Origin of the sequence: Kitasatospora sp. NPDC048298, assembly GCF_043201465.1 — a bacterium.
In the GTDB taxonomy this organism is placed as follows: Bacteria; Actinomycetota; Actinomycetes; order Streptomycetales; family Streptomycetaceae; genus Kitasatospora.
Genome location: NZ_JBICYZ010000085.1, coordinates 1 through 42,200, shown reverse-complemented (window position 1 = coordinate 42,200; position 42,200 = coordinate 1). Strand labels below are relative to the sequence as shown.

General features: G+C 74.1%; 33 protein-coding genes and 1 pseudogene. 19 read left to right on the top strand and 15 right to left on the bottom strand.

What is annotated here, in order from left to right:
- A pseudogene (locus ACGF0D_RS38720) lies at nt 1-87 on the top strand (lytic transglycosylase domain-containing protein); the annotation flags it as partial.
- 441 nt (nt 88-528) lie between these two features.
- Here ACGF0D_RS38720 and ACGF0D_RS38715 read toward each other — a convergent pair.
- Nucleotides 529-3,249, bottom strand: coding sequence for a GNAT family N-acetyltransferase (locus tag ACGF0D_RS38715; RefSeq protein WP_392924653.1), 2,721 nt, complete (start codon nt 3,247-3,249; stop codon nt 529-531).
- Nucleotides 3,250-3,424: 175 nt separating this feature from the next.
- Here ACGF0D_RS38715 and ACGF0D_RS38710 point away from each other — a divergent pair, with 175 nt between their 5' ends.
- The gene (locus ACGF0D_RS38710; protein ID WP_392924650.1) at nt 3,425-5,788 is read left to right on the top strand and encodes a glycoside hydrolase family 65 protein; all 2,364 of its coding nucleotides are present in this window, start codon (nt 3,425-3,427) and stop codon (nt 5,786-5,788) included.
- Nucleotides 5,789-5,860: 72 nt separating this feature from the next.
- Here ACGF0D_RS38710 and ACGF0D_RS38705 read toward each other — a convergent pair whose 3' ends face one another.
- Nucleotides 5,861-6,478 (bottom strand): hypothetical protein, encoded by a 618-nt coding sequence (locus tag ACGF0D_RS38705; RefSeq protein WP_392924647.1) that lies wholly within the window; start codon nt 6,476-6,478, stop codon nt 5,861-5,863.
- A gap of 262 nt (nt 6,479-6,740) precedes the next feature.
- Between ACGF0D_RS38705 and ACGF0D_RS38700 the strand changes: the two genes are divergently transcribed.
- The 3 genes from ACGF0D_RS38700 to ACGF0D_RS38690 all read left to right on the top strand — a co-directional run bounded on the left by ACGF0D_RS38700 (nt 6,741) and on the right by ACGF0D_RS38690 (nt 8,451).
- Nucleotides 6,741-6,983, top strand: a complete 243-nt coding sequence (locus tag ACGF0D_RS38700; protein WP_392924644.1) for a DUF1918 domain-containing protein — start codon at nt 6,741-6,743, stop codon at nt 6,981-6,983.
- Nucleotides 6,984-7,236: 253 nt separating this feature from the next.
- Nucleotides 7,237-7,770 (top strand): flavodoxin family protein, encoded by a 534-nt coding sequence (locus ACGF0D_RS38695; protein WP_392878990.1) that lies wholly within the window; start codon nt 7,237-7,239, stop codon nt 7,768-7,770.
- 72 nt (nt 7,771-7,842) lie between these two features.
- The gene (locus ACGF0D_RS38690; RefSeq protein ID WP_392924641.1) at nt 7,843-8,451 is read left to right on the top strand and encodes a hypothetical protein; all 609 of its coding nucleotides are present in this window, start codon (nt 7,843-7,845) and stop codon (nt 8,449-8,451) included.
- Between the two features lie 5 nt (nt 8,452-8,456).
- On the opposite strand, the gene ACGF0D_RS38685 is transcribed toward ACGF0D_RS38690, so the two are convergent.
- A complete protein-coding gene (locus ACGF0D_RS38685) occupies nt 8,457-9,611 on the bottom strand; it encodes an NAD(P) transhydrogenase subunit alpha (protein WP_392924638.1) in 1,155 nt (384 codons plus the stop codon).
- A gap of 164 nt (nt 9,612-9,775) precedes the next feature.
- Between ACGF0D_RS38685 and ACGF0D_RS38680 the strand changes: the two genes are divergently transcribed.
- The gene (locus ACGF0D_RS38680; RefSeq protein WP_392924635.1) at nt 9,776-13,384 is read left to right on the top strand and encodes a hydantoinase B/oxoprolinase family protein; all 3,609 of its coding nucleotides are present in this window, start codon (nt 9,776-9,778) and stop codon (nt 13,382-13,384) included.
- A gap of 38 nt (nt 13,385-13,422) precedes the next feature.
- Here the strand turns inward: ACGF0D_RS38680 and ACGF0D_RS38675 are convergent, their stop codons facing one another.
- Together ACGF0D_RS38675 and ACGF0D_RS38670 are read right to left on the bottom strand one after the other, a co-directional pair.
- The gene (locus ACGF0D_RS38675) at nt 13,423-14,034 is read right to left on the bottom strand and encodes an ester cyclase (protein WP_392878980.1); all 612 of its coding nucleotides are present in this window, start codon (nt 14,032-14,034) and stop codon (nt 13,423-13,425) included.
- A gap of 89 nt (nt 14,035-14,123) precedes the next feature.
- Nucleotides 14,124-14,891, bottom strand: a complete 768-nt coding sequence (locus ACGF0D_RS38670; RefSeq protein ID WP_392924632.1) for an SDR family oxidoreductase — start codon at nt 14,889-14,891, stop codon at nt 14,124-14,126.
- Nucleotides 14,892-15,021: 130 nt separating this feature from the next.
- Here ACGF0D_RS38670 and ACGF0D_RS38665 point away from each other — a divergent pair, with 130 nt between their 5' ends.
- The 3 genes from ACGF0D_RS38665 (at nt 15,022) to ACGF0D_RS38655 (ending at nt 17,402) form a co-directional block, all read left to right on the top strand.
- Nucleotides 15,022-15,990 carry a LysR substrate-binding domain-containing protein gene (locus ACGF0D_RS38665; protein ID WP_392924629.1) on the top strand — a complete coding sequence of 323 codons (969 nt, stop codon included), beginning with the start codon at nt 15,022-15,024 and terminating at the stop codon, nt 15,988-15,990.
- A gap of 60 nt (nt 15,991-16,050) precedes the next feature.
- Entirely contained in the window at nt 16,051-17,091 is a 1,041-nt protein-coding gene (locus ACGF0D_RS38660) for a zinc-dependent alcohol dehydrogenase family protein (protein ID WP_392924626.1), read from the top strand.
- A 167-nt stretch (nt 17,092-17,258) separates the two neighbouring features.
- Nucleotides 17,259-17,402, top strand: a complete 144-nt coding sequence (locus tag ACGF0D_RS38655; RefSeq protein ID WP_392924623.1) for a hypothetical protein — start codon at nt 17,259-17,261, stop codon at nt 17,400-17,402.
- A gap of 106 nt (nt 17,403-17,508) precedes the next feature.
- Here the strand turns inward: ACGF0D_RS38655 and ACGF0D_RS38650 are convergent, their stop codons facing one another.
- The 7 genes from ACGF0D_RS38650 to ACGF0D_RS38620 all read right to left on the bottom strand — a co-directional run bounded on the left by ACGF0D_RS38650 (nt 17,509) and on the right by ACGF0D_RS38620 (nt 31,186).
- On the bottom strand, nt 17,509-18,267 hold the full coding sequence (locus tag ACGF0D_RS38650) for a thioesterase II family protein (protein ID WP_392924621.1): 759 nt from the start codon (nt 18,265-18,267) through the stop codon (nt 17,509-17,511).
- Nucleotides 18,268-18,351: 84 nt separating this feature from the next.
- Entirely contained in the window at nt 18,352-19,587 is a 1,236-nt protein-coding gene (locus tag ACGF0D_RS38645) for a cytochrome P450 (RefSeq protein ID WP_392924618.1), read from the bottom strand.
- On the bottom strand, nt 19,584-21,665 hold the full coding sequence (locus ACGF0D_RS38640; RefSeq protein ID WP_392924616.1) for an amino acid adenylation domain-containing protein: 2,082 nt from the start codon (nt 21,663-21,665) through the stop codon (nt 19,584-19,586). Before ACGF0D_RS38640 ends, ACGF0D_RS38645 begins: the two co-directional genes overlap by 4 nt.
- Nucleotides 21,666-21,699: 34 nt before the next feature.
- Nucleotides 21,700-22,107, bottom strand: coding sequence for a nuclear transport factor 2 family protein (locus tag ACGF0D_RS38635; RefSeq protein WP_392924614.1), 408 nt, complete (start codon nt 22,105-22,107; stop codon nt 21,700-21,702).
- A gap of 93 nt (nt 22,108-22,200) precedes the next feature.
- Nucleotides 22,201-25,434, bottom strand: coding sequence for an amino acid adenylation domain-containing protein (locus ACGF0D_RS38630; RefSeq protein WP_392924611.1), 3,234 nt, complete (start codon nt 25,432-25,434; stop codon nt 22,201-22,203).
- Nucleotides 25,431-29,303, bottom strand: coding sequence for an amino acid adenylation domain-containing protein (locus tag ACGF0D_RS38625; protein WP_392924608.1), 3,873 nt, complete (start codon nt 29,301-29,303; stop codon nt 25,431-25,433). The genes ACGF0D_RS38630 and ACGF0D_RS38625 overlap by 4 nt, the downstream gene beginning before the upstream one ends.
- Before the next feature lie 155 nt (nt 29,304-29,458).
- Nucleotides 29,459-31,186: a condensation domain-containing protein gene (locus ACGF0D_RS38620; RefSeq protein ID WP_392924605.1), complete on the bottom strand. Its 1,728-nt coding sequence runs from the start codon at nt 31,184-31,186 to the stop codon at nt 29,459-29,461.
- A 457-nt stretch (nt 31,187-31,643) separates the two neighbouring features.
- Between ACGF0D_RS38620 and ACGF0D_RS38615 the strand changes: the two genes are divergently transcribed.
- From ACGF0D_RS38615 to ACGF0D_RS38570, 10 genes are read left to right on the top strand one after another with little or no spacing between them, the layout of a single operon-like run.
- Complete coding sequence (locus ACGF0D_RS38615) at nt 31,644-33,143, top strand: AMP-binding protein (protein WP_392924602.1); 1,500 nt, start codon at nt 31,644-31,646, stop codon at nt 33,141-33,143.
- A complete protein-coding gene (locus tag ACGF0D_RS38610; protein WP_392878948.1) occupies nt 33,140-33,403 on the top strand; it encodes an acyl carrier protein in 264 nt (87 codons plus the stop codon). The genes ACGF0D_RS38615 and ACGF0D_RS38610 overlap by 4 nt, the downstream gene beginning before the upstream one ends.
- A 2-nt stretch (nt 33,404-33,405) precedes the next feature.
- Nucleotides 33,406-34,467, top strand: coding sequence for an anthranilate phosphoribosyltransferase (locus tag ACGF0D_RS38605; RefSeq protein ID WP_392924599.1), 1,062 nt, complete (start codon nt 33,406-33,408; stop codon nt 34,465-34,467).
- Nucleotides 34,464-35,282, top strand: a complete 819-nt coding sequence (gene trpA, locus ACGF0D_RS38600; RefSeq protein ID WP_392924596.1) for a tryptophan synthase subunit alpha — start codon at nt 34,464-34,466, stop codon at nt 35,280-35,282. The genes ACGF0D_RS38605 and trpA overlap by 4 nt, the downstream gene beginning before the upstream one ends.
- 12 nt (nt 35,283-35,294) lie before the next feature.
- A complete protein-coding gene (locus tag ACGF0D_RS38595) occupies nt 35,295-35,669 on the top strand; it encodes an ectoine synthase (protein ID WP_392878940.1) in 375 nt (124 codons plus the stop codon).
- Between the two features lie 12 nt (nt 35,670-35,681).
- Complete coding sequence (locus tag ACGF0D_RS38590; protein ID WP_392924593.1) at nt 35,682-36,827, top strand: acyl-CoA dehydrogenase family protein; 1,146 nt, start codon at nt 35,682-35,684, stop codon at nt 36,825-36,827.
- Nucleotides 36,827-37,510 (top strand): N-(5'-phosphoribosyl)anthranilate isomerase, encoded by a 684-nt coding sequence (locus ACGF0D_RS38585; RefSeq protein WP_392924591.1) that lies wholly within the window; start codon nt 36,827-36,829, stop codon nt 37,508-37,510. Before ACGF0D_RS38590 ends, ACGF0D_RS38585 begins: the two co-directional genes overlap by 1 nt.
- The gene (locus ACGF0D_RS38580) at nt 37,507-38,310 is read left to right on the top strand and encodes an indole-3-glycerol-phosphate synthase (RefSeq protein ID WP_392924588.1); all 804 of its coding nucleotides are present in this window, start codon (nt 37,507-37,509) and stop codon (nt 38,308-38,310) included. The genes ACGF0D_RS38585 and ACGF0D_RS38580 overlap by 4 nt, the downstream gene beginning before the upstream one ends.
- Nucleotides 38,311-38,314: 4 nt before the next feature.
- Nucleotides 38,315-38,530, top strand: a complete 216-nt coding sequence (locus ACGF0D_RS38575; RefSeq protein WP_392924585.1) for an MbtH family protein — start codon at nt 38,315-38,317, stop codon at nt 38,528-38,530.
- Between the two features lie 44 nt (nt 38,531-38,574).
- On the top strand, nt 38,575-39,705 hold the full coding sequence (locus tag ACGF0D_RS38570; RefSeq protein ID WP_392924583.1) for a Glu/Leu/Phe/Val dehydrogenase dimerization domain-containing protein: 1,131 nt from the start codon (nt 38,575-38,577) through the stop codon (nt 39,703-39,705).
- A gap of 75 nt (nt 39,706-39,780) precedes the next feature.
- Here ACGF0D_RS38570 and ACGF0D_RS38565 read toward each other — a convergent pair whose 3' ends face one another.
- Genes ACGF0D_RS38565 through ACGF0D_RS38555 form a run of 3 tightly spaced genes read right to left on the bottom strand, consistent with a single transcriptional unit; the run spans nt 39,781 to nt 41,905 of the window.
- Nucleotides 39,781-39,981, bottom strand: a complete 201-nt coding sequence (locus ACGF0D_RS38565) for a hypothetical protein (protein WP_392878928.1) — start codon at nt 39,979-39,981, stop codon at nt 39,781-39,783.
- 8 nt (nt 39,982-39,989) lie between these two features.
- Nucleotides 39,990-40,760 carry an SRPBCC domain-containing protein gene (locus tag ACGF0D_RS38560; RefSeq protein WP_392924580.1) on the bottom strand — a complete coding sequence of 257 codons (771 nt, stop codon included), beginning with the start codon at nt 40,758-40,760 and terminating at the stop codon, nt 39,990-39,992.
- A gap of 20 nt (nt 40,761-40,780) precedes the next feature.
- Complete coding sequence (locus ACGF0D_RS38555; RefSeq protein WP_392924577.1) at nt 40,781-41,905, bottom strand: cytochrome P450; 1,125 nt, start codon at nt 41,903-41,905, stop codon at nt 40,781-40,783.
- Nucleotides 41,906-42,200 lie beyond the last annotated feature (295 nt).

Below are 42,200 nucleotides of genomic sequence, written 5' to 3'. Positions count from 1 at the left end.
ATCAAGTGGGCACTGGACTACATGAACACCCGCTACGGCAGCCCCAACGCCGCCTGGAACTTCTGGCAGTCCCACCACTGGTACTAAGCCGACCCCTCGGCTTCCCCCACACCCCGGGAGCCGGACAGGGACCACCGGAGTGACCCACGAGGGCCCGTGCCGCGCAACCGCGCGACACGGGCCCTCACCCCGTTCCCGGGGCGGTGTTCCACACGCCGCTGTCGAGGGCGGGCTCCACTGGGCGGTGGTGGAGGTGCAGGCCCAGACGGCGAGGTCCTCGTTGTTGTTGACGGCGGCGGCGGCGGCTGATCGTCCACGGTCGATCAACAAGAAGTCAATGGCGCTCGCCGGAAGCCAGGACCCGTGAAGCAGGAGCGAATTACGGCCGCCTGGATCGCTGGGATATTCCGGCTGTCCGTCGTGATGGCGGCATATCGTGTGAATGATGCTTTACCAGCCAAGCAGCAGAAAAAGGCCAGATCAGGCCGGTATTCGACGTCGACATGGAGAACTGACCCGCCTCCGGGCTCACTCCGCTTCGGCGGCTGCCGGGCGGCGCAGCCTGCGCAGGTAGGGGTCGAAGGACGGACGGCGTTCCAGGCGCACCCGGGCGTCCACGCAGACGGCGCCGTCGGGGCGCAGGATCACGGGGTTGAGGTCGGCCTCGACGAGTTCCGGGAAGTCGTCGGCGAGGCGGGAGAGCCGGGCCAGGACGGAGCGGACCGCCGTGAGGTCGAGGGCGGGCGCCCCGGCGTGGCCCGACAGCAGGGGCGCGCTGCGCAGCTCGTCGACCATGGTGGTCAGGTCTCGTTCGCTCAGCGGGGCGAGTCGGGCGGACCGGTCGGCCAGGACGTCCGCGGCGGTGCCGCCCGCCCCGAGCACCACCAGCGGCCCGAAGACCCGGTCCTGGACGATGCCCGCGAGCAGCTCGACACCGGGCGCGGCCATCGGCTGGACCACCGCTCCGGCCAGTTGCGGGCCGAACCGCTCGGCGAACTCGCGGTAGGCGTCGCGTACTTCGCCGTCGGTGCCGAGCCCGGTGCGGACGGCGCCGAGCGCGCGCTTGTGCAGCTGCCCGGGCCAGTAGGCCTTCAGGGCCACCTCGTGCTCGTGCCCGAACCGGCGCAGCCCGCGCGCGGCGGTGACCGCCGTGTGCTCGTCGCGGGCCCACACCGTGGTGGTCAGCGGCAGTCCGTACGCCGCCAGCAGGTCGGCGGTGGACAGCGGGTCGAGCCAGCCGCCGTCGGGGTGGGCGGTGAGGTGGCCGTCGATCAGGCTGCGGGCGGCACGGCGGTCGCAGTCCGGGGCGTCGGCGGGCGGGGACGGGGCTTCGGCGAGCCGGCGGGCGCGGTCCCGGGCGTGGCCGAGGGCCCGGGCGGCGGCGACGGAGTCCGAGTACGCGGGCAGCATGCCGCCGTCGGCGCAGGTGCGGTAGCGCACGGGCACCTGCTGGTCGAGGAGCACGGCGGCGATCGGGACGCGGCGCCGGGCCGGGCCCTCCAGCAGGGCGCGCACCGGGTCCTGGGCGGGGGTGCTGCCCAGCGCCGTCGGCACCAGGCACACCAGGATCGCGTCGACGGCCTCCTCGCGTTCCAACGCCCGCAGGAAGAAGGTGAGTTCGTTCGGCCCGATGGCAGCCGTGGTGTCCACCGGGTTGCAAACGGAGGCGCCGGGAGGCAGCAGCTCGCCCAGTTCCGGCGGGAGTTCCGGCAGTTCCAGGCCGGCCTCGGCGCAGGCGTCCGCGGCGAGGATGCCGATGCCGCCGGCGTTCGAGACCACGGCGACCGCGCCGCGCGGGGCCGGCAGCGGCTGGGAGCGCAGCAGCGCGGCCGCCTCGACGAGTTCGTCGATGCCGCGGGTGGCCGTGATGCCCGCCTGCCGGAACAGCGCCTCCCGGGTGACGGTCGGGGTGGCGGCGGCCGCGGTGTGCGAGGCGGCGCCCCGGCGGCCGGCGGTGGAGCGTCCGGCGTCGACGGTCAGGACCGGGACGCTCCTGGTCACCCGGCGGGCGGTGCGGGCGAAGGCCCGCGGGTTGCCGAAGGACTCCAGGTGGAGCAGCGCGAGGTCGGTGCGGCCGTCGGCCTCCCACCACCGGAGCAGGTCGTTGCCGCTGACGTCGTACTTGTCGCCGAGCGACACGAAGCTCGACACACCGATGCCCAGCCAGGCCAGCCGCGACAGCAGGGCGATCCCCACGCCGCCGCTCTGCACGGCGACCCCGGCGCTGCCGGGCCGCGGGAAGGCGCCGCCGAACTCGGCGTCCAGCCGGACGGCGGGGTCGGTCTGCGCCATGCCGAGGCTGTTCGGTCCGACCAGCCGCATGCTGTGCCGGCGGCAGGCCCGCATCAGCCCGCGGGCCTCCTCGGCGCCCAGCCCGGAGGTGAGCACCACCAGGGCCCGCACCCCGGCGGCGCCGCACTCCTCGGCCGCCCCGGGGACAGCGCCGGCGGGCACGGCCAGCACGGCGAGGTCCGGCACGGCGGGCAGCGCGCGGACGGACGGGTACGAGGTCTCGCCGTCGATCTCGCCGGCGTGCGGGTTGACCGCCCACACCGCACCGGCGAAGCCGCCCCGCCGGATCTTCCCGAAGACGGTCCGGCCGACCGAGCCCTCCCGGCGGGACACCCCGACCACCGCGACCGAGGCCGGGCGCAGCAGCGCGGCGAGGCTGGCCAGGTCGGCGGTGCGCCCGCGTTCGTCCACTGCCGAGCGGTAGCGCTCGTCGCCCTCGTCCAGCGGCACCCGGACCCTGACCTCGCCCTGCGCGTACCGGCGCTCGACGGGCAGGCCGAGGTCGGCGAAGACCTGGTGGACGGCGTGGTTGCCGCCCAGGGTGTCGGCCTCGAAGAAGCGGACGCCGGCGGCCCGGGCGGCGTGCACCAGGTGCTCCAGCAGGAGGGTGGCGACGCCCCGGTGGTGCCAGCGGTCGGCCACCGCGAGGGCCAGTTCGGCCGTCTCGGGCGGGTCGTCCAGCAGCTCGCAGTCCGCTTCTCCGAGCAGTTCCTCCCCCACCCAGGCGCCGAGCGCCAGCAGGTCGGTGCGCGGCGGCCCGCACAGCCGGTCGGCGGCCTGCCGCGGCGCGTTGCGGCTGACGCCGAAGAACCGCAGCCGGCGGCTCTCCTCGGACATCCCGGCGGTGTGCAGGTCGAGCACCGCCGGGTGGTCGTCCGGCCGCAGCGGCCGGAGTTCGACGGTCGTACCGTCGGCCAGCAGGGCCTCGGCGCCGCCGAGCGGGTGGACGGTGGACATGGCACGCCTCCTGTCTCCGTCTCCCAGGCTCCACGCCCACCCCGGCCGATGGAAGGGCCGACCGGCCCGGGCCGGTCGGGCGGCGGCCCGGCAGCGCCGTGCGCAGACTGGAAGGCAGGCCGGTCGGCACGGAGGTCAGGTCGTGGCAGCAGACCCACCCACGGGGTATCCCGACATGCCGGACCCGTGGACCCTCCGCTACCGGGGCTTCGACCCGGCCGAGGAGGGCCTGCGCGAGGCGCTGTGCGCGGTCGGCAACGGCTACCTGGTCAGCCGGGGCGCCGCGCCGGAGTCGGCCGCCGACGGGGTGCACTACCCGGGGACGTACCTGGCGGGCTGCTACGACCGTGCGGAGTCGGCCGTCGCCGGACACGTGGTGGCCAACGAGGACCTGGTCAACTGCCCGAACTGGCTGCCGCTGACCTTCCGCCCGGCCGGCGGCGCGTGGTTCGCCGGCCCGCCCGCCGAGCAGACCCTGGAGCTGGACCTGCGCCGGGGGGTGCTGACCCGCACCGCCCTGGTGGTCGACGGGCAGGGGCGGCGGACCCGCCTCGTGCAGCGCCGCCTGGCCAGCCAGGCCCGGCCGCACCTGCTGGCACTGGAGAGCACCCTCACCCCGGAGAACTGGTCGGGCCCGTTCGAGGTCCGCTCGGGCCTGGACGGCCGCGTCGCCAACGCCGGGGTCGCCCGCTACCGGGGACTGGCCGGGCGCCACCTCGTCCCTGCAGGTCAGGGGGTGGACGAGAGCGGTCTGCTGCGGCTCGAGGCCGACACGGCCAACTCGCCCCTGCGGATCGCCCTGTGCGCCCGGACCGAGGCCGACCGCGAGCACACCTCGACGGCCGAGGTCCGCGACGGGTGGGTGGCCCGCCTCCTCACCGTGGAGGCCGCCCCCGACCGCCCCGTCACCGTGACGAAGACCGTGGCCGTGCACACCTCCCGCGACCGGGCCGTCGAGACCCCGCTGCTCGCCTCCCGGCTGCTCGCCGCCGAGGCCGGGGAGTTCGACCGGCTGCTCGCCGAACACGCCCTGCGCTGGGCGGAGTTGTGGCGCCGCTGCCGGATCGAGGCGGACTTCGACGGGGCCGGCCCGCTGCACCTGAACCTGTTCCACCTGCTCCAGACCTACTCGGAGCACTCCGTCGACCTGGACGTCGGCATCCCGGCCCGGGGGCTGCACGGGGAGGCGTACCGGGGGCACGTCTTCTGGGACGAGCTGTTCGTCCTGCGGCTGCTCAACCTCCGTTTCCCGGAACTCGCCCGCGCCGTGCTCCGCTACCGCCACCGCCGCCTCGACGCGGCCCGCCGCCAGGCCCGGGCCCTCGGGGTGCGCGGCGCGGTCTACCCGTGGCAGAGCGCCCGCGACGGCCGGGAGGAGTCCCAGCAGCGGCACCTCAACCCGCTGTCCGGCCGCTGGCTGCCCGACCACAGTCATCTCCAGCGGCACGTCGGCTCCGCCGTCGCGTACAACATCTGGCAGTACTACCAGTCCACCGGGGACCGGGACTTCCTCGCCACCGCCGGCGCCGAGACGCTGCTGGAGATCGCCCGGTTCTGGTCCTCCACGGCCGTCCACGACCCGACCCGAGGGCACTGGTCCATCCGCGGGGTGCTCGGCCCCGACGAGTACCACGACGCCTACCCCTGGGAGACCCGGCCGGGCCTGGACGACAACGCGTACACCAACGTCCTGGCCTCCTGGGTGCTGGCCCGCGCCCAGGACGCCCTGGACGTCCTGCCCGGCTACCGCCGCGACGAGCTGCGCGAACGCCTGGCGCTCGACGCCGCCGAGCTGGACCGCTGGCAGGAGGTCGGCCGACACCTGCACGTCCCGTTCCACGACGGCGTCCTGAGCCAGTTCGACGGCTACGAGCGCCTCACCGAACTCGACTGGCCCGCCTACCGGCGCCGCTACCCGGACCTGCGCCGACTCGACCGGATCATGGAGGCCGAGGGCGACACCGTCAACCGCTACAAGGCCTCCAAGCAGGCCGACGCGCTGATGCTCTGGTACCTGTTCTCCGCCCGCGAGGTCCGCGACCTGCTGCGCCGCCTCGGCCACCCCGCCGGCCACGAACTGCTGCGCCGCACCACCGACTACTACCTGCGGCGCACCGTCCACGGCTCGACCCTCAGCTCGGTGGTACACGCCTGGGTGCTCACCCGCTGCGACCGCCGCGCCTCCTGGCGCCACTTCCGCGACGCCCTGGTCGCCGACCTCAGGGACAGCCAGCACGGCACCACCGCCGAGGGCGTCCACCTGGGCGCCATGGCGGGCGCCGTGGACCTGCTGCAGCGCTGCTACACCGGCCTGGAGGTCCGCGAGGACGCCCTCTGGCTGGACCCCCGGCTGCCCTCCGCCCTCGGCCGGCTGGAGCTGGACCTGCGCTACCGGGGCCACTGGGGCCTCACCGTCGCCGTCGACCGCCACACCGTCACGGTCAGCCTGCACCAGGACCGCCAGGAGCCGGTCCGCATCCGTCTGCGCGGCAGCACGGCGACGGTCCGGCCCGGCGAGACGAGACTCTTCCACCTCTGAGCGACGGAGCCACCCCTGAGCGACGGAGCCCTCGGAAGCTCTGCGCGACGGAACCCTCGGCAGCGGGCCCGGTCACCGCCGCCCGGACCAGCGCGGCTCCACCTGCTCCCAGGCGGACTCCCAGTCCCGCTCGGCCCGACGGTCCAACCGGCGTCGGCGCAGCGCGAACCAGCCGTCCGCCCCGAGCGCGAGCACCAGGACCGTGCCCAGGCCCACCAGGACGGCCTCCGCGACGATCAGTTCGCCCGACCGGGGCGCGTCGACCGGCTGTCCGGCGCCGTTCAGCCCGACCGCCACGGCCGTCCCGGCCGGCGTGCCCGCCGGCACGGAGACGTGGCCGGCTCCCGGCCCCACCGGGTACGTCCAGCGGGCCGGGGCCTGCTCCCGCACGCGGCCCGCCCGTGGGTCGACCGACTGGGCCGGGCCCGTGGTCACGGCGGTGACGACGTGCCGGTCGCGGGCGGTGTCCCGCGCGTCGGCCGTCTCCACGTGGTGGACGAGCAGCGCCGCCACCGCCGCCAGGACGAAGGAGGCGAGCGCCGTCAGGACCGCCGACGCCACCAGGCGGCTGTACGCACGGTCGACCGGCCGGCAGAGCGGGTTGTGGTCCCGGCCGGCGGCCCGGCGCACGTGCCCGCGCAGGGTCGTGTGCGAGGCGGGACGCCTGCGCGTGGCGGCTGCGGCGGACATGACGCGTCTCCTCGGTGCCGGAACGACTCTGTCTCGTCGGTACGGGCCGACGATCTCGCCGATCAGTCTCCCGGGCCCGCCGCCCGCCGCCGAGGGCCTGACGGCCCTGCTCGCCCGGGCCCCCGGGCCCCCGGGCTCGGGGCTGTGGTCCCCGAGGCGGGACCCGTCCGACCCCTGCCGAAACCCCCGTTCGGTGGTGCCATGGAAGTACGGACGGCCGGGGCCACGGGCCCGGGCCCCGCACCGAGCCAGGGAGGCGGGCATGAAAGCCGCCGTGGGAGACCGCATCATCGTCCAGGGCACCCGGCCGGGCGCGGCCCGCAGGGACGGCGAGATCGTCGGCCTGCACCACCCGGACGGCAGCCCGCCGTACGACGTCCGCTGGTCCGACGACGACCGGGTCACCGAGTACTTCCCCGGGCCGGACGCCCGGATCCACCACTTCGCCCACGAGCCCGCCGCCCCGGAACGCATCCCGCCGAACCCGCACCTGTTCGCCGACTGACGGGCCGCCCCCGTGACCGTCACCGTCGATCCGCGCACGCGTGGGCCGACCGGCGCCGAGGCCGCCCGACGGCTCGCCGAGCACGGCCGCGACGAGGTCGCCGCCGACCGACGGGTACCGCTGTGGGCCCGGGTGGCCGCGCCGCCGCCCGTCCGGGCGGACGTGCCCGTCCTCTGCCGACAGGTCCGGCCGAACGGCCCACCTCGGCAGCGGAGTTCAGGCGCGAGACTGAAGAGGACGGAAGGTGGAGACCATGCACACCGTGATCGTGTACGAGAGCATGTACGGCAACACCCGGGAGATCGCCGAGGCGATCGCCGAGGGCGTGCACCAGGCCGATCCCGGGGCGGCCGTCGACTGCCTCCCGGTGGCCGAGGCCCACACCGACATCACCCGGACCGCGGACCTGCTGGTGGTCGGCGGCCCGACCCACCTGCGCGGCATGTCCTCCGGGCTCAGCCGCAGGGTGGCCGCCACGGCCGAGGGACACAAGGAGGGTGCTGAGGAGAAGGCGGCCGAGGCGCGGGAGACGGTCGAGGGTCCGGGCCTGCGGGCCTGGTTCCACGACCTTCCGGAGACCGAGTCCGGCACTTACGCCGCCGCGTTCGACACCCGGGTCGACACGTCCCGGGCCGGAGGCGCGGCCAAGGGCATCGCCCACCGGCTCTCCCACCACCGCTACGACGTGGTCGTCGAACCCGAGGGCTTCATCGTGGAGGACACCGACGGGCCGCTGCGCACCGGCGAACTCGACCGCGCCCGAGCCTGGGGCGCGAGTCTGCTCTGATCCCGCACCGAGGCGCCCTCGCGGCACCGGAGGGAGACTGGTCGAGGAGAGTGGAGGACAGGAGACGACGGGATGTCTGACGTCGGAGGGACCGGGCGCCGCGCCCTGGTCGGCGAGCTGGCCGGCCTGGTACGGCTGGCGAACACCGCGCTGGGCGGCGCGACGGCCGTACTCACGGACCCGGCCGACGGCGGCGCCGGGATCACCGCCGCGGAGAAGGCCCTGGCGGAACTGCTCACCCGGGTCGAGGAGGACGCCGCCGTGACGCCCGACGGCCGGGCCGCGATCGTGGTGGGCGTCCACGTGGGATGCGAGGTGGAGGCCCTCGGGCGGCTGGCTCTGCGGCTGCTGGAGGCGGCCTGGGCCCGCCAGGAGCGGGAGCCGTTCGACGAACGGTTGCGAGCGCCCCTGATCGGGATCGCCGACGCGGCGCTGGACCTGGTCGCCCGGTCCGCCGACGCCCTGGAGTCGGGCTCGCCGGAGGACGTCGCGGACCTGCTGACGCGGCTGCACGAGTTCGGGCAGCGGCAACGGCTGCTGTACGAGCTGCTGCTCGGCGAGCAGGGCGGCGATCCGGTCGATGTCACCGACCTCGTGCTGCTGTCCTGCTGCTACCAGCAGTGTGCCGACCGCGCCGGGGCGATCGCCCGGCACGCCGGGCTGTTCTCGCACGCCGTCTGAACCCCTCAGGGAAGGCCGGCGACGGCGGTCGCCGCCATCAGCAGCCGGGCGGTGGGTTCGTGCCGTACGGCGCCCCGGTCGGTCACCAGCATCGGGCCGAGAACGGGGTCCGCGCCCGGCGAACCGGTGTGCGTCAGCCGGTCTAGCAGCGCCAGCACGTTGTGAGCGTACGCCCGCGAGGCCGTCCCGGGCGCCTGCGCCGCGAGGTCCTCCGCGCCGATCACCGTGACCCCGCCCCCGGCCGCCGTCGTCGTGCCCGGCAGGACGCCCTCGACGTTGCCGCCCTCCGGGCCGGCCGCGAGGTCCACCAGCACCGAGCCGCGCCGCAGCCGTGCCACCGTCGCCCCGTGCAGCAGGACGGGCGGCGGCCGGCCCGGCGGGGCGAGGGCTGTCACCACGAGGTCGTATCGCAGGACGGCCTCGGCCAGCCCCGCCGACCAGGCCGAACGGTCCCGGTCGAGCGGCTCCCCCAGCTCCCCCTCGTCCGCCACCGGGCGCAGCCCGGGCAGGTCCGACAGCCGGGCGCCCAGGGCCGCGGCCGCGGCGCGCTCGCGGGGGCGCGGTTCGACGGCGTCGACCGGGGCGCCGAGGCGGCGGGCGGTGTCGATCGCCTGGAGACCCGCCGGGCCCGCGCCGACCACGAGCACCCGGACCGGGTCGAACAGGCCGTCCGTCGTGCCCCAGGGCGGCAGGCAGCGGTCCAGATGCCCGGCGGCGAGCAGCACCGCCCGGTACCCGGCCACCCTGGCCTGGGAGGCCCCGGCGTCCAGCGGGTAGGCGGCGGGCAGGTCGGGCGCCAGGTCCAGGCCGATCGCCGTCACCCCGCGGTCCGCCCACTGCCGGACCAGGTACGGGATCCGCTGCGGCCGCAGCAGCGCGGCCAGCACCTGCCCGGGCCGCAGCTCGCGCGTCGGGTCGAGGTTCGGCGGGTGGATGCCGAGCAGGACGTCGGCACGGCGCAGCAGTTCGGCGCGCCTGGTGACGGTGGCGTCCGCGGCGCGGAACTCCGTGTCCTGGTGGCCGGCCGGTGCACCGGCTCCGGACTCGACCAGGACGGTCACGCCGAGTCGCCCGACGGCCGGGACGAGGTCGGGCACCAGGGCCACCCGGCGTTCACCGGGCACGGTCTCGCGCAGCACCCCCACCGTCGTGGCCGTCATCGCCGCCTCCAGGAGTCGACCCTCCCGCCCAGTATGTTCCGTTTGCCCGGGTCGTTCGCCCGGTCGGATACTCGTGCGCGGGGCCACTCGTGCGCGCACCTCCACGCGCATACGGACGCCACGCGCACACGGAACGCCACGCGGCAGGGCGGAGGGAGCCGGTCATGGCAGCCAGGGGCTGGCAGTTCTGGGTGGACCGGGGCGGGACCTTCACCGACGTGGTCGCGCTGGCACCGGACGGCCGACTGCTGACCCGCAAGCTGCTCTCGCACGACCCGGCCCGCTACCGCGACCCGGCCGTCGCCGGGATCCGGGCCCTGCTGCCGCCCGACGCCGACCTCGGAGCGCACGTCGACTCCGTCCGGATGGGCACCACGGTGGCCACCAACGCCCTGCTGGAGCGCACCGGCGAGCCGACCGCGCTGTGCGTCACCCGCGGCTTCGCGGACGCGCTGCGGATCGGCTACCAGAACCGGCCGCAGATCTTCGCCCGCGAGATCGTCCTGCCCGAGCCGCTCTACGCCCGGGTCGTCGAGGTGGACGAACGGATCACCGCCGACGGCGAGGTGCTGCGCCCGCCGGACCTCGACCGGCTCGCCGAGGACCTGCGCGGCTGCCTGGACGACGGCATCCGCTCGGTCGCGGTGGTCTGCCTGCACAGCTGTCTGCACCCCGCCCACGAGCGGGAGATCGGGCGGCTCGCCGAGCGGCTCGGCTTCGACCAGGTGTCGCTGTCCAGCGAGGCGAGCCCGCTGATGAAGGTGGTGCCGCGCGGGGACACCGCCGTGGTCGACGCCTACCTCGACCCGGGCCTGCGCCGCTACGTCCGCCAGGTCGCGGAGGAACTCGCCGGTGTCCGGCTGATGTTCATGCAGTCCAACGGCGGCCTCGCCGAGGCCGGGCACTTCCGGGGCAAGGACGCGATCCTCTCCGGCCCGGCGGGCGGCATCGTCGGCATGGTGCGGATGTCCGAACTGGCGGGCCACGACCGGGTGATCGGCTTCGACATGGGCGGCACCTCCACCGACGTGTCGCACTTCGCGGGCGAGTACGAGCGGGTGGTGACCACCCGGGTCGCCGGAGTCCGGCTGCGGGCGCCGATGCTGGCGATCCACACCGTGGCGGCGGGCGGCGGCTCGGTGCTGCGCTTCGACGGCGAACGCCTGCGGGTCGGACCGGACTCGGCCGGCGCCGACCCGGGGCCGGCCTGCTACCGGGGCGGCGGGCCGCTGACCGTCACCGACGCCAACCTGCTGCTCGGCCGCATCCAGGCCGGGCACTTCCCGCGCGTCTTCGGGCCGGACGGCGACCAGCCGCTCGACACCGACCTGACCCGGCGCCGGTTCACCGAACTGGCCGACGAGATCGGCGGCCTCTCGGCGGAGGAGACGGCCGAGGGCTTCCTGCGGATCGCGGTGGGCGACATCGCCAACGCGATCAAGCGGATCTCCGTCCAGCAGGGCCACGACGTCACCCGCTACGCCCTGACCACCTTCGGCGGCGCGGGAGGCCAGGTCGCCTGCCCGGTGGCCGAGGCGCTGGGCATCCGCACCGTGCTGGTGCCGCCGATGGCCGGGGTGCTGTCGGCCCTCGGCATCGGCCTGGCCGACACCACCGTCCTGCGCGAGCAGGCCGTCGAACGGCCGCTCGCCGAGGAGGAGATGGCCGCGGTACGGGCTCTCGCCGACGAACTCGCGCAGACGGCCACGGGCGAGCTGCTCGACCAGGGCGTCCCGCGGAACCGGATCCGGCTGACCCACCGGGCCCGGCTGCGCTACCAGGGCACCGACACCACGATCGGAGTCCCGCTGGGCGAACCGGCCGGCATGCGGGCCGAGTTCGAGGAGCGGCACCGGGCCACCTACTCCTTCCTGATGGACCGCCCGCTCGTGGTCGAGGCCCTCGCCGTGGAGGGCACCGGCCTGACCGAGCAGCCCGCACTCGACGCCCTCTCCCCCGCCGGCGCCGCGGCCGAGCCCACCGGTACCGCGGCCGAGCCCACCGGCACTACCGCCGAGCCCGCCGCCGTCCGCCTGTACACCGGCGGCCGGTGGAGCCAGGTCCCGCTGCTGGAGCGCGAGTCGATGCGCGCGGACGACACCGTCGCAGGCCCGGCCGTGATCGCCGAGGCCAACGCCACCACCGTGGTGGACGCCGGGTGGAAGGCCACCGTCACCGCCGCCGGGCACCTGCTGGTCGAGCAGGTCGGCGCCACCGCCGAGGAGGCCGTCCCGACCACCGCCGACCCGGTGCTGCTGGAGGTCTTCAACAACCTCTTCATGGCGATCGCCCAACAGATGGGTGCCCGGCTGGAGTCCACCGCCCAGTCGGTCAACATCAAGGAGCGGCTCGACTTCTCCTGTGCGCTCTTCGACCCGGACGGCAACCTCGTCGCCAACGCCCCGCACATCCCCGTCCACCTCGGCTCGATGGGCACCACCGTCAAGGAGGTGCTCCGCCGGCAGGGCCCGCGGATGCGCCCGGGCGACGCCTACGCCGTCAACGACCCGTACCACGGCGGCACCCACCTGCCCGACATCACCGTGGTCACCCCGGTCTTCGACCCGGACGGGAAGGACGTGCTGTTCTTCGTCGCCTCCCGCGGCCACCACGCCGAGATCGGCGGCACCGCCCCCGGCTCGATGCCCGCCGACAGCCGCGAGATCCACCAGGAGGGCGTGCTCTTCGACAACTGGCCACTGGTGGTGGACGGGCGGCTGCGCGAGGAGGAGACCGTCCGGCTGCTCACCGAGGCGCCGTACCCGTCCCGCGACCCGGACACCAACCTCGCCGACCTGCGCGCCCAGATCGCCGCCAACCGCAAGGGCGTCGACGAGGTCAACGCGATGATCGACCACTTCGGACTCGACGTCGTGCAGGCCTACATGCGGCACGTCCAGGACAACGCCGAACAGGCGGTGCGCCGCGCCGTCGAGGGCCTCACCGACGGCACGTATCGCTACGAGACCGACTCGGGCGCGGTGATCGCCGTCTCGGTGCGCGTCGACCGCCGGGAACGCAGCGCCGTCATCGACTTCACCGGCACCTCCCCCCAGCTCGACGGCAACCTCAACGCGCCCTCCGCCGTCGTCACCGCCGCGGTCCTGTACGTCTTCCGCACCCTCGTCGCCGACGACATCCCGCTCAACGACGGCTGCCTGCGCCCGCTGCGGATCGTCGTGCCGCCCGGCTCCATGCTCGCCCCCGAGTACCCCGCCGCCGTCGCCGCCGGGAACGTGGAGACCTCCCAGGCCATCGTCGGCGCCCTCTACGCCGCACTCGGCGTGCAGGCGGAGGGCTCCGGCACGATGAACAACCTGAGCTTCGGCAACGCGGAGCACCAGTACTACGAGACCATCGCCTCCGGCTCCGGCGCCGGCCCGGACTTCGACGGGGCGGACGCCGTCCAGACCCACATGACCAACTCCCGCCTCACCGACCCCGAGGTCCTGGAGTGGCGGCTGCCGGTCCTGGTCGAGGAGTTCGCCGTCCGCCCCGGCAGCGGCGGCACCGGGCGCCACCACGGCGGCAACGGCGCGCTGCGCCGGCTGCGCTTCCGCGAACCCATGACCGTCAGCCTGCTCACCGGCCACCGCCGCGTCCCCCCGTACGGCCTCGACGGCGGCTCCCCCGGCGCCCTCGGCGACAACCGGGTCCTGCGCGCCGACGGCACGGTCGAGGAGCTGCCCGGTTGCGGGAGCGCCGAACTCGCCGCCGGGGACGCCCTGGAGATCCGCACCCCGGGCGGCGGCGGCCACGGCAGCCCGGCCTGACGATCCGCCCGGCGTGCGCGTCCGGCTGCCGCGAGCCGTCAGGCGTGGACGCCCAGTTGGGCCAGCAGCGTCGCGTTGTCCTCGATGTGCCAGTCCTCGGTGATCCGGTCGGTACCGACGTGCTGGATGTCGATGGCGTTGAACTCGACGCGCTGGCCCTGGCCCCGCACGCCGTCGAAGGTGCCGGTGAAGTGGCCCCGGAAGACCAGCCGGGCGGTGATCTTGTCGCCGGCGACCAGGAGGTCGGACAGCTCGCAGGTCAGGTCCGGCACCGCGGCACGGAAGTTCCTCGAGGCGAACAGCGGCCCGGCGGGGCCCTGAGGACGGCCCGGCGGCAGGGTGTTGTCGCGGAACTGCGGGCTGACCGCCGCGTCCAGGTAGCGCTGCTGCCCGGTGTTCCAGAAGGTGTACAACTGCTGGGCCAGGTGGACCTCCTGGGCCGCTCGCCGGGCGCCGACCGAGCGGTCCGCGGTGAGCGCCTTCGGCTGGACGAGACCGGGCGAACGGTCGATCAGTCGCTGCGGCCAGTCGTGGGCGGAGTCGTGGCGACCGCTGTCGTGAGCGGGGGCGGCCGCTGCGGTGCCGCCCGCCAGGGCGGCCACGGCCGCCAGGACGGCGGCGGTACGGATGAGGGTGCGCGGGCGGCGCATGGGAACAGCTCCTCGGATCGGGGTGGGCACGCCCGGGGGCCGGGCGCGCCGGGGGGGGAGAAAGGGGAAGAAGACGCCGCGGCCGCGGCTCAGGCGAGCCGGCCGCCGCCGTCGACGTGCAGCACCGTGCCGGTGACGTACGGGTTGTCGATGGCGTAGAAGACCGCCTTGACCAGGTCCTCCGGGGTGCCGACGCGCCGGGCCGGGTTGCGCTCGGCGACCCCGCGCAGGAACGCCTCCTTGTCGGCGCCCAGGCCGTCCCAGGAGCCGGTGTCGACGATGCCGGGGGAGACCGCGTTGACCCGGACCGGCGCGATCTCGACCGCCAGCGCCTGCACCAGGAAGGCCAGCGCGCCGTTGGTGGTGGCCATCACCGTACGCGCCGGTGCCGGGCGCCACGCGGCCACGCCGGAGAAGAAGGTGAACGAGCCGCTCTCGGCGACCTGCCCGACCAGGTGCTTGGCCAGCAGCAGGGGGCCGATCACCTTCGCCGCGAACGCCCGCTGCACGTCGGCCGCCTCGAGCTCCCGCAGCGGACCGTTGGCGGGCATCGCGGCAGTCGAGACCAGGTGGTCGAAACGGCCGGCCCGGGCGGCGAAGTCGGCGATCGACCGCTCGTCGGCGAGGTCGAGGGCGATCACCTCGGACGGCCCGGTCAGCTCGCCGGCCGTCCACTCCAGCTTGCGCGGGTCCGGGCCCGCCAGCACCAGGGAGGCGCCGGCCGCCGAGGCGGCCCTGGCCAGGGCCCGCCCGGTGCGGGAGCCGGCGCCGACCACGACGAGCCGTCGGTCCTGGAGCGAGGCCGGGAGCGAGGCCGGGAGCGACGTGGTGCCGGGTGCGGAGGCGGAAACGGACATGGGGAACTCCTGGGGATCGTCGGGGAATCAGGCCGCCCGCTGCTTCCCGCGGCGGCCACACCACGACCCTCTCCCGGCCGCCCGTGATGAGTCCAAGGCTTGTTTTCTACCCCAGCGATAAAATCTGCTCATGGCAACGCCGACACTCAGGCAGCTCGAGTACCTGACCACCGTGGTCGACACCGGATCGTTCACCCGGGCGGCCGAACAACTGCACGTCACCCAGCCCGCGCTCTCCCACCAGATCCGCGCCCTGGAGGGCTCCCTCGGCGGCCCGCTGCTGGAACGGCTGCCGCGCTCCGTACGGCTCACCCCGATGGGCCGGGCGGTCCTGCCGCACGCCCGCGCCGCGCTGGCCGAGGCCGAGCGCCTGCACACGGCGGCCCGCCGGACGTCCGGCCTGGAGGAGGGCGAACTGGAGGTCGCCGTCGTCTACTCGGTCAGCCTCGGCATCCTGCCGCCGGTGCTCCGGGACTGGCACCGCCGCCACCCCGGCGTGCGGATCCGGCTGCGCGAGTACGCCCACACCGACCGGCTCCAGGAGGCCATGCTCGCGGGCCGCGCCGACCTCGCCATCGGGCCCGCGCCGACCGGCTGGGAGGGGCCGATCCGGGAGCTCGGCGTCGAGGAGTTCACCATCGTGCTGCCCGCCGAGGACCCACTGGCCGGCCGCCCCACCGGCACGGTCGAACTGACCGAACTCGCCGACCGCGACTGGGTCCACTACGCCCCCGACAACGGCCTCGCCGACCTCCTGGACCAGGTCTGCGCCCGGGCCGGCTTCCGCCCCCGGGCGGCGATCCGCGCGGAGCAGACCTCCGCCGCGCCGCTGCTCGCCGCGGCCGGGCTCGGCCCCGCCCTGGTGCCCGCCAACATCGTCCCGGCCCACTTCGAGGGCGCCCTGCTGCGCCCGGCTCCCCCGATCCTGCGCACCCTGACCGCCTACACCCGCACCCGCCCGGACCCGCTCACCGTGGCCTTCGCCGACCTCCTGGCCAGCCGGGCCCGGGTCGACCCCGCCGGCCCCGGCCGGTCGGCCGGGTCCGCGCCGAACGGGCCGGGCCCGTCGGGCCCGTCGGGCGCAGCGCCGAACGCGTGATCACGCAGCAGACTTGAACGCGGACGTCCGACGTCACGGGCCGAGCGGCAGGAGACGGCGATGAGCACGACGGAACCCCTCCCCACGGAGACCGACGCCTGGACGGTGGACCGCCCGGGGCCGGTCGGCGGGCCTGGACCGGGGCCGCTGGTGCGGGAGCGGCGGCCGCTGGAGCCGCCCGGGCCGCAGGAGATCCTGGTGGAGGTGGAGGCCTGCGGGGTGTGCCGCACCGACCTGCACCTCGCGGAGGGGGACCTCTCCCCCAGGACGGCGCGGTGCACCCCCGGACACGAGGTGGTCGGCCGCGTGCTGGCGGTCGGTGCCGGAGCCGAGGGGTTCGCCGTCGGGGACCGGGCCGGGGTGGCCTGGCTGGCCGGGACCTGCGGCCGGTGCGGCTACTGCCGCAGCGGGCGGGAGAACCTCTGCCCCGACTCCCGCTACACCGGCTGGGACCGGCCCGGCGGCTACGCCCGGCACCTCACCGCCGACGCCCGCTACGCCTACCGGCTGCCCGAGGGCCCGCCCGCCGAGGAACTGGCCCCGCTGCTGTGCGCCGGGATCATCGGCTACCGCGCCCTGGAACGCGCCGAACTGCCCACCGGCGGACTGCTCGGCATCTACGGCTTCGGCGCGTCCGCGCACCTGACCGCCCAGATCGCCCTCGCCCGGGGCGCCCGGGTCGCCGTGTTCACCCGCGCCGCACCCGCCCGGCGACTCGCGCTGGACCTCGGCGCCGGTTTCGCCGGCGACTCCTACGACCCGCCCCCGGAACCACTGGACGCGGCCATCCTCTTCGCCCCGGCCGGCGAACTCGTACCCGCCGCCCTCGCCGCCCTGGACCGCGGCGGCACGCTCGCCGTCGCGGGCATCCACCTCACCGACATCCCGCAACTCGACTACCAGCGGCACCTCTTCCAGGAACGCACCCTGCGCAGCGTCACCGCCAACACCCGCGCCGACGGGCGGGCCTTCCTCGCGGAAGCGGCCCGCACCCGCCCGGCCGTCCACGTGACCAGCTACCCCCTGCGACAGGCGGACACCGCCCTCGCGGACCTCGCCGCCGACCGGGTCACCGGCGTCGCGGTGCTCGTCCCCGAGTAGTCGAAGGAGTCGAGCGGTCGAAGCGGCAGGCCAGGGCGAGGTTCGTTGCCGGCCGGGCTCGCCACCGACCACCGGGGGCGCAGCTTCCTGTACTACCTGGACGTCGAGTTCGACGAGACCGTGCGCCGGCACGCCACCCGCTGGCCGCAGAGGTCTCCCCCGACCAGATGGCCGGCTGGTACCGGGCGCACGACCTCCTGCCCGGGGACCTCGAACGGGTCATCGGGCAGGACAGCAGCCTCGACACCACGGGCGCGCGGATCCTGACCGACACCGCGCTCACCCCACCCGGCTGGACGCCACGTCTCTGAAACGACGGCCGAACGGCCTGTCCGGCTTCGGCGGATGACCGCCACCGTACTGATCCGGCCGACCACTGATCGGGCGGCCGCGGCTGCGGCCGCCCGATCGGCGGTGTCACGGGGTGTGGGGCGGGCCGGGCGTCAGATCCGCGACCAGGAGGGCCAGCAGTTCCGCCGGCGCCTCGATGAAGCGGTAGTGGCCTCCCTCCAGGAGTTCGAAGGCCGCGTCGCCGCAGGCCGACCAGCCGGTCATCAGCGACGGCGGGATGCCCGTGTCCTCGGTCCAGCCGATGGCGGTGATCGGGCAGGGCAGCCGGAGCGGCTCGGCCACGTGGTAGCGCTTGTTCATGTCGACGTCGTTCCGCAGGACGCCGAGGTAGAGGGCGAGCAGGCTCGGTTCCAGGGTGCCGCCCAGTTCCGCGACGAGCCCGCGCAGTTCGGCGGCCAGCTCGTCGTCGTCCATGCCGAGGAAGCGGCCGTAGGGGCCGTCCTGCGGTGCGACCTCGGCGGAGACGAACACCTGGGTCGGGGCGGGGCAGCCCCTTTCGACCAGCCGTACGGCGGTCTCGTACGCCGCCAACGCGGAGCCGCAGTGACCGAACAGGGCGTAGGGACGGTCCAGGTAGGGGCGCAGCGCTTCGCAGAGGTCGTCGGCCATCGCCTCGTAGGTGGTGTGGGCGGGCTCGCGCATCCGGTTCTCCCGGCCCGGCAGCTGTACGGGGCAGAGCTCGACGCCGTCGACCGATGACGGCCACCGGCGGTACATGCTCGCCCCGCACCCCGAGTACGGCAGGCAGAACACCCGTGCCGGTGCCACCGGCGACGGCTCGCGGATGAACCACTTGTTGCGGATGGGGGCCGTCGGAGCGTCCACTGATGACCTTCCGGGTGGGGGTTTCTTCTCGGGTTCGGCTGCGGCGATGCCGGCAAGGGCGAAGGCGGCGGCGAGGAGCGGCGCCTATCGGGTCCGCGCGGTGATCGGCAGGTGTGTGAAGCCCGCGATGACGTTCGAGCGCATGCGCCGCGGCGTCCCGGCGAGTTCGAAGTCGGTGAACCGGCCGAGCAGTTCGGCGAACAGGATCCGCAGGGCCACCCGTGCGACGGTGTGTCCGATGCAGTAGTGCGCGCCGACGCCGAACGCGATGTGCTTGTTGGGCCGCCGTCGGATGTCGAAGGTGTCCGGGTCGGCGAACACGGTCTCGTCGCGGTTGGCCGACCCCAGCCACACGACGACCGCGTCCCCGGCGGGGATCGGCACGCCCCGGATCTCGACGTCGCGGGTGGCGTGGCGCATGAAGTGCTGGGTGGGCGAAGCCCATCGCAGGGCCTCCTCCACGCCGCTGTGGAGCAGCTCCGGGTGTGCTGCCCAGTCGTCCAGGACCGCGGTCCCGGCCAGTTCGACCATCGCCGCGATCGGTGGCTGGGCGGTGGTGACGGTCGCGCCGAGGAGCAGGCTGTAGCAGTTGGACACGATCTCGCCCGGCGACAGTCGGCGTCCGTCCAGTTCCATGGTGAGCAGCACGCTGATCAGGTCGTCACCCGGTGCGCGCCTCCGCGCGGTGACGGTGTCCTGGAAGTAGGCGAACAGTTCACGGTGGGCGGTCACGAGGGTGGCCCGTGGTCCGTCGGCGAGCTGGAACTCGGGGTCGTCGGCGGCGATGCAGGCGTGGGCGAGCCGGACGAGCCGCGGCCAGTCCTGCTCCGGTAGCGCCATCATGGTGCCGATCACGGCCATCGGCAGGCCGGCCATGGCGGCGGCGAAGTCGTACGGGCCGCCGTCGGCCAGCGGCCGGAGCAGTTCGACGACGACCCGGCGGATGGCCTCCCGGTCGTTCTCCACCGTCTTGATCGACAGCGCCTGCTGCAGCGGGCCGCGCAGGTGCGAGTGCCGGGGCGGGTCGGTCGCGGCCATCTGCCGGCCGCCGGCGGGGTCGCCCTGGCCGAGGAGGTTGAGCAGGGTGCCCTGTTCGGAGGTGAACGTGTCGTGGTCGCGCAGGACCCGGCCGGCCTCGGCGTGGCCGACGATCGACCAGTAGCCGATGTCGCCGACCGGCTGCCAGCTCACCGGGGCGTGGCGGCGCAGCCGTCGCCACACCTCGTGGGCCCCGCCCGAGTGGTGGAGGTCGGGGTCGATCAGGTCGACCGGCTGCGGGGCGAGGACCGGGCACCGCGTGGTCGGGGGAAGCGTCGTCATCGGTGCCGCTCCTCCCCCGCCGCGTCGGCCGGGCCCACCGTCCCGTCGTCCGGGCCCACCGCCGCGCCGTCCGGGCTCTCTGTCGGGCCGTCCGAGCCGTCCGGGTCGTCCGCCGGCCGAATCCGGGCGGTGAGGGCCGTCGCCAGTTCGGCGACGGTCGGCGACAGGTACAGGGTCTGCGCGGGGAGGTCCACGCCGAACTCGCGCTGGGTGGCGACCAGGAGGTCGGTGGCCAGCAGGGAGTGTCCGCCGAGGTCGAAGAAGTCGTCGCCGACGCCGACCGGTTCGACGCCGAGGACGTCGCCCCACAGCTCGGCCAGTCGCGTCTGCACCTCGGTGAGGGGCGGGACGAACTCGTTGGCCACGTTGCGCGGTACGCGGGTGGCGGTGGGCAGGGCCGCGCGGTCGATCTTGCCGTTGCGGTTCAGCGGCAGTTCGGGACGGACGAGGATCGCCCAGGGGATCAGGTAGTCCGGCAGCCTGTCCCGCAGTTCACGGCGCAGCCGCCGACCGAGGTCGGCGGTACTCGCCGGAGCGGGTTCCGCGGGCACGACGTAGGCCAGCAGCCGGGTGCCACCCGCCGGATCGGGCTGCGGCAGCACGACGGCGTGCCGCACCTCGGCGAGCCGTTCCAGCTCGACCTCGACGGCGCGCGGCTCGGCACGGTAGCCCTGGACCTTGACCTGGTCGTCCGCGCGTCCGACGAACTCCAGCGTGCCGTCCGGCAGCCATCGCACGAGGTCTCCGGTCCGGTACATCCGGGCGCCCGGTTCGGTCCCGAAGGGATCCGGCAGGAACCGTTCGGCGGTCGCGGCCGGGCGGCCCAGGTAGCCGCGGGCCAGGCCCGCCCCGGCCACGTACAGTTCGCCGCACTCGCCGGCGGGCACCGGCGTGAGGTCGTCGTCGAGCACGGCGACCCTGGTGCCGCTGATCGGGCGGCCGATCGGCACGCTCCGCAGTTCCGGGAGGGTGCTGCTGGTCCAGCAGGTCGTGTACGTGGTGTTCTCGGTCGGTCCGTAGCCGTTGGTGAAGAGCAGCTCCGGGTGGCGGGCCAGCAGGTGCCGGACGTGGCTCGGCGAGGCCACGTCGCCCCCGGTGAGGACGTGCCGCACGTCGGCGAACGCCTCCGGGTGGGAGCTCGCCATCTGGTGGAAGAGCCCGGTGGTCAGCAGCAGGACCGTGACGCGCTCGGCACGGACGACGCGTGCCACGTGCTCCAGTGTGATGGCGACCGGGGGGAAGAGCACCAGTCGGCAGCCGTTGACGAGGGGGGCCCAGATCTCGAACGTGGAGGCGTCGAACGCGACCGGCGCGAGGTGGAAGAAGACGTCCTCGGGACGGACGTCCATCCAGTCCGCGCCCCGGACGAGCCGGTCGATCGCCCGGTGGGGCACGCCGACGCCCTTGGGTTCGCCGGTGGAGCCCGAGGTGTAGCTGACGTAGGCGAGCCGGTCCGGGTCGCCGGGGTGGGCGGGAGCCGCCGGCCCGGTGGCCGGCTGCTCCTGGATCGGGCGCTCCTCCGTCACCGTGACGACGGCGCCCAGCAGGTGCTCCCCCAGGGCCTCTTCCGTGATCACCATGCGCGCGCCGGCGTCCTCGAGCAGCAGCGCGTGGCGGCCGGCCGGGTCGTCCGGTTCGAGTCCGAGGTAGGCGCCGCCCGCGATGAGGACGGCGAGCAGGGCCACGACCAGCTCCGGCGAGCGCGGCACCAGCACGCCCACGACGTCCTCCTGCGCCAGTCCGGCCGCTCGCAGTCGCGTGGCGAGCCGGTGGGCGCGGTCGTGGAGCTGCCGGTAGGTCAGGGTCTGTCCGTCGCAGGTGACGGCCGGCGCGTGCGGGGCCCGCTCCGCCTGTTCGGCGACCAGCTCGTGGATGGCCCGTGCGTCGAAGGGTGGCCGTCCGCTGCCGACGAACGCCGGGTTGTCGGAGGTGAGGAGCGTCTTGGTCAACTGCTTCCCGCTTTCCTGTGCTGGGGTGTCCCCGTCGGGGTTGGACGAGCTGCCGCGCGGGCCGGCGCCGCGGTGGCCGCTGCCGGCGCTGTCCGGTGGGTGGTCGTCCCGGTGGCCGGTGCGCGGCACGGGGTGTGTGGTGTCACCGGGTGTGGCCACCGGCTCAGACCGCCGGCACGTGGAAGAAGGTGTGCCGCGAGGCGATGCGGCCCTGCGGGGTCATCCGGAAGAAGTCCGCGAACCGCAGTTCGACCTCACCGCCGTCGTGCAGCACGCCGCGGAACAGGCCGTGCACCGCCACCTCGTCGTCGGTCGTGACGACGGTGGCCAGGGTGTGCACGCCGGTGCGGATCACCCGCTGGTCGCGGTAGAAGCGTTCCAGTTCGGCGTGCCCGACCATGGGTTCGTACCCGGGGCGGTGGTAGCGGGCGTCCGGGGCGAACAGGGCGACCAGCGCGGGCACGTCCCCGGCGTCGACGAGCTGGTAGTACCGGTGGACCTGGGACACCCCAAGCGCCGGGGTCACCGGGGTCGCCGGGTCGGCCGGGGCGGTCGGGGTTGCCGCGACCACCGGTGTTTCCGGTGGTGCCGGCGTTTCGTCGGGATGGGAGAGGGTGTGGACCATGCCGAGGTGCTTCCTGTGATCGCTGTCAGATGATCGGGGTCAGAGAGGTGTCAGAGGTGTCTGAGGTGTCATCAGAGGTGTCGGAGTCGTGTCACGTGGTGAGAGCGCCGGTACGGCCGCGGCGTCCGGGGCTTCGTCGAGCGCTTCGACCAGGCGCGCCGGCGTGGGTGCCTGGAACAGGGCGCCGAGGGTGAGTTCACGGCCGAACCTCACCCGCACCCGGTTGACCAGCCGGGTCGCGAGCAGGGAGTTGCCGCCCCGGTCGAAGAAGCCGTCGTCGGCTCCCACCGCGGGCAGGCCGAGCACCTCGGCGAACAGCTCGCACATCGTCCGCTCCGCCGGCGTCCGCGGTCCGGGCCCGGACGGTGCCGGGGCGGGGTCCGGGACGGGCAGCGCGGCCCGGTCGATCTTCCCCCTGGGTGTCAGCGGAAAGGCGTCGAGCGTGACGATCGCCGAGGGCACCATGTAGTCCGGCAGCACCTCGGAGGCGTGCTCCCGCACCGACGCCGCGTCGAGCCGCGCGCCCCCGGCCGGGACGACGTAGCCGATCAGCCGCCTGCCGGACGAGCCGCCCGGGCCCGCGACCACGGTCGCCTGGGCGACGGCGGGGTGCCCGGCCAGGACCGCGACCACGGTCGCCTGGGCGACGGCGGGGTGCCCGGCCAGGACCGCCTCGATCTCGCCCGGCTCGATGCGGAAACCGTGGAGCTTGACCTGCTCGTCCGCGCGGCCGAGGAACTCCAGCTCCCCCTCGGCGTTCCAGCGGACGACATCGCCCGTGCGGTACATCCGCTCGCCCGGGTCGCCGAACGGGCACGGCACGAACTGCTCGGCCGTCCGGCGGGGGTCGCCCAGGTACCCGCGTGCCACGCCCGCACCGGCGACGTACAGCATGCCCGCCACTCCCGGCGGCACCGGCGACAGCGCCTGGTCCAGGACGTACACCCGCCTGTTGTCCATCGGCCGGCCGAGGGGGACGACGTCGGGCACGGCCTGACCGGGGCGCAGCACCCTGCGCGTGGTGAACGTCGTGGCCTCGGTCGGGCCGTACCCGGCGACCACCACGGAGTCCGGGCACCGTGCCAGGACGCGCCGTACCGCGTCGGCCGGCACGATGTCACCGCCGGTCCACACCTGGCCGACCCCGGCCAGCGTGCCGGGGGACTCCTCGGCGAACACCCGGAACAGCCCGGCCGTCAGCCACAGCGCGCCGACCCGGTGGTCGACGATGAGCCGGTGGAGGTCCGAGAGCGCCAGCTCGCCGGGCGGGGCCACGATCACCCGGCCCCCGTTGAGCAGCGGCACCCACCACTCGTAGGTCGAGGCGTCGAAGGCGTGCGGGGAGTGTGCGAGCACACGCGGGCCGTCCTCGTCCCGCCAGCAGTGTTGCGCGGTCAGGCTGACGACGTTGCGGTGGCTCAGGGCCACGCCCTTCGGCGTGCCCGTGGACCCGGAGGTGTACAGGACGCACGCCAGGTGGTCCGGGCGCAGCGGTACGACGGGGTCGGTGGCGGGCTCGTCGGCGAGGCCGGGGTCGGCGTCGACGACGACACCCGGGGTGCCGTGGGCCAGTTCGTGGCCCTGGGTGGCCCGGTGGGTGAGCAGCACCGCCGCCCCGGTGTCCGCCAGGACGCGGCGCAGGCGGGCCGCCGGGGCCCGGGTGTCCAGCGGCACGTAGGCGCCGCCGGCCTTGCCGACCGCCAGGACCGACACCACCACGTCGACGGAGCGTTCCATGAGCACGGCCACCGGGCTGTCGCAGCGGACGCCCAGGGCGATGAGCCGGTGGGCCAGCCGGTTGGCCCGGGCGTTCAACTCCGCGTAGGTCAGGGTGGTTTCCCCGCACACCACGGCGGTGGCGTCGGGTGTGCGCCCGGCCTCGGCCGCGAAGGCGAGCGGCACCGTCGGGTGCGGGAGCGGACGCGTGGTGTGGTTGGCGGCCACGACGGTGCGGTGCCGTTCCTCGGGGGTGAGGAGGTCGGGCCGGCCGATCGGCCGGTCCGGGTCGGCGGCCATCGCGTCGAGGAACCGCAGGAACCGCCGCTGGTGGGCGGTGAGTTCGGCCTCGGAGTAGAGCGCGGGGTTGGCGTCGAGGTCGAGCCGGGGCGCGGTGCCGTCGGAGCGGTCGTAGACGGAGAACGAGAGGTCCTCGACCGGTCCGTTGGACAGGTTGTGCACGGTGGCCCGGACGCCCGCGAAGTCCAGGTGGTAGTAGAAGGACATGATGTTGACGACGGGCCCGAACAGGACCCGTTCCGACCGGGCCGGGTCCAGCTCCCTGCGCAGGTCCTCGCTGCGGTGGCGCTGGTGCGGGCGCTGGGCGGCGATCTCCTCGGCCACCTGTCGCGCGAGGGCGGACAGGCCCTGTTCCGGGTGCACGCGCAGCCGCAGCGGCACCACGTTCGCCACCATGCCGGGGACGGCCGGCGCGGCGGAGCCGGTGCGCCCGGTCACCGGCATGCTGAGCACGATGTCCCGTTCGCCGCTGAGGCGGTGGAGGTACGCGGCGGCCGTCGCGGTGAAGGCGGCGGGCCAGCTCGCGCCCGCGGGTCGGGCGGCCCGCCGCAGCGCGGCCACGGTGGGCGCGTCGAGGGTGCCGGTACGGCGCAGGAAGCCGTCCGAGGCGGCCGCCGAGCGGCTGGCGAGGCTGACCGGATCCGGCCGGCCGGCCAGCCGGGCCGACCAGAACGCCCGGTCCTGTCCGGGCTGTTCCGACGCGTGGTAGCCGGCGTCGTGCGCCAGCAGGAGGCTCAGCGGCCCGAAGGCCGGTCCTGCCCCGCCGCTGCCCCGGACCAGTACGGTGTAGGTCCTGGCGACGCGGCGCGCGATGAGCGACATGCTGAAGCCGTCGACCGCGATGTGGTGGACGCGCTGGTACCAGAGGAAGCGGTCCGGCGCGATGGCGAACAGGGCCTGGCGGAACAGCGGGCCCCGGGTGAGCGCGACCGGGGTGGACAGGTCGGCGCGCATCCACTGCTCGGCCGCCCGCTGCGGATCCGGTGTCGCCGTGAGGTCGACGTGGTCCATCGTCCAGTCGGGCGACGGGGTGACGACCTGCCGGGGGCCCTGGGCACCGTCGAGGAGGCGGACGCGCAGTGACTCGGTCTCGTCCACCACGCGCCGCACGGCCTTCTCGAACAGCTCCGCGTCGATCGGTCCGGGGATGTCCACGTACTCGCCGGTGTTGTACGCGGGGCTCCCGGGGCGCAGGTGGTGGGCGAACCAGATGCCGGACTGCGCCGACGACAGCGGCAGCTCGTGTGCGTCGCTCATCCGAGCTCCTCCAGGATGGCCGACAGCGCGTCGGCGAGGGGCACGACGTGGGGCGGCGACAGCATGTCGTGGTGGTTGCCTGGGGCCTCGACCACGGTCAGCGCCCCGTGGGTGCGTTCCCGCCAATGGGCGGGGACCACGGCCGGGCCGGCGAGCGCGGGGTCGGTCCCGGTACTGGTGAACAGGTGGATCGGTGTCCGCAGCCGTGCCGTCGACCGGTAGCGTCGGGCGGCGGCGCCGTTGGTGGTGAGGACCCGTGCCATGCGGCGCAGTTGTTCGGTGCGCGCCCGCTGGGGAAGGCGCTCGCGGGCGTGCGCGTCGTGGAGCAGCAGGGCGAGGGCGTCCTGCTCGTCGAGCTCGTGGTCGGGCCCGTCGGTGGATCCACCGGTGGACGCGGGCGCTGCGGCGTCGATGATCCCGAGGAATCCCGGGGGGTTCCCCTGTTCCTCCAGCAGGCGGGCCATCTCGAAGGCGACCAGCCCGCCGAAGGACCAGCCGGCCAGCAGGTACGGGCCGTCGGGCAGTTCGGACCGCAGCTCCCGAAGGTAGCGCCGCGCCTGTTCCTCGACGGTGGCCAGGGGCGGCTCGTCGGTGTTGTAGCCGACGGCTTCCAGACCGTGGACGGGCCGGCCGCCGGCGAGCCGTCCGCTCAGGTGGAGGAGGGAGCACACGTCGCCGCTCTGCGGGTGCACCAGGATCAGCGGCGCCCGGCGGCGGTCTCCTTCGGCCAGCGGAACGACGAGCCGGCGCAGGGCCCGCGAGGCGTCGGGCACCTCCGCGCACAGGCCCTCGACGGTGGGGTGGCGGAACACCGTGTTCAGCGGCACGGTGACCCCCCACTCCCGCCGGATCGTCTCCACGAGCTCGACCGCCCTGAGGGAATGCCCGCCCAGCGCGAAGAAGTCGTCCCGGACGCCCACCCGCGAGGTGCCCAGCACGCGCTCCCAGATGCCGGTCATCAGGAGTTCCAGCAGGTCCCGCGGCGGTAGCGCGCCCGTCTCGCGGCCGTGGCGGTCGGGTGCGGGCAGGGCCCCGCGGTCCACCTTGCCGTTGGTGGTCAACGGGATCCGGTCGAGTGCGGTCAGCGTGGTGGGCACCATGAACTCGGGCAGGGTCTCGCGCAGGGAACGCCGCAGGAGCGCCGGGTCACCGGGCTGGTCCTGCCACACCAGGTAGCCGGCCAGTTCGGCGTCCGTCCCGCCGCCGCGCACCGTCACCACGGCCCTGGCGACGCCGGGTTGGGCGCACAGCGCGGCCTCGACCTCGCCCAACTCGATCCGGTATCCGCGGATCTTCACCTGCTCGTCGGTGCGGCCGAGGAAGACGAGGCTGCCGTCCGGCAGGTACCGCGCCAGGTCGCCGGTCCGGTACAGCCGGCCGCCGTCGGCGCCGAACGGATCGGGCACGAAACGCTCGGCGGTCAGCCCGGGCCGGTTGGCGTACCCGCGGGTGACGCCGACCCCGCCGATGTGGATCTCCCCCGGGACGCCGACGGGCACCGGGGCGCCGGCGGAGTCCAGCAGGTGGATCCGCAGGTTGCCGAGCGGCCGGCCGATCGGCACGGACCCTCCGGGCCGGGCCAGGTCGCGTTCGGCGTCGACGCGCCGGGTGACACAGCCGACGGACGCCTCGGTGGGGCCGTAGCCGTTCCACAGCGTGGAGACCCGGTCGAGGAGCCGCCGGGCCAGGGCGGGCTGGAGCGGTTCGCCCACGCAGATCGCCTGGAACCGGCCGCCCCGCCATCCGCCGTCCAGCAGCAGGAGCCAGGTCGCCGGTGTGGCCATGAGCGTGGTGACGCCGAACTCGCGCAGCATCTCCGTCAGGCGCGGGCCGTCGACCGCGACCTCCGACGGGGCGATCACCACGCTCGCGCCCCAGGCCAGGGGCATGAGCACCTGGGGGACGATGACGTCGAAGGAGATCGAGGCCACCGAGGCGACGACGTCGTCCCCGCCGAGGTCCAGCTGCCGGCCGCGGACCACCAGGTAGTTGACCACGCCCTCGTGCGGGACCAGCACCGCCTTGGGGCGGCCGGTCGAACCGGAGGTGTAGATCGAGTACGCCAGGTTGGCGGGCACCGCGAGCGGTGGCAGCCGGTCCTCGGGCAGGGCCGCGACGTGCCCGGCCTCGGCGTCCATCCACACCGTGGTGGCGTCGTGCCGCGGCAGCCGGTCGGCCAGGGAGCGCCGGGTGAGCAGCAGCGGCACTTCGGCGTCGGCGAGCATGAACGCCATGCGCTGCGCCGGGAGGTCCGGGTCCAGTGGCAGGTAGGCGGCGCCCGACTTGAGGACGGCCAGCAGGGCCACGACCAGGTCCGCCGAACGCGGCAGGCACACGCCGACCAGGCGTTCCGGCCGGGCTCCGCGGGCTCGCAGGTGCCGGGCCAACCGGTTGGCCCGGCGGTCGAGTTCCCGGTAGGTCAGGCGCTCGGCGCCGCAGCGGACGGCCACCGCGTCGGGGGCCAGCCTGGCCTGCTCCTCGACCAGCTCGTGCACGCAGAGGTCCCTGGGGAAGGGTTCGTCGGTGGCGTTGGCGGCCACCAGCAGCGCTTCGCGCTCGGCCTCGGTGAGCAGGTCCAGCCGCGAGACGGGACGGTCGGGATCGCCGGACGCGGCGTCCAGCAACCGGAGGTAGTGGCCGACCAGACGCTCCACGCTCGCGCGGTCGAACAGATCGGTGTCGAAGGCCACCGTCCCGGTCGTGCCGGCCGGCCCGTCGGCCACCACCAGGCTGAGGTCGACCTTGGCCGTGCCGTTGTCGACGTCGATCCGTTCGCTCTCCGTCCCCGCCAGCCGGAGGGAGTCGGTCGGGTCGGACAGGCCGGCGAACATCACCTGGAACAGCGGATTGCGGTCGAGACCGCGGGCCGGGCGCAGCTCCTGCACCAGCCGTTCGAACGGCAGGTCCTGGTGCGCGTAGGCGTCCACGGCGGTCCGGCGGACCCGGTCGAGCAGTTCGGCGAAGCTCGGGTCGTCCGCGAGGTCGGTGCGGATGACCAGGGTGTTGATGAACGAGCCCACGAGCGGGTCGAGTTCGGGACGGGTCCGGCCCGCGACCGGCGTGCCGACCGCCACGTCGGACTGCCCGCTGTAGCGGGCGAGCAGGGCCTGGAACGCGGCGAGCAGCGTCATGAACATCGTCGCGCCGTGCCGCCGGCCCAACAGCCGCAACCGCCCGGCCAGTTCCTCGGGCACCGTGAAGCCGATGCGCTCGCCCCGGCCCGCGCGGACCGGTCCGCGCCTGCGGTCGGTGGGCAGGTCCAGCGGCGGGAGCCCGGACAGCTGTGCGCTCCAGTAGTCCAGTTGGCGCTGGAGGTGGTCCCCGGAGAGCCGGGCCCGCTGCCAGTGGGCGAAGTCCGCGTACTGGATCCGCAAGGGGGGCAGCTCGGGCTCGCGGCCTTCCAGCCGGCTCCGGTACGCCTCCGCCAGGTCGTCCCACAGCAGCGGCATCGACCAGCCGTCGACCGCGATGTGGTGGACCACCACCACCAGGACGTGTTCGTCCTCGTCGACCCGCAGCAGTGACGCCCGCAGCAGCGGGGCGCTGGCCAGGTCGAACGGGCGCAGGATCTCGGATCGGACGAGATCGAGGGCCAGCCGCGTCCGGAGTTCCGGGGGCTCGGTCCGCAGGTCCGTGACGGGGACGTCGAGCGGCCGGGCCGGCTGGAGCGAGGGGCTGGGGCGCCCGTCCTGCTCGGGGAAGGCGGTGCGCAGGACTTCGTGGCGCCGCACCAGCTCGGTGAAGCCGTGGCCGAGGGCGGCCACGTCCAGCGGGCCGCGCAGCCGGAAGACCTCGTGGACGTTGTACATCGCGGGTCCGTCGGACAGCCGCTCGACCAGCCACATGCGTTCCTGGGTGAACGACGTCACCCGCGCACCCTCCGGGCGGGGTGGGATCGTGGCCTCGGGTTCGCCCCCGGCGGCCCTGTTCCGGGCCGCGCGGACGCGCTGGTCGAGCAGGGCCCGTGCGGCGGCCGGCGTGGAACCGGTCGGCCGGCCGGGCTCGGGTCGGCTGTGCTGTGCCTTCACGGGTGACGGGCCTTTCCGGCGGGAAGCGGTTCCGCTTCGACGGCGGCGCCGAGGTCCGCCAGCAGGGCGGCGTCGATGCCGTCGGCGAGTTCGGCGACGGTCGGGTGGTGGAACAGCAGGACGACCGGCAGTTCGAGGTCGAGTGCCCGGCCGAGCCGGGACATGACCTTCGACGCGAGGAGCGAATGGCCGCCCAGCTCGAAGAAGTCGCTGTGCACGCCGTCCGGGGTCACACCGAGCACCTCGGCCCAGGTCTCCAGCACGAGCAGCTCGGTCTCGGTTTCGGTCCCGGTGGCGGGAGCGCCGGCCCGGTCGGCCTCGGGCCGCGGGGCCGCGGGCCGCCCGGTGGGGGTGGCGGGGGCGGGACGGCTCACCCGGAGGGCGGGCGGGGTCTCCCACGCCGACACCGGTCGTTCGGGACTGTCGGCGAGATGGTCGAGCAGCGCCCTGAAGCCCTCGCAGAGCTGTCGCACCGTGTCGTGGTCGAAGAGGTCGGCGGCGTAGCGGATGACGCCGGCGAAGCGGTCGCCGAGGTCCGTCAGGGAGACCTCGACGTCGAACTTCGCCACGACGTTCGGTATCGGATGGTCGCTCACGTCGAGTCCCGGCAGGCCGGACGGGAGCGCGGGCGGATCCTCCAGCTGGAACATGACGGTGACCAGCGGGTGCCGGCCGAGATCGCGTTCGGGCCGCAGCTCCTGCACCAGCCGTTCGAAGGGGACGTCCTGGTGGGCGTAGGCCTCCACCGCGCACCGCCGTACCCGGGAGAGCACGTCGGTGAAGTCCGGGTCGCCCGACAGGTCGGTGCGCAGGACGAGCGTGTTGACGAAGAAGCCGACCAGCGGCTCCACCTCGATCCGGGTCCGTCCGGAGATCGGCGTCCCCACCGTCACGTCGTCCTGTCCCGTGCAGCGCGCGAGCAGGACCTGGAAGGCGGCCAGCAGCGTCATGAACGGCGTCACCTCGTGGGCGCGCCCCAGTGCGCGGATCCGGTCGGTGAGCCCTGCGGGGATCTCGATCTCGACCTGGTCGCCCTGGCCCGACCACACGGCGGGTCGGGTTCGGTCCGTCGGGAGCGCCGACGGGCTCAGCTCGGCCAGGTGTTCGCGCCAGTAGGAGAGTTGGTCCCGCAGGGCCGTTCCGTCCTGGTGGCTCCGCTGCCATGCGGCGAAGTCGGCGTACTGGACGGGCAGCTCCGCCAGGGCGGCCGGCCGTCCGTGCACGGCGGCGCCGTACCAGGCGGAGAACTCCTGCCACAGCACCGACAACGACCAGCCGTCACAGGCGATGTGATGGATCACCAGGACCAGCAGGTGGTCGTCGGGGGCGACGCGGATCAGCCGGGCCCGCAGCATCGGAGCGGTCCCGAGGTCGAACGGGGTCGCCGTGTCGGCGGCCACCAGTCCCCGGGCCCGCCGCCAGGCCCGCTCCGCCGGGAGGTGCGTCAGATCGGTGATCGCCGGCACGAAGGTCTCGACCGGCTCCGTGACATGGCACGGGCCGTCCCCGGAGTCGACGATCCTGCCGCGCAACACCTCGTGGCGCCGCACGACTTCGGTCAACGCCCGGGTCAGCGCCCCCTCGTCCAGCCGGCCGCGCAGGCGGACCGCGGTCGGGACGTTGTGGTCCGGCCGCCCCGGCCGCAGCCGGTCGAGGAACCACAGCCGCTGCTGGGCGAAGGACAGCGGAGTCGGAGCGTGCGCACGCTGATCGGGGCCAGGCATGACGGATCCACCTTTCACGGCGATCGGGAACGCTTCGGCGCCCCGGAAATCCCTTTGCCGATTCGCTACTTCGCGAACAGTACGGCGGATACTAGGCAGCTCCCGTCTCACTCCGCAAGATCGGAACGAGGGATTCGGGCATCAGGACAATATTTACGCCAGCCCACCGGAATCCTTATCCAGATCGAACACGCTCAACGTCTAGCATTCGCGCGCCAGGCCCGGGCACGCGGACTGACGTGCCATCATGCGACCGCCGGCGCCCCCACTTCCATGGACGGGCGCCCCCGTGATAATTCTTCTGTCGCCAAGGCGGCGGCCCGACGGGCCCCTTTTCTGCCGGGCCTCGAATGTTCCGAACGAGATCGGTGAACCCATTGCGTGAACTCATCCGTTGTCCATGAACCCGCCCCCGTCGCATGAACTCGGAGAATTCGTGAAACGGAAACAGAGCCTGGTGGGTTCATTCGTCTCGCACGCCGCCACCCACCCCGGTGATCCGGCCTTGGTGTGGCGCGGAGAAGAGACGACCTACCGTGAACTCCACCGGCTGGCGGAGCGGGAGCGCCTGCGGATCGCCCGGCTCGCCCCGGACAGGGACGAGCCGATCGGCATCGTGGCCGCCAAGTCGCCCGCGACGATCGCCCTGGTGCTCGCCTGCCTGCTGGACGGGCGGCGCTTCCTGCTGCTGCCGGCGCCCACGCCGGACGGGAGAACGTCCCGCGCGCTGGTCGAACAGGCCGGGATCCGGCACGTCCTGTCGCCGGACGGCCCCGGGGCGCCCGGACCCGGGGCGGGTGCCCCGGACCGGCCGGTGGAACCGAGGGCGCCGCACCGCACCGAGCCCACCGACGTCTCCTTCATGTTCACCACCTCCGGTTCCACCGGGCGGCCGAAGATCGTGCCGCTGAGCACGGGGGCGGTGGACCGCTTCACCGACTGGGCCGGCGAGCGCTTCGGCATCCGCCGGGGAACGACGGTCCTCAACCACGCCCCACTCACCTTCGACCTGTGCCTGCTGGACATCTGGACCACGCTCAGGCACGGCGGCCGCGTCGTCCTGGTCGATCCGGCCCGGGCCACCCAACCGGGCCACCTGCTGGACCTCGTGTCCCGCCACGCGGTCCGAATCGTCCAGGCGGTACCGATGTTCTACCGGCTGCTGGTCGACGCGACCGCGCAGAGCGGCCGCCGGCTCGACACGGTCGAGCACGTCCTCTTCACCGGCGACAGCATGCCCGCCCGCTGCCTGGCCGAGCTTCCGCGCCTGTTCACCGGCGCGCGGTTCTACAACGTCTACGGCTGCACCGAGACCAACGACAGCTTCCTGCACGAGGTCGACGGCGCCGAGCCGACGGACGGCCCGGTGCCGATCGGGCGCCCGCTGCCCGGGGTCCACGCGGTCATCGTCGATGCCGACGGCGCGATCGTGACCGGGCCGGGACGCGGAGAGCTCCACGTCGCGACGCCGTTCCAGACCGACGGCTACCTGGACCGGGAACAGGACGCGGACAGGTTCGCGACCCACCACCACGAAGGGCGGACCCGGCGCTACTTCCGCAGCGGCGACCTCGTACGGCGTGACCGGGACGGCCGCATCACCCTGGAAGGCCGCAACGACCACCAGGTCAAGGTCCGCGGCGTGCGGGTCAACACCCACGAGGTCGAACAGGTACTGCTCGACCACCCCGACGTCGTCGAGGCGGCCGTGGTGGCCGCGCCCGACCCGGTGGCCGGCCGCCTGCTGCGCGGCGTGGTCCGCCGCGCCCCGGACAGCCCGCTGAACTCGCTGGCGCTGCGCCGGCACTGCGCACGACGGCTTCCGCTCACCGCGGTCCCCTCGACCCTGCTGATCGTGGACGACCCGCTGCCCAGGACGTCCACCGGAAAGATCGACCGCGCGCGCACCGAGCGCGCCTGCCCCCCGTCCCAGCCGAACGAAGGAACGGCCACGTGAAACACGCCGCGGTAGTCACGCAGTTCATCATCGAGGAGTTCCTGCCGGACGTCGACGCGAACGAGCTGGACGCCGACTACGACCTCGTGGACGGCGGGGTCATCGACAGCCTCGGCCTGCTCAAGACGATCGCCTGGCTCGAGGACCGCTTCGACCTGCACGTCGAGGAGTTCGACCTCGACCCCGACAGCTTCCGCTCCGTCGGCTCGATCAGCGGGTTCATCGAACAGGCCCAGCGGCACCGGACGGAATCCCACTAGTCATGCACGAGGTGCTGCGAGCGCTGATCGACCGGGACCGCACCGTCGACCAGGAGATGTGGGGGTCCTTCTGGGACCGGCTGCGTGACGGCGCCCTCCGGTCCGGCGAGACGGTGGCGCTGCTGTCCTCGCTGTCCACCCTGATGCCCGACGGGGACACGCTGGTCGCGATGCTCCGCTCGCTGGACGAGCGACGGCCGGCCGTGGCAGGGCGGTCGGCCGTCGCCGCGCGGCCGGACGGCACCGCCAACATCGTCGGCACCGGAGGCGGGCCGGCCACGTTCAACATCTCCACCGCGGCGGCGTTCGTCGCCGCCACCATGGGTGTCCGCGTCGTCAAGACCGGATCCCGCGCCTACACGAGCACCTGCGGCTCCCACGACCTGCTCGACCGTCTCGGCATCGCGACGACCACCTCGTACGAGCAGACCGACGACCTGCTGGAACGCTTCGGCATCGCCTTCCCCGGGAACTTCGTCTACCCGCGGGAGATCGCGCTGCTGGCCCGCAGCATCGTGCCGATGGACCTGCGGATGATCGGCGGGTTCGTCAACTCCGTCGGCCCCTTCCTCGCCGCGGTGCCGGTCTGCGCCCAGATCGTCGGCGTCTCGGACCGTTCGCTGCTGCCGGCCCTGGGCGAGGTCGCCGCAACCGTCGCCGGCCGGAGGATCTGGCTCTGCTCCAACGAGCTGGGAGTCGACGAGCTCGTCGACTCCGTCGACAACGTCGTCCTCACCAATGACGGCACCGACGGGTTCAGCCTGCGGGCCGGGGCTCCCGGGACCGGGGCCGGAGCGATCGCCGGACTGCGGCCGGCCGCAGCGGGCGAGGACGTGGTCGACCATTTCCTCGGCGTGCTCTCCGGAGAGCGGACGGGCCCCGCGACGCGGACCGTCCGCCTGAACGCCGCCGCACTCGCGGTCGCGAGCGGGCTGGTCGCCGAGTGGCCGGAGGCGGTCAGGGCGGCCGACGACGCCCTGCGCAGCGGCGCCGCACGCGACCTCGTCGACCGCCTGCGCGCGCACCCGGCGCGCCGCGCGGTGGCCACGGCGCGTGCGCGGTGAGCGCGTTCTTCGCCCGCCGGCCACCGGACCAGCCCGGCCTGGCGGTGTTCCTCAACGCCGGAGACCCCCCGCTGCCCGTGCTGGCCGACGTCATGCGGATGCTCGACGACTGCCGCGTGGACTGCCTGGAGCTGGCGGTGCCCTTTCCCGACTCGGTCACCGACGGGCCCGTCATCCGCCGATCGGCCCAGCGGGCCCTGGCGGAAGGCGTCGGACTCGACGAGGTGCTCGACTTCCTCGGCGGGATCCTGCCCCGGCTGCGCCACCTGAAGGTGGCGCTGCTGGCCGACTGGAGCCATACGGTCAGAGGCCTGACCGTGCCCGGCTTCGTCCGGCGGGTCGCCGACTCGGGCGTCGACGGGCTGCTGGTCCACGGCCTGCCACCACGGCTGCGGGCCGACTGCCTCGAAGCCGTGCGGCAGGCGGGGGTGCCCATGGTCGCCACCTGCTACCCCACCTCGGCGGCCGCGGTGAAGGCCGCGGCCGCCGAGTGCGCCACCGCGTACCTGTACCTGGTGGCGCACTACGGCCGCAGCGGCGGCGGCCTCACGGCCGACCACCGGGAGCTCGCCGCCACCCTGGCCGCACTGCGGAGGACGACCGCCGCGAGGACGACCGCCGTGCCGATCGCCGTCGGCTTCGGCGTCCGCTCCAGGACGGACATCGCCCTGCTGCACGGTCTCGGTGCCGACGCCGCGGTCGTGGGCAGCGCCGGGGTCGCCCGGATCGAGCGGGCCCTCTCCGAAGGGGCCGACGTGGTCGAGGAGTTCCACACCTTCGCACACACCCTTTCACCGTATTCAGCACCCTACTAGGAGGTACATCAGATGATCGTCCGACGCCTTGACGAGGTGACGTCCGTGGACTGGGGCAACGGGCTCAGCCGCAGGTTCCTCCTCGACTCCGACGGTCTGGGCTACACGGTCACGGACACCGTCGTCCGCGCCGGCACCAGGTCCAGGCTGGAGTACCGCCGCCACCTGGAGGCCTGCTACTGCATCGAGGGAAAGGGTGAGGTCGTGGACGCCGACGGCACGTCCCACCCGATCGAGCCGGGCACGCTGTACGCGCTCGACCGGCACGACGCCCACTTCCTGATCGCGAGCCAGGACGAGGACCTCCGCCTGGTGTGCGTTTTCTCGCCCGCGCTGCGCGGCGACGAACGCCACAACCTGGACTCGGCCGAGTTCTCCGAGTACTGACGGGGCTGACGGATGATCAGGTGGAACGCCGACCAGATCGCGCTGGGCGAGGGGATCGGCCGCTGGTGCGAGGACCTCAGCTCGGGCCATCTCGAAGCGGACGCGCAGGGCACCTTCCCATGGGACAAGTGGAGACTGATCCAGCGGTCGGGAATCCTCGGCCTGCCGTTCGACGAGCAGTGGGGCGGGCTGGGCCAGGACCTGCTCACCACCATGTACGTGCTCGAACAGCTCGGCACCGGGTGCCGTGACGGCGGGCTGAACTTCTCGGTCGCCACCCACCTGGTCAGCGTCGGAGTCCCGCTGCAGCGGTTCGGCTCGCCGGAGCTCAGGGCGCGCCACCTGCCGGGGATCTGCTCGGGAGAGACGATCGGGGCGCACGCGATCAGCGAGCCCGGGAGCGGATCCGACGCGCTGGCGATGACAACCACGGCCACCCGCGAGGACAACGGCTTCGTGCTGCGCGGCGGCAAGTCCTTCGTCACCAACGGCCCGGTGGCCGACGTGTTCGTGGTCTACGCGCGCACCCACCCGGACGGCGGCCCGCTCGGCATCACCGCCTTCCTCGTGGAGCGGGACACCCCGGGGCTCGTCGTCGGGCCCCCCGTCGCCACCATGGGGCTGCGGACCGCGCCGCTGGGCGAACTGCACTTCGACGACTGCAGGATCCCCGCGTCCGCGGTGATCGGCCGGGTCGGATCCGGGTTCCTGGTCCTGGACCACGTGATGAAGTGGGAGATCCTCTGCTCCTTCGTCATCACCACCGGTCAGATGCGGTACCGGCTCGACCGCTGCGTCGAGTACGCCAGGGAACGCGTCCAGTTCGGCCGGCCGATCGGCTCGTACCAGTCGGTCTCCCACCGGATCGTGGACATGGGGATCGGCCTGGACACCGCGCGGAAATGGCTCTACGACACGGCGGTCCGGCTGACGGCGGGCGAGAACGTCACGAGGGACATCGCCGCCTGCAAGCTCCTCGCCAGCGAGAGCAACCTCTCCTCCGCGCTGGCCGCCGTGCAGGTCTTCGGCGGCAGCGGATACCTGACCGAGTACGGACTGGAGAAGGACGTGCGCGACGCGGTCGCCGGCCCGATCTACTCGGGCACCTCGGAGATCCAGCGCAACCGCATCGCCGCCATGCTGGGGCTCGGCACCTGATGCTGGTCAAGATCTGCGGAGCCACCTCGGCGGAGGACGTGGCCTCCCTCGACCGCGCCGGAGTCGACCTCGTCGGCCTGTGGCACGGCGTTCCCGGGGGCCGATCTGATCTGACGCTTCGTCAACTGACGGTGCTGGCAGACCTGGTGCACCGGACGGCGCGACTGCGTCCGGTCCTCGTGACCTTCCTCGCCGACGCCGAGGCACTGCGCACGGCGACGGCCGCGGCCCGGGTGCGGTGGGTCCAACTGCACGGCTACCAGCCGCCGGGCCTGGTCCGCGCGCTGAAGCGCAGCACGGACCTCGACGTGGTCAAGGTGCTGCACCTCGGTGCGGACACCCGCGCGGAGCTGTCCCTGATCCCGGCGTACGAGCGGGCGGGAACGGACCTCTTCCTGCTGGACGCCGTGGCCGGGGACGGCCGGATCGGCAGTACCGGGCAACCGGCCGGCTGCGAGGCCGTCGTCGAGGTCGCGGACCGCCTCTCGCGGCCCTTCCTGCTGGCCGGCGGCATCTCGGCCGACAACCGGGAGGACTACCGGGCGGTGCTGGACCACCCCCTGTTCCTCGGCATCGACGTGGACACGGCGGCCAGGGGCCCCGACGGACGGCTGAGCACCGACCGGGTCACGGCCGTACGGCGCGCCTGGCGGGTGGCGGACGACACCGGGGCGGCGGGATGACGGCCGAGTTCATCGAGGCGCTGCTGGACGCCCGCCGACCGGTGATCATGGAGCTCAAACGCCAGGACGCCACCGGGCACGACCTGTTCGGTGACAGGTCGGCCGCCCGTCTGGTCGCCGACTACCAGGACGTCGGCGCACCCTGCCTGTCCGTGGTGACCGGGCGGTGGTTCGGCGGCACCCCGGACCTGCTGCGCGAGGTCGTGGCAGCGACGGACCTGCCCGTGCTGCAGAAGGACTTCATCACCCGCCGGGACCAACTGCACCAGGCCCGCGAGATCGGCGCCTCCGCGGTCCTGCTCACCGCCACGCTGCTGCCGCGCGCCACCCTGGGCCGTCTGGTCGACCTCGCCCTGCGCCTGGGCCTGACACCGTTCGTCGAGGTCACCACCGAGGAGGAGATCAGTCGCGTGCCACGCGCCGAGGAGTGCGTGGTCGCGGTGAACAACAAGGACATCGCCACCCGCGAACGCGGCGCGGGCGACCTCGGGCGGAGCTCCTCGCTGCTGCCCGCGGTGCTGCGCAGCGGCACCCGGTGCCCGGTGAGCGCCGGCGCCATCCAGGGCCCCGACGACGCCGCCCGCCTGCTCGGGGAGGGCTTCGCCGGTGTGCTCGTCGGGACGGGCCTGCTGCGCGCGGCCAGCCTGCCGCGATGGCTGGACGGCCTCGACGCCCGCCTCGACACCCGTATTGGCACCCGTATTGGCACCCGTATTGGCACCACCCCCGACACCGACCGCGAACCGGCTCCACCCGGCCGCCGCCCGGCGGCACCCCCGACCACCGACACCTGGAGGTAACGGCATGACCAGCGAAGCATCCGAGCAGTGGAAGGTCGTCGTCAACGACGAGGAGCAGTACTCGATCTGGTCCGCCGACCGGAAGTCGCCGGCGGGCTGGCACGAGGTCGGCGTCCGGGGTGCGAAGGACGAGTGCCTCGCGCACATCGAACGCGTGTGGACCGACATGCGCCCACGCAGCCTGCGCCTGCGGTCCGTCCCGGAGGGCGGTGCGCGGTGAACCGGACGACCGCACCGCACGCTGCGCGCCCGGCGACCGGGCCCATGCTCTCCACCGCCCTGGATCTCGCGGAGTGCCGGGCCCGGGGCTGGGTCGTCGTCGACTCCGTGGTCGACGGCCTGGCCATGGGCGGCACCAGGATGACCGAGGGGGTGACCGAGCGGGAACTGGCCCGGCTCGCCAGGGCGATGACCCACAAGCTGGCACTGGTCGACCTGCCCATCGGTGGCGCCAAGGCCGGCATCGCCCCCGATCCGGGCGCCACCGTCGAGCGGCGGGCGGTGATGCGGGGGTTCGGCCGCGCCGCGGCCCCGCTGCTGCACGGCGGGGTGTACCTGGGGTGCGACCAGGGCACCACCTACGCCGACCGGCAGCTGGCCTTCGAGGCCGCCGGGTACGACGTCACCCGCCGTCCCGGCACCACCCGTCTCACCGTGGACTGGGCCGAACTGTGGGACCACATGGCCGACATCACCGGGTTCGGCGTGGCCGTCGCGGTGCTCGGCGCCCTCCGGGCCTCCGGTGCGCGGACCCCGCAGCGCGTCGCGATCCAGGGCTTCGGCACCGTCGGGCGCGCGGTGGCCGCTCACCTGGCCGCCCATGGCCACCGGGTGGTGGCCGTGGCCGACGTCCGGGGCACCGTCGAGGACCAGCGCGGACTGCCCGTCGCCGAACTCACCGCGCTCACCAGCAGCGACGGCACGATCGACCGGAGCCGACTGCCCGGGCAGGTCACGGTCCACGGGCCCGGGCAGGCGTGGCTGCACGTCGACGCCGACGTGCTGGTGCTGGCGGCGTCCGCCGCCGCGGTCGACGAGGAGGCGGTGCCGGCGGTGCGGGCCCGTCTGGTGGTCGAGGGCGGGAACATGAGCTGCACCGCTCCGGCCCGCCGGCTGCTGCGCGAGGCCGGCCACACCGTCCTGCCGGACGTGGTCGTCAACGTCGGCGGGGCGGCGGCCACCGGGTGCGTGCTCGCCGGGCTGGCCCCGTCCGACCTGCCGCTCCCCCAGCTGTCCGCGTGGCTGCGCGAGTGGGTCTCCGACAGGGTCGCCCGGAACTGCGAGCTGGTGCAGGAGCTGAGCGCCTCGGGCAGTGCCGATCCGGTCGCGGAGCTCCTCTCCTCGCGCGGAACCCCGGCCGGTGCCGCCGCCCCGGGGGCGCCGGCCGGGTGGTGAACCGGCCGCAGGACGCGGGACCGGGTGCCGGGTCGTCCCCGGCGGGAGACGACCCGGCACCCGGCTGTCCCGGACCTACCAGCGGCCGCGCGAGGGCGCGGGGTTGAGCTTGGCGGCGAGCGCCGACAGGAAGGTCGGGAGCTTGTCGACCATGGACTTGGGGACCGGGACGGTCTGGACGGTGTCCCGCCGCACGTCCTGGACGACGAGGGTGTAGGTGCCGTTCTCCTCGACGAGTTCGGCGGCGTAGAGCAGGGTTTCGGTGGAGGTCCGCATCGGGGGTCCTAGGCTTGGGTGTGGTTGAGCCAGGCGGTCCACGCCTCGGTGGCCCGCTGCTCGTCGGTGTTCTCGGCGAACACGTGGTGGGCCAGCCAGATCGGCGTGTTCCAGGTGCTGCCGTTGAAGAAGCGGTAGAGCGTGTCCGGGCCGCGCAGCCCGACGAAGTCGGGGCTGAGCCAGTCCACGACCACCTCCTCCGGGCCGCCGTCCCGGCCGGGGACGTGGAGGGCGAGCCGGTCGCCGACGGCCGCGTCCTCGGCGAGGCCGAGGCGTCGGCGCAGGGCGGCGAAGTCGGCCGGGTCGGCGGTGGGTTCGGGGCGCATGGCCTTGACGTAGACGGCGGGGCGGCCGGCGAAGTGCCGCAGGTACTCGGCGAGGCTGTGCTGGTAGAAGTGGACGTGCTTCTCGGCCGCGTCCGCCTTCCGGTCCCAGATCTCGTCCCAGACGCCCTGGTGCACCCAGTGGATCCCCATCCGCAGGTGGCTCGTTCCGCCGTCGGCCGGCTCGATCCGGTAGCTGAGCGTGTTGGAGAACTCGTCGCCCAGGGTCGCCCGGACGGCGAAGTGGCTCGTCGGCTCCCACGCCACGACGGTGCTCTCGGCCCGGGTGACCTTTCCGCCGACGCGCGGCTCGATCTCCATCGGGTACAGCCAGCCGAGGTTGCCGGCTCCGGTGGCGACCGCGGCCCAGACCTGTTCGGGGGTCGCGGGCAGGTCCTGTTCCTTGCGGACCTCGAACTCTCGGGCCATGGTCGGGTTCTCCTTCGTCGTCGTCATGGGCCAGTGGTCGTCATGGGTCAGTAGCCGACCGGGAGGGCGCTCAGCCGCCGCTGCAGCGGGTTGGGCCGCCACTCCAGCGCCGCCCCGTCGGCCAGCCGCAGCCCGGGCAGCCGGCGCACCAGGGTGCCGACGGCCACCTCCGCCTGGAGCTTGGCCAGCGGGCCGCCGAGGCAGAAGTGCGGGCCGTGGCCGAAGCTGAGGTGGCGGTTGTCGGGTCGGGTCAGGTCGAGCCGGTCGGGGTCCTCGAAGCGCTCGGGGTCCCGGTTGGTCGCGCCGAGGAACAGGTAGACCAGCTCGCCCTCGCGCAGCGTCCGCCCGCCGATCTCCAGGTCCTGCGCGACGACCCGGACGATCGCCTGGGTCACCGTGTCGTAGCGGGCCAGTTCCTCGACGGCGCCGCGGATCAGCCCCGGGTCCGCGCGCAGCCGGGCCAGCTGGTCGGGGTGGCGCAGCAGGGCCAGCATGCCGTTGCCGATCAGCTGGGTGGTGGTCTCGTCGCCGGCGGTGATCAGCACGAAGCAGGTGGACAGCAGTTCGGAGTCGGTGAGCCGGTCGTCCTGCTCCTGGGTGGCGACCAGGGCGCTGATCAGGTCGTCGCCCGGGTCGGCCCGGCGGCTCCGGATGAGGCGGGCGAGGTACTCCTCGTACTGGTCGATCGCCTCCTCGGACTTGTCGAGGTCCTCGCTCAGCCGGCCGAAGCGGCTGAACCAGGTCTTGACCTGCGGGAGGTCCTCGTCCGGGATGCCGAAGAGCCGGCAGACGACGGCCATCGGCAGCGGGGCGGCGACGGCCTCGATCAGGTCCATGGCCGGCCCGGCCTGGACGGCCCGGTCGATCAGCTGGTCGACGATCCGCTGGACGCCGTCGCGCAGGGCCTCGACGCGCCGGGCGGTGAAGGCCCGATTGGCGAGCTTGCGCAGCCGGGCGTGGTCCGGCGGGTCGGTGTTGGACATCACCCGGCCGAGCCGGTCGGTGAGCCGGCTGAAGGCCTTGAGGTCGCCGCCGAGGGCGACGTAGGCGCGGGTCATCCGGTCCCGGTCGTTGGACAGCCGCGGGTCGGTCAGCGCCGCCTCGACGTCGGCGTACCGGGTGAGGTACCAGATGCCCTGGGCGCTGCGGTGGACCGGGCTCTCGCTGCGCATCCGGGCGTAGAACGGGTACGGGTCGCGGCGGGCCTCGGGGGTGAGCAGGTCCGCGGCGTGGTCATGCGGCTCGGCGAGGTCGCGGGGCTCGGGGGTGAGCAGGTCCGAGGCGGGGTGGCGGGGCCGGGCGGGGGGGGGGGGGGGGGGGGGGGGCCCGCCGGGGGGGGGGGGGGGGGGGGGGGGGGGGGGGGGGGGGGCATCGGCACGGGGTCTCCCGGTGAGGGTCGGGAAGTGCTCGTGGGGGAGCGCTGGCCCAGGTATCCCCCTTGACGTGCCTTGGTCAAACTGGGGAGGG

Excerpts from the sequence above, each read along its gene's own strand:
- ACGF0D_RS38700 (WP_392924644.1), top strand. The coding sequence starts at position 6,741 with ATGAAAGCCGCCGTGGGAGACCGCATCATCGTCCAGGGCACCCGGCCG.
- ACGF0D_RS38655 (WP_392924623.1), top strand. The coding sequence starts at position 17,259 with ATGGCCGGCTGGTACCGGGCGCACGACCTCCTGCCCGGGGACCTCGAA.
- ACGF0D_RS38580 (WP_392924588.1), top strand. The coding sequence starts at position 37,507 with ATGACGGCCGAGTTCATCGAGGCGCTGCTGGACGCCCGCCGACCGGTG.
- ACGF0D_RS38675 (WP_392878980.1), bottom strand. The coding sequence starts at position 14,034 with ATGCGCCGCCCGCGCACCCTCATCCGTACCGCCGCCGTCCTGGCGGCC.
- ACGF0D_RS38605 (WP_392924599.1), top strand. The coding sequence starts at position 33,406 with ATGCACGAGGTGCTGCGAGCGCTGATCGACCGGGACCGCACCGTCGAC.
- ACGF0D_RS38560 (WP_392924580.1), bottom strand. The coding sequence starts at position 40,760 with ATGACGACGACGAAGGAGAACCCGACCATGGCCCGAGAGTTCGAGGTC.
- ACGF0D_RS38590 (WP_392924593.1), top strand. The coding sequence starts at position 35,682 with ATGATCAGGTGGAACGCCGACCAGATCGCGCTGGGCGAGGGGATCGGC.
- ACGF0D_RS38570 (WP_392924583.1), top strand. The coding sequence starts at position 38,575 with ATGCTCTCCACCGCCCTGGATCTCGCGGAGTGCCGGGCCCGGGGCTGG.
- ACGF0D_RS38620 (WP_392924605.1), bottom strand. The coding sequence starts at position 31,186 with ATGCCTGGCCCCGATCAGCGTGCGCACGCTCCGACTCCGCTGTCCTTC.
- ACGF0D_RS38705 (WP_392924647.1), bottom strand. The coding sequence starts at position 6,478 with ATGTCCGCCGCAGCCGCCACGCGCAGGCGTCCCGCCTCGCACACGACC.
- ACGF0D_RS38695 (WP_392878990.1), top strand. The coding sequence starts at position 7,237 with ATGCACACCGTGATCGTGTACGAGAGCATGTACGGCAACACCCGGGAG.
- ACGF0D_RS38690 (WP_392924641.1), top strand. The coding sequence starts at position 7,843 with ATGTCTGACGTCGGAGGGACCGGGCGCCGCGCCCTGGTCGGCGAGCTG.
- ACGF0D_RS38555 (WP_392924577.1), bottom strand. The coding sequence starts at position 41,905 with ATGCGCAGCGAGAGCCCGGTCCACCGCAGCGCCCAGGGCATCTGGTAC.
- ACGF0D_RS38645 (WP_392924618.1), bottom strand. The coding sequence starts at position 19,587 with ATGACGACGCTTCCCCCGACCACGCGGTGCCCGGTCCTCGCCCCGCAG.
- ACGF0D_RS38585 (WP_392924591.1), top strand. The coding sequence starts at position 36,827 with ATGCTGGTCAAGATCTGCGGAGCCACCTCGGCGGAGGACGTGGCCTCC.
- ACGF0D_RS38660 (WP_392924626.1), top strand. The coding sequence starts at position 16,051 with ATGAGCACGACGGAACCCCTCCCCACGGAGACCGACGCCTGGACGGTG.
- ACGF0D_RS38575 (WP_392924585.1), top strand. The coding sequence starts at position 38,315 with ATGACCAGCGAAGCATCCGAGCAGTGGAAGGTCGTCGTCAACGACGAG.
- ACGF0D_RS38565 (WP_392878928.1), bottom strand. The coding sequence starts at position 39,981 with ATGCGGACCTCCACCGAAACCCTGCTCTACGCCGCCGAACTCGTCGAG.
- ACGF0D_RS38630 (WP_392924611.1), bottom strand. The coding sequence starts at position 25,434 with ATGAGCGACGCACACGAGCTGCCGCTGTCGTCGGCGCAGTCCGGCATC.
- ACGF0D_RS38595 (WP_392878940.1), top strand. The coding sequence starts at position 35,295 with ATGATCGTCCGACGCCTTGACGAGGTGACGTCCGTGGACTGGGGCAAC.
- ACGF0D_RS38680 (WP_392924635.1), top strand. The coding sequence starts at position 9,776 with ATGGCAGCCAGGGGCTGGCAGTTCTGGGTGGACCGGGGCGGGACCTTC.
- ACGF0D_RS38685 (WP_392924638.1), bottom strand. The coding sequence starts at position 9,611 with ATGACGGCCACGACGGTGGGGGTGCTGCGCGAGACCGTGCCCGGTGAA.
- ACGF0D_RS38670 (WP_392924632.1), bottom strand. The coding sequence starts at position 14,891 with ATGTCCGTTTCCGCCTCCGCACCCGGCACCACGTCGCTCCCGGCCTCG.
- ACGF0D_RS38710 (WP_392924650.1), top strand. The coding sequence starts at position 3,425 with ATGCCGGACCCGTGGACCCTCCGCTACCGGGGCTTCGACCCGGCCGAG.
- ACGF0D_RS38665 (WP_392924629.1), top strand. The coding sequence starts at position 15,022 with ATGGCAACGCCGACACTCAGGCAGCTCGAGTACCTGACCACCGTGGTC.
- ACGF0D_RS38715 (WP_392924653.1), bottom strand. The coding sequence starts at position 3,249 with ATGTCCACCGTCCACCCGCTCGGCGGCGCCGAGGCCCTGCTGGCCGAC.